Raw genomic sequence first — 45,821 nt, 5'->3', positions numbered from 1 at the left:
GCATTGGCCACATTCTGGCAACGGGCAAGGCATCGCCCTATCAAATTCTGGCTGTCACCTTCACCAACAAAGCCGCCCGCGAAATGAAAGACCGCATTGGGTCGATGATTGGCGACACTGTGGAAGGCATGCAATGGCTTGGCACGTTCCACTCTATCTGCGTGAAGATACTGCGCCGCCATGCCGAACTTGTCGGCCTCAAGTCTAATTTCTCAATCCTTGATACAGACGACCAAATTCGCCTGATCAAGCAATTGATCGAAGCTGAAAACATCGACAGCAAGCGCTGGCCTGCCCGCCAGTTCGCCAACCAAATGGATGGCTGGAAGAACAAAGGCTTGTCCCCTTCTATGCTGCCAGAGGGTGACGCCCGCGCATTTGGCAACGGCAAAGGGCGCAAGCTTTATGAGCAATATCAAGAGCGTCTCAAAACACTAAACGCCTGCGACTTTGGCGACCTCCTTATGGAATGCCTGCGACTCTTTAAAGAAAACCCCGATGTGCTGGCCGACTATCAACGCCGCTTCCAATATATCCTCGTGGACGAGTACCAAGATACCAACATCTCACAATATATGTGGCTTCGACTGCTTGCCCAAGGTGGCGCAAACATTTGTTGTGTGGGGGATGACGACCAATCGATCTATGGTTGGCGCGGTGCTGAGGTGGATAACATTCTGCGCTTTGAAAAGGACTTCTCCGGCGCGAAGGTGATTAAGCTGGAACGCAACTATCGCTCTACAAGCCACATCCTCGCTGCCGCCTCACACCTGATCAGCCACAACGAAGACCGTCTTGGCAAAACCCTGTTTACCGACCAAGCAGGCGACGACGAAGAGAAGGTCTATGTGGCCTCTGCATGGGACAGCGAAGAAGAAGCCCGCTCTATCGGTGAAGAGATCGAACAGCTCCAACGCCAAAACCATCCGCTCAATAACATCGCCATCCTCATTCGCGCCTCTTTCCAAATGCGTGAGTTTGAAGAACGCTTCATCAAGCTTGGCCTTGATTACCGCGTCATTGGTGGCCCTCGATTTTATGAGCGCATGGAAATTCGCGATGCGCTCGCCTATTTCCGCTGTGTGGTTCAGCCTGCCCACGACCTCGCCTTTGAGCGCATCGTCAACAAACCAAAGCGCGGCCTTGGTGATGCAACCATCCTGCTGATCCGCGACACGGCACGCGCCAGTGGTGTGCCGATGATGCGTGCGGTGATGGACCTCATTGAGACGGAAGAGCTAAAGCCCAAGCAGCGTAAAACTTTGCGCGGGTTGATGGAGACGTTTTCCCGCTGGAGCCAGCAACTAGAAACTCTGCCCCATACCGAGCTTGCCGAAATCATCTTGGATGAAAGCGGCTATACCGAAATGCTGCAAAACGACCGCTCTGCCGAAGCACCGGGCCGCCTTGAAAACTTGAAAGAGCTTATCCGCTCCATGGAAGATTTCGAGACCATGGACGGCTTCTTGGAACACATCTCACTGGTTATGGACCGCGACAACAAAGAAGCGCTTGATGCAGTCTCGATTATGACATTGCACTCTGCCAAGGGTTTGGAATTTGACACGGTGTTTTTGCCTGGTTGGGAAGAAGGCCTCTTCCCCCATCAACGCGCACTTGATGAAAGTGGGCGAGCGGGCTTGGAAGAAGAACGCCGCCTTGCTTATGTGGGTGTGACACGGGCGAAAAAGCGGGCGAAAATCTGGTTCACCTCCAACCGTCGCATTCACGGCCTTTGGCAATCCTCAATCCCGTCGCGCTTCTTGGATGAACTACCAGAAGCCCATGTGGAGATCGTCGAAAGCGGCCAATCTTATGGCGGCTATGGTGCGGGTTCTTCTGGCGGGCAATACGGCAATTCCCGCTTCGACTTGCGTGACCCTTTCCAAAACACCTACGCTACCCCCGGCTGGAAACGCGCCCAACGCAACAAGAAAGCGGACTTTGAAGAAACCGGCGGTTATCGCGGCCAAAAGAAAAAAGGCGGCCCCAAATTCATCGACGGCCAACTCGTCGCCAAAACGGTGACGGAGAAGAAGTCAGACTACAAAACGGGTGAACGCGTCTTCCACCTAAAATTCGGCTACGGCACGGTCGCAAGCATTGATGGCAACAAATTGACGATTGATTTTGAAAAAGCAGGGCAGAAAAGAGTGCTCGATAGCTTTGTAGAGCGGCATTAAGTTTTTTGCCCGTTTTCTGGTTGGTTGGATGGTAAAAAATAAAGAACCATCAAATTCCAACTGTCTACGCCCGCAAACGAAAAAAACTGCCAATAATTTAAAATTAATACTCAAACTTATTTCAAATACATCAAAAATTTTTACTTTACAATTTTTAGTATAAATTTACAAAAATTGCCGTGACTACTATATAAAAACTTAATATTTATTGCTTTATAGTACTTCCTTGAGAGTAGGCTTTATCTATTCATTAACCAAATTAATGCAATTCTGTAATTGAGAAATCACAAAATTGCGTACATTTTTTTATCAGCTAGGTCGTTGAATTGACTGCTTAAGAAGTCGGGAAAAAGCACTGTGGTGGTGTCCTCCCGAAACGAAAAGGGGCTATCGTGGCTAAATATCTTTCAAAAATTGGTCTTGGTACCAAAATTTACCTGAACGTCGGTGCAGGCTTATTGGCATTGTGCATAGTGGCACTGTTTTCCTACACTCAAGTCAAGGCAATCGGTGTTGAACTTACCGCTGTTGCGGAAGAAGACATCCCGTTCACAGCTAAACTCAGTAGAGCAACAACAAGTCAGCTTGAACAAACCATCCAACTTGAACGGATGTTGAAGTACACAGCCGAAGCGCAGCTGTTTAAGCTCGAGCCTTCTCACTTTGAAAAAGCTAAAAAGAAGTTTTTCACCCATGGTGAGATCGTGAAACAAGAGCTTATTGCTTCCGAGAAACTTGCAGAGTCTATTATCTCTCATGCCAATGATGAGAAAATTGAACAGAAGTTTACAAATCTTCTAACGCTTCTAAAGACAATTGAACACGAGCATGATGAATTCGAAACTCATGTTAAAGACCTAATAAAATCACTCGCTTCTGACAATCTTGAAGCCACAATAAAAATCGGCGAAAAAATTGATGCTGAGGCTGAACACCTTGATCATGAAATCCAAAAAGCTCTCGCAGAAGTAACCTCCTTCACATTGGAGGCGACCCAAAGAGCATCAGAGCATGAACATCAAACCGAGTTCTGGCTCATTGTTGTATCTTTGTCATCGATGTTAGCAATTACCATTTTTTCACTCTACATGGTTCAAACTTCAATACTAAAGCCATTGAAATACACCATGCAGACAATCGAGCGTCTAACTATTGGGCGCATCAATGAAGAGGTTGTTACTGAGTCTAAAGATGAAATTGGCACCATGCTTAGAGGTTTAGAAGGTTTCCGTCTTAAGCTCGTTGAGAATACAGAGCTTGAAAAAGCCGTGAACGAAGCAAACCAAGAAACCATGATCCGCGCTGGCAAAATTGAAGATTTAAACAATAACTTTGATGAACAAGTGGGTGACATATTGACCTCTGTCGCTGGCGCTGCCCAACAACTAAATGGCACAGCAGAAACGATGTCCAGCACGTCACAACAAACGCAAAGCCAGAGTGAACAAATTCAGTTCATGACGGATAGAGCATCAAGCAATGCACAATCTGTTAGCTCGGCTGTTGAAGAGCTCACCGCTTCAACCAGAGAAATCAGATCACAAATCGATCGTGCAACGACTGTCACGCAAGAAGCCGTGTCCGAAGTACAAGAAGTACAAACCGAGACGACAGTGATGGTAGATAACGCTCAGAAGATTTACGAAGTCGTAGAATTAATTTCCAACATCACTGAGCAAACCAATTTGCTTGCTCTTAACGCGACGATTGAAGCGGCCCGTGCAGGCGACGCCGGCAAAGGTTTCGCAGTTGTTGCTTCAGAAGTAAAACAGCTCGCAAATCAAACGGCTACAGCAACAGAGCAAATCACTGGTCAAATAATGTCCATGCAGGAAAACACACAGAAAACTGCAGGCGCTATTGAAGTCATCGTCGATCGGATCTCGAATACAAACGAAGCGATTGAAACCATATCAGTTGCGGTTGAACAGCAAGGCCTCGCTATTGACGAAATAAACATCAATGTTTTGCAAGTTTCTGAAAGCACGCAAGAAATCTCAACTACCATGGATGGGGTTACGTCAGCAGCAGATGAAACTGGTAAGTCAGCAACCGAAGTTCTAGGTGCCGTAAAACAGTTGAACGCAGAATCGCAAAGTTTGCGTGACGAAATCAACCAATTCCTATCTTCAGTTAAAGTCGCATAGCCGCGACGATAACCGACACCCACGAAACATAACCGCCGATTTCAAGAAAATCGGCGGTTACCCAGCCGCCAAAAGAAAAAGGCGGCCCCAAATTCACCGACGGCGAACTGATCGCCAAAACGGTGACGGCGATGAAGTCAGATTATACAACTGGCAAGCGCACCTTCCACATCAAATTCACCTATGGCACAATGGCACGCATTGACGGCAACACGCTGACCGATTGATTTTGAAAAGGTGGGGCAGAAAAGGGTGTTGGATAGCTTTGGGGAGCGGCTTTAAAGAAACTACGTTACCTTGGAAATCTTTGACAACAGCTTCAAAGCCGCATGACCAACTAGTTTATCAATTCCATAGTTTTCACTTTTTGCGGACCAAAAAGAATAACTCAATCGGACAGGTCCGAGTAAAAAGTCAAACCACCTAGATTTATACATTACAGTTATGGCGGGCACACTGACACACGAATGCGCTTTATAAAGATGCCCCGAAAGAACGACATTCGCTCTACCACCCATTGGAATAAAACCAAATGTCAAAAAATGACCAATACTGAATTTAGTGACGATGATATCTAAAATGAGATCATCTTCTCTCAGTAAGTCATCAGACGGCACTGGCGGGAAGGTAATAATTTTACGAAGTGCGCCTTCTATAAGCTCAGCCTTCCGTTCTCGCGACAAGAAAAGGGTTCTTTCGAGACCTTGCATAAGCAAGTTATCTTCGTTGACACCAATTTTTCCCAAAAAAATATTTGGTCGCTGTTTCTTGATAAAGCCAAACATAGAAAATTCCTGTCGGGTTCCTAAAACTACGTGGGAGTTTTGGTACAAATTACAACCTTCGCAGTAAAGCAATCCAGGAAAATAGCGCTCAAAGTGAAAGCAAATTCGGAATTCTGGATGCCAAGATCGCGCCTTGGCATGATGCACTGATAGTTCGAATACCTATTCCCACATCTGTCATTGTGAGGCTTGACCTTGCAATCCAGAGCAATGGAATGAGATACTTAAGGCTCCAACACAAACCCAAAGCCCACACCCATGACCACCCACAAATCCACCTGCCATTGCGGCGCTGTTGAACTGGCGCTCAACCTTCCAAATGGTCTTGTTGATATGCGGCGGTGTGATTGTTCTATGTGTTCGCGCAGAGGCACCATCGCGGCGACTGTGCCGCTTGAAGACCTTACGGTCGTGAAGGGTGCGGATAATCTAAGTCTTTATCAATTTCGCACCAACACGGCGAAGCATTATTTTTGCAAGACCTGCGGCATCTACACCCACCACCAGCGCCGATCACACCCCAACACCTACGGCATTAACATTGCCTGTATTGAGGGCGTTGATCCTTATGCGCAAAAAGATGTTCCGGTCACCGATGGCAAGAACCATGTGAGTGACCGGATTTAAACACCTTCAACTCAACGCTTGATCTGGATGCTTATCCAATCGTCTCAGCGCAAACAGATTTTGAAAGTTCAAGATCAGTAACGGTCTGCCCTGACATTTGCACATCAATAACCATCGAAAGATCGAGCTCAAAGAACTTAGATATTCTTTTTTCATCGCATTTTTGAGCGAACCCAAGAAGGAACTGTTTTTCCATAAGTGTTCCAAATTCTGGGCTAAACACCAAAGAATCCGGGATATCCTTTCCCTTCAAAAGTTCATCTAACGAAAGGGTTAAGTAGATCTCACGCTCTTCAGTACTAACACCTTCAAATGAAAGAACATTACTTTTGTGTTTCTTCTTCATCCCTGTGACGAAATAATCACCAAGACCATTCAAATAATTAGTTTTTTCCGTCTCAGTCGCCACATCATATTCAAAATCAAAGTTAGGGGCTTGTACTGAGCTAGAGGCCTGTCCTGAGCCGGGATAATATGCTTGCCCAGCAATCAATAAAGCAGTTCCGCCAAATGCACCTACAGCCGTCTTTAATAACCAATCCATCACCATCTCCTATAAGTAAATACAAGAAAATTATGAACTAAATTTTTTAATATACTTAGAAATTTATTGATTAAAATTCCATAAATTAAATGATGAAAACTCTAATGACTACGGACCTGATACTTTAATATTCAAAGCATCGATAACGTTGCCTGGTGCTTGTTGAGCCATCACTGCAAATCCAACAAGAGCAATAGGCTCCGAAGGTTTTGCGGTCACCGTGATCTTGCCTGGATTTGCGAGAAAATTATCAACGGCCGTTCCCACCATTTCAGCAAATTCTGGCCTTTGAAAAATGGCAAGCGGTCCTTTTGCAATGGCGCTGAATTGTTGGCGTACCGTTGCAGCGTCGCCGCCAGATTCTTTGGCTGTCTTTTCAACAAAACGGTTGGTGAATGATTGATCTTCGAAAGAAATCTCGACTTCCTTAAAGGTCGCACCAAGCGCCAAAGCAGCACCATCTTGCGGGTCTTCAATAAATTGTCGCGGCACATTGCCCATCTTCGCTGACAGGTTCAAAACACCCAAGTCATTGATGCGTATTTGGCTTGGCAAAATTTCAAGTTCTTTTGTCGCTTCCGTCCACGCCATATCGATGGTTCCGTTCAACACGGCTTTCTTATACCCCATCTTGAACAAAACTTCGGCGACGCCATTAGAGCGCGACAAGCCAGCAAGCGGCACATTCACATTGTCGAGCTTCAAGGATAATTTGGTCGGCACCAAGCCAATGTAATTGGAAGCACTCAGTGTTGCGCCTTCAATATTGAGATGATTGTCGTTACCGAAAACCGCGTCGAAATTTTTCACATCGATCTCACCAAGTGTCGGCGAAAGAGATGCAACAGCGGCATAATTCAGTTCAGGGGCGGTATCACCGCTGAGGCTTTCAAGATATGCCATAATGTCGACAAGGGCTGGAAACTGAATATCGCCAAGCGCAAATCGACCAAGATTGACAGACATCCCATTTTTGTCAGTGAAGGCTAGGTCTGCAATGCTGACTTCCTTCAGCCCTTGATCCACAGAAAATCGATCAATTAAAATAGTACCAAGTTCAAATGGCACTGCTGGTTTTGGAGGAGAGACGACCATGCCTTCCAGTCGCATTTCATCAATCTCCATCATGCGGTAAAGAGATGATAACGCGGGGAAAAACTCGCGGAATAATTCAACCCGGTTATTATCCGTTTGCTGCGCTTGAGCCACGCCCTGCATTGCTTTCATCGCTTCAAGTGGCGAAATATCCAGCTGGCGCAAACGAGAAACACCATTGGTGATTTTCGCAATTTTAACGGTGCTACCGTCGATCAACATTTCCATATTGGTTGCCGTGCCAACACCTACAGCCTCAAGCCACACACCATCGCCTTTGCCGTCTTTGTAATTGTCGTTATCTAAGACATGGGCAAGGGTTTTGAGATTGTAATCAGCGACAAGGATCTTCTCGATTGAAAAGGAAACGTCCTGCCCCTGCACCCCTTCGACTTTGTATTCAACGTTGTTAATCGCGTAGCTAGCAAGCTTGCCATCTTGCATCTGTTCCAAAGCCAAGGGGCCAGTAGAAACATTAGCTTTTACCTCGTCGACATGCACAAGGGTCTCCGTGCTATCCACGCCAAAAAGAGAGAAACTTGCACCAGCCACAAATTTATAAAACGCCCCATTTAGCACACCCAATGGATCTGCTTGTTTGATCAATGGGTCGGTTTCAACAGGCGCGTCCAAAAGAATTTCCATATGAGGAAACGAGAAGTCTTGGACTTGGAAATTTGTAAACGCGATAGATTGGTCACCGCTGACAATACGCAACTTTTTAGCAGTAAAACCCTCTCCGTCTAAACCAACACCAGCGCTGGCTTTAGCCTTGGTCACAGTGCCGGATGAGAAGACAAATTGCGGCGCATTATCTTTACCGCTTGAAAGCTTGATCTCATCAAACGTTGCGCTATCACCAGCTCCCTGCAAATTGGAGTGAGAGACCACAATGCCGCGCTTTTCAAGCTGCTCAAAGAGAGACAAAAGAGCGGATTCACTGGCCAGTACGGATTGATGGGAAAGAAAAGAAGAAACGAAAACGAATAAAACAAGTATTGACCGAAGATTTTGTGACATAACAACATCCTAAAATAACAAATATAAGCTGTAAAACTTCAGCCGTTCCGTTATCTATCAGAAGGATAATTCTGTGTCGATTGTGAAACTCATCAATTCAAATACTGAGGAACCGGAATGGAAGATATTGCAGGCAAAATCGCCCTTATTGGCGCCCTAGGCATCACGGCCCAATGGATCGCTTGGCGTTTTCATTTACCAGCAATCGTCCTTTTGGCAGCAGCGGGCATTTTAGCAGGCCCCGTATTTGGCTTACTTGATCCACGCGCAGATTTCGAAGGGATATTAAGGCCTGCCATCGGACTAGCCGTGGCGGTGATCTTATATGAAGGCGGCTTAACGCTCAATTTTTCCGAGATCAAAGACACCTCAAAAGCAGTCAGACGATTGGTCTTTGTCGGCGCGCCCATTGCGTGGTTTTTTGGTGCAATGGCAGCGCATTATGTTGGCGGCCTTGGTTGGCCAGCAGCTGCCATTTTATCCGGTATATTTGTGGTGACAGGCCCAACCGTCATCATGCCATTGTTGCGCAATGCCAAGCTTACAAAACGTCCCTCTGCCCTGCTTCGCTGGGAAGCAATCATTGCTGATCCGGTTGGTGCATTGTTCGCGGTTTTAGCGTTTGAGCTTTTCTTGGTCTTCGGCGCGGTTGATAGCCATCACGATCTCACATCGGTACTCATTCGCTTTGCCATCGCCATGCCTGTTGGCGCAATCGGCGGGTGGTATCTTGGCAAGACAATCGCGGGCCTCTTCATTCGGGGGCAAGTACCAGAGTTCTTAAAAGCACCAATCATCCTCATTGCCCTTTTGGCAAGCTATGTCGCGACCAACCACATCTTAGAAGAAGCAGGCCTGCTTACGGTTACGGCAATGGGTGTCGCCATGGGTAATTCACGCATTGCAAGCTTGGCTGAGATGCGCCGCTTTAAAGAGGTCATCACCATTTTATTGGTCTCCGCCCTATTCGTCATTCTAACGGCAACGCTTGAACCTGAAACGCTCCAAGCCCTCACCCTGCGTGACGCCGCTTATATCGCCCTGCTCTTATTTGTAGTGCGCCCGCTTTCTGTTTGGGTGTCGACCATTGGGGCAGACCTTACGTGGCAAGAACGCTTTCTCACAGGCTGGATTGCACCGCGCGGTATTGTTGCAGTCGCCGTCACTGGTTTGTTTGGTGCAGCGCTCAGCGAAATGGGAAATCCTGATGGCGACCGCATGGTAGCCCTTGCCTTTGCCGTGGTATTCATCACCGTCATCTTGCACGGCTTCTCACTTAGTCCGCTTGCCAAAGCGCTTGGTCTTTCCTCATCGGCAACCCCTGGCCTGTTATTGGTCGGGTCCAACCCTTTTGCCGTTGCAGTCGCACAAGAGATGAAAGACAACGGCATTCCCGTCACCATCGCCGACAGTAATTTCTCGCATTTAAAAGAAGCGCGCTATGCAGATATTCCCGTTTACTTCGGCGAAATCCTGTCTGAGGTGCGCGAACATCGGCTTGATGTACACAGCTTCAGCCACCTTATCGCCATCTCCGACAACGATGCTTATAACGCACTCGTCTGCACAGAAATGGCCCACGAATTTGGTCGCACCAATGTGTTGCAACTAGCCGCTGAAGCAGACCTAAAGAGCGACAATCAAACCATGTCTTTCACCGTTGGCGGGCGGCGTTTGTTCTTGAACCCGATTGACCTTTATGAAGCGATAGATCGCATTAAAACGGGCGAGACGATACAAACGACTTTATTGAGCGAAGAATTCAGCTTTGACGATTATTTGGCAACACGCTCAGAGAGAAATCGGGTGATTGGCATAATAAAGACAAATGGTGGCTTGGAATTTGCCACGCCAAATGGCAAACCAAAAGCACAAGCAGGTGACAAGGTTTTATCCCTTGGTCCACCGCAAAAAGCCAATCAGGATGTTTATGAATGAGTATTGTACTAAGTGGTCGATTTGACCGGGAAACCGCAGAAGCCCTCTCCGACCGCGCCTCACAATCAGACCTGCTAGGCTATCCAGCATCCGCCACGTTTGAAGACCCGGATGATCCGTCAACGTGGACAGTGGATATCTACCCGCAAGAAGAGCACAGCCTGACGGTTTTGGTTCAAGAACTGGGCGACGTTGCTAAACAGCTAGAACACAAAGCCCTGCCCGATAATGTTGATTGGGTACTCGAAGGCTTGAAAGATTTGAAACCAGTCCGCGTTGGCCGTTTTTTCGTTCACGGTGCTCATGATCTCGATCAAGTTAGACCGCACCAACACGCCATACAAATTGATGCGAACCAAGCCTTTGGCACGGGGCACCATGGCACGACGGCTGGCTGCCTTGATGCGATAGAGCGCGTTACTAAGCGGCATGATTTCATCAATATTCTCGATCTTGGTACAGGCTCTGGCGTTTTGGCCGCAGCCGTTGCTAAACAAACCAAACAGCCTGTCCTTGCAACCGACATTGATGCAACGTCCGTCAAAATCGCGCGCGAGAATATGGAACTAAACGGCGTTGCCCAATTGGTGCATTGTGAAACGGCCGCCGGATTTCACCATCCTGTTTTCACAGAAAAAGGTCCGTTTGGACTGGTCATCGCCAACATTCTCGCCAAGCCATTGCAAACACTAGCTAGACCAATGAGCGAGCACCTTGCCGCTAATGCGACAATCATCTTGTCTGGCTTGCTGATCCACCAAAAACCAGCAGTTCTTGCCGCCTACCGCGCACAGGGCGCTATATTGGTGGACAGCATCCACCGCGAAGGCTGGGCAACACTGGTTTTACACAGACCCTGACGACCTAAAAAAGGTCACAAAAAAACGGGGCCAAAGTCCCCGTCTCTTTTGCTCATCGTAATCAGTACTACATCAAGTCGTTGCCTGATGTGATACCAATATACTTAGATACCGCGGCGTGAAGAACCTTCGCGCAACAAAGTTGAGCGATCAAAGCCACGTGCTTTCAATGTTTGATCATCAAAATCAAGCAGGAAGCCATTCACATAACGCTTGGCTTGCAATTCACGAGATTTGATCAATCCTGCATAAAAAGATTTTCTAGCCATAACAATAATTCCGTTTCTATTGGCAAAGTCAGTGGGAGGGACGACCTTGCGAGTTACAAGTTAGAAGATAAGCGTTTTGTGAAAAAGCAGTAGAGCCAATCAAACAATGCTGCACTGCAAAAATTGCATGGATAAATTGTTATACCAGCCAAAAAAGTTTAACCTTTCTTAAGACACTCCTCTCGGCGGCCAAAACCCTCATGTTTCAAGACTTCTCTCCCCCTTCAGCTGATTCTGGCGATCCAAAACGTCTCACTCACCTGCGTGATGCAATGGCGAAAGCAGGTGTTACCGGCTTCCTCATTCCCCGTGCAGATGAACATCAAGGCGAATATGTGCCTGCTTGCGCTGAACGCCTTGCATGGCTCACGGGCTTCACAGGATCGGCAGGCATGGCTGCGGTCTTAAAGGATAAAGCCGCCATCTTCATTGATGGACGATACACCCTACAAGTACGTGACCAAGTGGCCGTTGACCTGTTGGAACCCGTGCACATTGCTGATCAATCCATGGGTGAGTGGCTGGCTGAAAACCTGACGAAAGATGACCGCCTCGCTTATGACCCTTGGCTTCACCCTGTTAGCGAGATTAAGCGACTTGAACACAAGCTTGAGAAAACAGGCGCTATTTTGGTGGCGCATGACAATTTGGTGGATGTCGTTTGGCAAGATCGCCCCGCGCCACCATGCAGCCAAGTTGTCCTCCAGCCGATGGCATTGTCAGGGCAAGAGGCCAGCGATAAAATCAGTGCGATGCAAAGTGAAGTTCGTGAAATGGGTGCAACTGCATTCCTCATTACACAACCCGATTCCCTTTGCTGGCTCTTAAACATTCGCGGCAACGACGTACCCCACACACCGCTCACCCTCGGCTTCGTAATTATTCATGCCGACAAAGCGCCCGAGCTTTTTATCAATCAAGAAAAGCTCAATGATGGGGTAAAAGCCAAAGTCGGGAAACTTGTCAGTCTCTGCGATAAAGATGACCTATTGGACAAACTATCAACCATAGACGGCACAATCGCGATTGATCCTGCGACCACTGGCATGGTGTTTAAAACCCATATTGAAGGCAACGGTGGAACAGTTTTAGAAAAGCCTGATCCTTGTGTTTTACCGAAAGCCATTAAAAACCAAGTCGAACTTGCCGGATCAAGAGCGGCTCACATTCGCGACGGCGCGGCAATTACTCGTTTTCTGTTTTGGCTATCAAACCAAGAAACCTCGTCCCTCAATGAAATTAAGGCAGCAAAGAAACTTGAGAGCTTGCGCAAGGAAGAAGGCAAGAAGGACGGCGTTCCTTTGCAGGACATTTCCTTTGATACAATTTCAGGTTTTGGAGCCAATGGGGCTATCGTTCATTACCGTGTGACGGAAGCAACCAACGCTTCCTTTAAAGACGATACACTTTATCTGGTGGATTCGGGTGGTCAGTATCAAGACGGCACCACTGATATTACTCGCACGGTTCCTATCGGCCATCCAACCGATGACATGAAGCGTCATTTCACGCTCGTATTGAAGGGCATGATTGCGATCTCAATAGCGCGTTTTCCAAAAGGGACCAGCGGTGCACAACTGGATAGCCTCGCCCGTCATGCGTTATGGCAAGCAGGTCATGATTTCGATCATGGAACAGGGCACGGCGTTGGATCGTTCTTGAGCGTCCATGAAGGCCCGCAGCGTATTTCCAAGGTCTCGACCATTCCACTTGAAGTCGGAATGATCCTTTCCAATGAACCAGGATATTACAAGACGGACGCCTATGGTATCCGCATTGAAAACCTAATCATTGTAACCGAACCACGACGAATTTGGTCAGGTGACAGGCTCATGATGGGATTTGAAACGCTGACCTTCGCACCGATTGATCGGCGTCTGGTCAATGTTTCGCTGCTTTCTAAAGACGAACTTTCATGGTTCAATACCTATCACCAATCAGTCTATGAAAAGCTCGCAGACCGTCTTGATGAAGACGAACGCGCTTGGTTGAAAGATATGACAGCACCGATGGCTTAGCCGATAAAGGCTCGCAACAGACCAAGCACAACAATGCTGATTGCTAACGTAATTGGCATTGAAAGACGCAAGCTCAAAAGCACCGCAATCACAAATGTAAGCCGCTCGGCAAGTCCGCCCTCGATGACGGGCGGCAGCACGATGGTGGTTATAACGGCTGCAGGCACCGCATCAAGCGCTGCCAAAACACGTGGGTGCAATGTGCCAAACTGGGAGACGATCAAATAACCAAGCGAGCGCGTTGCATAGGTGGCAATACCGAGCGCGAGAATGAGCCAGAATGTTTCATTCATGCCACTGCCTCCTTCTTGCCACCAAGTAGAGCGCCAACAGCAATGCCGACCAAAGCGCCGATGCTAATATGCCAAGGGGAGCCAAGCGTGATCAACGCGAAATAAGCCGCAGTCCCTGAACTGACAACCACCCAAAACCAATTTGCTCGCGCTCGAAACCCAATCAAAAGTACTAGAAAATAAATCGGCAAAATGAAGTCGATTCCATAGCGCTCAGGGCTTTCAATCAATCCGCCGAAGATATGCCCGAGTGCAGTTGTACCGACCCAAACAGGATAAATGCCCAAAGACGCGCCTAGAAAATAATAGGCCGTTAGCCCAACATCATTAGGGTCTTCTTGAGCTTCTTCAAACCGTTTTTCAGCCAGTGCAAAGGTCGGGTCTGAGAGAAAGAAAAAACTGAAAAATTTCTGTGACCGCGAAAAACGATCGAGCTTTTTACCCAATGCTGCACCATAAAGGATGTGGCGAAAATTAACGGCGACAACGATCATAAGAATAGTGGCATAGGGCAACGGGTGTTCCCAAAACTGCAAGGCCGTGAATTGGCTAGCGCCAGCAAAAACGGAGGCAGATAAAAACACAGCTTCCCAAAACGATAAACCGCGTTCAGCCGCAACCGCTCCAAACAAGCCGCCGAAAGCGACGACCGCAATCATGACTGGCAGGCCATCCGCGAAGCCACGTTTCATTTCTTGGAATTTCCAGCTCAAGCCAGCCCCTTTGCCAAACGCTCTTTGTGGCCTCACTTCATATGGCTATGAAATCAGGTCGAACCAACCCTGTTCATCAACAGTATCAATGCCAAGCTCTGTTGCTTTCTTGAGCTTCGAACCAGCGCCCGGGCCTGCAACCAGTAGATCGGTTTTCTTAGAAACAGAGCCTGCAACCTTCGCGCCCAACCGTTCGGCCATTGCCTTGGCTTCGTCCCTGCTCATTTGCTCAAGTGAACCAGTAAAAACAACAGTCTTGCCAGCGACGGGAGAATTTTCATCTGCCGCTTCTGGTGGGATTGGCGTCACCTCGGCAAGCAATTGATCAAGCACATTTGCATTGTGCGGTTCATTGACAAACTCAACCAAAGCGTTCGCTGCCGTTTCGCCAATACCGTCTATATTGACGAGGTCTTGAAACGCTTCGCTCTCATTATCTTTCGCTGCAATCGCCGCTTCTCGCAGAGCTTCAAAACTGCCATAGGTTTTCGCAAATGTTTTTGCCGTCGTATCACCGATATGGCGAATACCAAGACCGAAGATAAAGCGATGCAAATCAATTGAGCGTTTCTCGTTGATCGCATTAAAGAGATTGCGAACTGACGTTTCACCGAACCCCTCTTTCGCTTTCAAAGGCTTCAAATTGCGCTTGTCGCGCTCTTCTAGCGTGAAGATGTCCGCAACATTCATAATGCGACCTTCTTCATAAAACACTTCAACTTGCCGCGCGCCTAGCCCTTCAATGTCATAGGCATTGCGAGAGACAAAATGCTTTAACCGTTCAATTGCTTGTGCGGGGCAAATCATTCCGCCAGAACAACGGGTTACAGCATCAACCTTACCTGTTTTTTCATTGCGATCACGCACTGCTTCAGACCCACAAGCAGGGCATTGCGACGGGAAAATAAACGGCATCGCGCCATCAGGGCGTTTGTCCAGATCAACATCCACAATTTGTGGGATCACATCGCCAGCACGTTGCAAGACAACAGTATCGCCAACCCGCAAATCTTTGCCGCCACGAATAGGTTCGCCGTCCTGCCCGATACCACGCACATAGTCTTTATTGTGAAGCGTGGCATTAGACACAACCACACCACCAACAGTCACAGGTTCAACCTTAGCAACAGGCGTCAATGAGCCAGTGCGCCCTACCTGTATCTCAATATCGTTTAAAACAGTTGTCGCTTTTTCAGCAGGAAATTTATGTGCAATCGCCCAGCGTGGTGCCTTGGTGACAAAGCCAAGCCGCCCCTGCCAATCCAGCCGATCAACCTTATAAACCACCCCATCAATATCATAATCAAGCGAGGCGCGATCGGCTTCAATTTGGCGATAATGAGCAAGCAAAGTCTCAAGCGTTTCAAAGCGCTTCATCATCGGGTTTATGTCAAAGCCCCATCGCGCAAAAGTTTCTACCATGCCCATTTGCGTGGTCGAAGGCATGTCGCTCACCTCACCCCATGCATAAGCAAAGAACTCCAATGGACGGGATGCTGTCACCTTGGCATCGAGTTGACGGAGGGAACCTGCCGCCGTATTGCGCGGGTTCACGTAAGGCTGTTTTCCGGCTGCTTCCATCCGCTCATTAAGCGCCAAGAACTCAGACTTCATCATGTAAACTTCGCCGCGCACTTCCACCACGTCGGGGATATTATCGCTGGTCAGTTTTTCAGGAATATTTTTAAGCGTGCGAAGGTTGGCCGTAATATCCTCCCCCGTCGAGCCATCACCGCGCGTTGCACCGCGCACAAAGATGCCGTTCTCATAACGAAGGCTTGCAGATAAACCATCAATCTTCGGCTCAGCGGTAATCGCCACCACCTCATCAGCACCAAGCGATAAGAAACGACGTATGCGATCTACGAAGTCTGCGACATCCTCATCATTAAAGGCGTTATCTAGCGAGAGCATAGATACCTTATGCGCCACCTTGCCAAACTTTTGCGAAGGCGAAGCACCCACTTGGTCGCTTGGGCTGTTTTCCAACTTCAAGTTTGGAAACCGCTCTTCAATTGCCAGATTGCGCTTCTTCAATGCGTCATAATCAGCATCGGTAATCAGCGGGCGATCTTCTGTGTGATAAGCATTGTTATGCGTTGCCAATTCTTCTGCAAGGGCTGCCAATTCCTTGCCAGCTTCGCGCGCGGTGAGTGTTTCAACTGCTGCTTTTCGTAACGCATCTTGAGGAGACATTTAGGCGCCGCCCATTAGTCGGTCTGCTGCAGCGCGGGCTTCATCCGTGATCTCTTGTCCTGCCAACATGCGCGCCACTTCTTCGCGGCGTGCCGCATCATCAAGGGCGATGAGGTCTGTCTCCACCCGGTCTTCACCAGATACGGCAGATTTACTGATGAGAAAATGATTGTTTGCCCTTGCAGCCACCTGCGGTGCATGGGTGACGGACAAGACCTGCACATTGGATGATAAACGCGCAAGGCGCTCACCAATCGCTTCCGCAACCGCGCCACCAACGCCCGTGTCGATCTCATCAAAAATCAACGTCGGTGCGGAGCCTCGATCTGCCAGCGATACTTTAAGCGCAAGAAGAAAACGTGATAGTTCCCCACCTGAAGCGACCTTCATAATTGGACCAGGTTTTGTTCCAGGGTTGGTCTGCACATGAAATTCAACCGTGTCATAGCCAGTTTCAACAGGCTTATCTGATGAGCTTTCTAGCATCACAGAAAAACGTGCAGCCTCAAGCTTCAAGGCTGGCAATTCTTGCATCACTTGATTTGCAAGTTCTCCCGCCGCCTCACCGCGCGCCGCACTCAACGCCTTTGCTTTATCATCGAAGACGACGAAAGCTTTACGCTCTTCTTGCTCAAGTTCGACCAACCGCTCTTCGCCCGTTTCAATCGCCTCAAGGTCATTCATAAACTGAACGGTAAGCTCTGGAAGGGCATCCACCTGCACCTTATGTTTTCGCGCGGCTGCACGAAGGGCGAATAGGCGCTCTTCAGCTTCTTCCAATTCTTTAGGGTCGAAATTCGTTTCACGAATTGCCGTTTCGAGGTGGCCACGCACATTGTCCAAACTATCAAGCGCAAGGCTAAGCCCTTCAATCGCACCATTCAAAAGGCCGGGGGCTTGCTCTGCTTTGCGTTCAAGGTTTTTCAGTAAGCTTGAAAGTGTCGGAACAGGTGACGTATGGCCGTTGATCACATCATAGGCATCATTAATGTCACCAGCGATTTTCTCAACATTCATCATCGCTTGACGGCGGGCAGCTAATTGCTCTTCCTCACCGACTTCCACTTGAAGAATATTCAGTTCTTCAAGCACCGCACGCAGATAATCGCGTTCGTTTTCGCTGTCTTCAACGCGGGTTTTTAAATCAGTGAGTTGCTTGCGCTTCGCCCGCCAAGAGCGATAAGCAATGCCCACTTCATCAACCATGCTGGTCAATCCACCAAATGCATCGACCGTTTGCCGATGACTATCAGTATCTACCAAAGCGCGGTCTGCATGTTGGCCATGAATTTCAACAAGGAGTTGCCCGACCGACCGCATCAAACCAGCACTAACAGGCTGATCGTTGATCATGCCCTTGGTGCGGCCGTCCGCCTGCTGAACACGTTTTAAGATGATGTCATCATCAGCACTTACATCATTGTCGCGCAAAATATCGCGGACAGGATGACTAAGCGGCACATCAAAGACGGCTGTCACATTACCTTTGTCTTGCCCTGAACGAACAAGTCCGCCATCACCGCGCCCACCAAGAGCCAGCGACAGGCTATCGAGGATGATCGACTTACCCGCGCCCGTTTCACCAGTCAGCACGGAAAGGCCTTCATGCCAATCTACATGCAGACGATCAATGAGGACGATGTTGTTTACTAGAAGTGAGCTCAGCATGGATATAGCGATGAATCAGGAGTGTCTCTCCTGATTATATATCGCTAACGGCCAGACAAGCCAGCGTTGTTATAACTGTGCTAGTTCTTTTTACCCACAAATGGGATGAAGCGCTTAAATCCGGTCTTTTTGGCCGACGCAACTTCCGTTGCAGCTTGCAAACTATCCGCTTCAACAATACCCGCCGACTGCACAGGCTGAACAGATGCAGCAGCCAAAGCTGGAACATCTTGTTCTGGGGTCACAACAGCGGCCGCCGCAGCAGCAGCGTTGCTGGTGTTGGGCACTGCTTGTTCGAACACTACTGGTGCACTAGCGCCCACGGCCGAAGAAACAGATTGATTGTTAGGTATCACTGGCGCAGTCGCAACAGGCACAGACTGCGGTTTTTTCTTACCACTGAACGGCAGGATTTTACGAAGGCGTGAGCGCGGATTAAAGCTCGGCTCGAGTTTTCGGCCACTCAACAATGAATAGGCATCTTTGTACCATTCAGATTCAGGATAATTGTAGCCCAACAAAGCCCCAGCAGTTTGAGCCTCATTGACGATACCAAGAGCCAAATAGCTTTCCGTCAAACGATATAACGATTCTTCAATGTGACGGGTTTTTTGGAAGTTTTCAGCAACGCCACGGAAACGATTTACCGCTGCTAAGTGCTGGTTTTTTTCTTGATAATAGCGACCAACCTGCATTTCCTTACCAGCAAGCTGGTCATTCATGAAAATGATCTTGGTCTTAGAATCTTCTACGTATTTCGATTCAGGGTACAAACGGATAAGGTTTGAATAAGCACGCAGACCTTTCCTTGTATCTTCCTGATCAAGCAAAATCGATGACACTTGTTTAAAATGCGATTCGCCAATCAAATACTGCATATAAGCTGCATCAGTGCTGCCTGGATATAGTTGAATAAAGCGCTCAGCTGTAGAAACGGTCTTGTCGTATTCAGCTTCGGAATAATGCGAAAACGCGGACAAAACGAGCGAGCGTTCAGCTTCTTTTGAGAATGGGTGCTGTTTTCCAAGCTCTGCGAAAGCTTTTTGCGCTCTCTTGTGATCACCAGTATTGATGTTGCGAACACCAGCATTAAGCAGGCTTTGTGCTGGAATTTCAGGTTTTGCAATCAAAGCGGCGGCATCAGCTGCTGCTTCTTTCTTGGCCTTGCCATTGCCAAACCTGTCACCAAATGGAACTGAAGAGCACCCAGCAAGCACCATCGGTGTCATTGCAAAAGTGATGATCATTATTTTACGCAGCATATCTTCCCCAAAAAAAACTCTCTGGCCCGCAGATCTTATATCACGGATAAAAAGGCGAAAAAACGGCAATTCGTCCTAAGTTCAATCAAAAACAAGTGTTTTAACAAAAATGGTAAATGCCGAAAGCGTATTAGTTTTGTGAGGGCGCCAAAGCAACAGCGGGTTCAACCCCAATATTGGTAAGCGGAGCAACCGTGAAGCCAGAACGAGCAAGTTCATGGTACGACCAGCAATCTTGCTGTTCAAACAATGCTTTAACCATCAAATAATTCAGCTTATGGCCACCGCGATAAGAGCGATAACGGCCCAAGAACGGCGCACCAGCAAGAGCAAGATCACCAACAGCGTCAAGCAATTTATGACGCACAAATTCATCGTCAAAACGAAGACCTTCAGGATTCATGATCCCTTTGTCGCCAATTACCACTGAATTTTCAAAAGAAGAACCGAGTGCATACCCAGCCTTCCAGAGTTTTTCGACATCCTTCATGAAGCCAAAAGTGCGCGCTCGCGAAATTTCCTGGCTAAAGCGATCGCCTGTAAGTTCCGTAATAAAACGCTGATTGCCAATAGCTGGGTCATCAAAATCGATCTCAACGTCAAACTCACAGCCATCATAAGGCTGGAACTCAGCCCATGAACCATTCATTTCAACGCGGATAGGATTTTCAATTTTAATATATTTACGGCGAGCCGTTTGCGCGATCAAACCAACGTCACAAATCTCTTCGATGAAGACTGACGAGCTACCATCCATAACCGGAACTTCAGGGCCGGTAATGTCAATGATAACATTATCGACACTCAAAGCCGCCAATGCCGCCATCAAGTGTTCGATAGTCGCAACAAACAGATCATTTGGATCGCCGACAATCGTGCATAATTCAGTTGCACCAACAAAATCATGTCGCGCTTTAATTTCAGTACTGCGGCCTTCACCTGACGTACGGACGAAAACAACACCCGTATTGGCTGGCGCAGGGTTCAAGGTCATCCGAACAGCTTGATTGCCGTGAACGCCCTTTCCATCGAAAGAAATGGATTGTGAAATAGTGTGCTGAACCGACGGGTTGGTCGTAAATTTTGTGCGGACACTCATATCTTAATTTCAGCCTTTCAAAGCGCTTGGTTAGCTTGTCTCTAAAACTAAAACTCTTCAAAAACCCGAAGAGCCAGCACCACCACATGTCACCGTGTTATTCTCGGAAGCACGCACCGCTAGGTTTCAACCCTTTTACACTGCATGCCCAAAACCACGTTTTGTTGTCTCTAAGATACCTGCCTCAAAACAGTTTCACAAATCACGGTTTCTAACTGAATATTAATCGATATTTCAATTTACTTTCAAATAGTTAGTCCGCCACAAGGGCGGACTATTAACAAGTGTTACAATGGGATGCTCGCCTCTATTGAGCTTGGCGACGCAAAAATGCTGGAATCTCTAGTTGATCCTCTGCAAGTGCTGGTTGTGCAGCAGGTGTTGCACGACCATGCGGATCAAGTTGTCCGGCTTGTGGCGCGTATTGTGGTGCCTGCGGCTCCGGTGCTTGAGCACGTGGTTGAGCTGGTTTTGCAAATGCATTTGCTTGGTTCGCTTGATCCTGCATTGGCGCTGGTGCCTGTGCTTGCAGCGGTGCTGGTGCAGGTGTGGCGAGAGGTGCAGCTTCTGGCATTTGTGGTGCGCCAGAAAGATTTGGAGCAGCGGTTACGTTGTCCTCTTCCTTCTTGTGTGTACCCAATGTCGCAGTCGTGATCCGCTTTAATAGACCAAGTGCGCCACGTTCGTCTTGTGTTTCAAGCTCTAGTGACGATTCTGATTTAGCCCGAATTTCTTCTTGAACAATCATCGGAAAATCATCAACGCTTGGCATTTTTTGCGTCACAAATGGCTCTTCAGCAGTCGCAGGAATGAAAGGCTCGCTTGGTGCCGCAGGCGCTTCTGCCATTGCAGGCATTGCTGGCGCTTCCAAATCTTCAACAGCTGGCATATCGCCACCTTGTGCCAATTGCATTGCTTCAGTACTTGGCGCAAACGGCGCAATCGTAACTGCTGGATCAGATTTAGACTGCTCTGTTTCCATTGCTGGTGCAACAGCGGCTGGCGCTTCAATTGCAAGTTCTGCTTCAATCGCTGCTTCTGCGGTTACAGGTGCCACAACTGGAGCTACTGGCATTGCAGCCTGTTTTTCCATGATTGGGCGCAAGAATGTAGAGCCTGCTTTAATTTCAGGAACAACGCCTGTTTGAGCACCTTTTTCGATACCTGTTGCAACAACAGAAACACGAACGACACCTTCAAGCGCTTCATCAAATGTTGCACCCAAAATGATGTTTGCATCTGGATCGACTTCTTCACGAATACGCGTTGCCGCTTCATCCACTTCAAACAAAGTCAAATCATTGCCGCCAGTGATTGAAATCAACAAGCCTTGTGCGCCGGCCATAGATGTTTCATCAAGCAATGGATTAGCGATTGCAGCTTCTGCTGCTTCAACAGCACGGTTTTCACCGGATGCTTCGCCTGTACCCATCATCGCTTTGCCCATCTCGTTCATAACCGAACGAACATCAGCAAAATCGAGATTGATCAAACCTTCTTTGACCATCAAATCTGTGATGCAGCTAACGCCAGAGTTCAACACTTGGTCAGCCATTGAGAAGGCATCAGCAAATGTCGTTTTTTCATTCGCAATACGGAACAAGTTCTGGTTTGGGATCACGATGAGCGTGTCCACATTGGCTTGAAGCTCTTCAATGCCAGCCTCTGCCAAACGCATACGGCGACCACCTTCAAACTGGAAAGGCTTGGTCACAACACCAACGGTAAGAATACCTTTGTCGCGAGCGGCACGCGCAACGATTGGCGCTGCGCCTGTGCCTGTTCCGCCGCCCATACCAGCAGTGATAAATGCCATATGTGAACCATTGAGGTAGTCATTGATTTCATCGATGACTTCTTCTGCGGCTTGGCGACCAACTTCTGGCTGCGAACCTGCGCCCAGACCTTCGGTCACTTGAAGGCCCATTTGGACAATCTTGTCACAACGTGAACTGGTCAATGCTTGTGCATCTGTATTGGCTACCACAAACTCGACCCCTTCAAGGCCGGATTTGATCATGTTGTTGACAGCATTACCGCCAGCTCCACCAACACCAAACACGGTGATTTTAGGTTTCAACTCTGTGATATCAGGGGCTTGAAGATTGATAGTCATGGTGTCCTCACTTGTGATACGCGACGGCTTTGTTTGTATGGGTTGTTGCGTCGGTTCAAAAAAACTTAGTTGCTGGGCTTTAGTGCCCGTTTCTGGGTGTTCTGTTCTACTCGGTAGATCGACCAGCTCACTGGGTGGATCTTTATGAGAGGAAATTTCATTTGCTCCCTCTTCTGCATTTTCGTCATTCGTCATCTTAAAAATTCTCCGCAAACCAACGGCCAACACGGCCAATATAGCCACCTGTCCCCGTCATCGCCGTTTCAGAGTGGTGTCGACCAGGAGACCAGCCCATATCATCGCTTGCTTGCTCTACCTGTGGATAAATCATCAAACCAACCACAGTTGAAAAGGCAGCACTGCGGGCTTCAACAGGAAGACCTGTGACCCCCAAAGGTCGCCCAAGGCGTACATTTTTCCCAATAACCGAACGCGCTAGATCGGCAACGCCCGTTAGTTGGCTCGCACCGCCGGTTAAAACCACACGGCGACCAACCAAACCTGCAAAACCGGAAGCATTCAGCCTGTCGCGCACATGTTCAAAGGTTTCTTCCACGCGCGGACGAATAATTTTTGAAATCGTCGATGCTGAAACATCCGCACCAATGCCGCTTTCATCGCCAATGACATTCACATTGACCGGATCATAATCGACAAGGTTACCAGGCAGCACACTGCCATGTTTAACTTTGATCAATTCAGCATTGCGCAGCGATGTCGAAAGACCGCGCGCCAAATCCATGGTTACGTGCTGACCACCAATAGCCAGCCCATCACAATGGACAAACTTGCCGTCAACAAAAACAGAAACTGTGGTCGTGCCACCGCCCATATCAATGCAGGTGACACCAAGCTCAGCCTCATCACCAGCAAGGCTTGCAAGGCCTGCGGAATAAGGAGAGCTTACAAAAGCTTCAACGGCCAAGTGGCAGCGGTTAATCGCAAGTTCGAGATTACGAAGGGCTGCGTCATTGGCTGTAACCACATGCATATCAACGGCTAAACGCTCGCCAATCATGCCACGCGGGTCTTTAATGCCATTATTACCATCAAGCGAATAGCCAATTGGCAAAGAATGCATCACAGCCGCTTCCGGCTCAGATGTGTGATTGCGGCCAGCTTGTAACACCCGCGAAATATCATTTTCTTCAACCGCTTGTCCCGCAAGCGAAACACTGGCTGAGAAAGCGTGACTGCGAATGCGACTTGCAGACACATTCACAATGAGTGATTCAACTGTCATCCCAGCACGACGCTCAGCAGCATCAACCGCAAGGCGAATTGCCTGTTCGACTTCATCAAGGTCAACAACAACGCCGCCCTTAATGCCGCGCGAACGCTGGTGACCAAAGCCGATCACCTCAATCATGTGGGTGCGATCAGAAAGTTCCAAACTGTCACGTTTTGGATGAAGACGCGCAATAACACAGCAGACTTTCGTCGTGCCAATGTCCAAAACCGTAATCAACGTGGATTTGTTAGACGGCAAGCCGCCTTTTGATCCTGAAGTTTTTGAGCCAAGGCGAATCATTAGATGTTCTTCTCCTTGGATTTGATTTCTTTGCGCCGTTTCAAAACAGCTTGACGATTGACCATTGCATCGTCGGATAAGCGCATCACCAAACGATCAGGCAAACGCATATCAATACTCACCAAGTCTTTTGACAAAATATCATTTTCGCTTTCAAGCAGCACCAATTCCGTCAAAGCTTCACGCACTTTGCGCTCCGGCAATTTAACGGTGATGCGGTTGTCCAATAAAATATCCCAGCGACGCTCTGAACGGAACATCGTGGCGCGAACGCGGTTTGAGATTTCAGGGAATTCAGCCAAGGTATTAAGGAATTCAGCGCCTTTGCGCTGTGCACCATGGCCCACCAAAAGCGGTAAACCCTGATAAACCTCAGCATCAAAATCATCCAAAACGAGGCCTTCGCTATCAACGATCGACTTAATCTGACCACGTTGCCAAACGGCAAATGGCTGGCGTTCTTGCAGATTAACTTGCAGTTTGCCTGGATAGATCTTTCGAACGGATGCCGATTCTACCCACGGTTCACGCAAAAGCGTTTGATGGGCAGCAGCAACATTGAAGGTTACGAGCGACACACCAGGCTCAAGACCCAGCACATCGAGAATATCTTGCTCACGCATGAAACGGTGGCCTGTGATCGTCACGGCATCAACATCAAAACCGATAAGAGCCGTGGTTCGCGAAGCCGCATCACCCAAATGTCCACCTAGCACCAAGCCGTAAAGCGTGAGACCGCCAACGACACTTGCTGACATGATTGCAGAAAAGAAGCGCGGCAATGTTTCCACACGCGCCTCAGCGCGATGGAAAAATCGACGTGCGAATAGCTGACGACGAGAGAGGTCTTTCCCCTCTTCAAATCGAGCTCTTCTAACACTTCTCGGTGCTGGCTGCTTTTTCTCGGCTAACGCCCGCAACTGGCTTCCTCCACCATCCATTTAACTAAAGCCCCAAATGAGTGCCCCGCATGGGCCGCCATTTCTGGAACCAGTGATGTCGGCGTCATACCCGGTTGAGTGTTTACTTCGAGGCAAATAAGGTCGTGTTTTCCATCCGATTTTTCATCAAAACGGAAATCTGCACGGCTTACGCCTCGACACCCCAACGCATGGTGAGCCTTGGATGATAGAATCTGTATATTTTGGTAAATATTTGGTAAAATTTTTGCAGGAAGGACGTGTTTTGAGCCTCCAGGTGCATATTTAGCATCATAATCGTAAAACTTGTGGTCAATTGAAACAATTTCAATCACATCAAGGGCTTCACCATCCATCACAGCACATGTGAGCTCACGGCCAGAAACGTATCGCTCGACCATGACGATGTCACCATAGGGCCAGTTATCACTCGATATTTCAGGCGGTGGTGTTTTTTGATCATCAAGGACAATTATGACACCGAAAGAAGACCCTTCATTGACCGGCTTCACCACATAAGGTGGGTCCATTGGGTGCTCAGTTCCGATGTCAAATCGGTTCATAATGCGATGTTCTGCAACCGGCACACCTGCGTCTTTCATGACAGCTTTTGCACGGTCTTTGTTCATGGCAAGAGCAGACGCCATAATGCCAGAGTGGGTATAGGGAATATCTAAGAATTCTAGGATGCCTTGTATCGCACCATCTTCACCAAAAGGGCCATGAAGCGCGTTAAAAGCAACGTCTGGCTTCAATTCAGCAAGCTTTTGCGCCACATTGCGATCCACATCAACACGGCTGACACGGTAGCCCTCACCTTCGAGAGCTTTGGCGCATTCTTCCCCTGTTGATAATGAGACGGGACGCTCTGATGACCATCCACCCATTAAAACGGCAACGTGTTTTTGAGACATGGGAAGGCCCTTGGTGCTGATTTAAATTAACCAGTATCATGCGTGATTCGGCTGAATCTGGCCATGCATTCAGCGCTTTAGCACCAACATTCCCGCACCAACAATCATCATCATGCCAATAATAGCTGTGACCGTTAGCGGTGTTTCAAAGTAAAAAACGTCCCAAAAAGCGGCAAAGATGAGAAACGAATATTCAAATGTCGCGATAATTGACGGGGGTGCTGATTGATAAGCGCCTGCAATAACAAAGGCCGAAATAGCAGCAATTGCAGCGAGATGAACAAGGATAAACCACACAGACAAATCGAGAGCTTGCCACTCCCCAAAAATGTAAGGGTGCGAACCCACCAGCTCATTACCGAAAAACTCTAACCCTATGAATATACTGCCGATTACACCAAGAAAGAGCATTGCTAAATTCAGCGAAAAGCCAAGCGCTACGGCGGGCACATCTTGGCAATGAACCCGTGTAATAATATGGGCAAAGGCATATAAAACCACGCCCACGAGTGGCAAAAGTGTCCAACTTGAAAAGGCATCAGTACCCGGCTGCAATAACACCAGCACTCCCAAAAACCCCAAACACACACCAACCCAGCCCGAAAGTTTCACCGGCTCATTAATGAGGAATGACGAGAAGATCACGATCAATACCGGACTTAGATAAATCACGGCAGCAAGTGTCGAAATTTGTGAGAAAGGAAGAGCCGCGTAAAAAAGCAGCAGCGTTATCGCAATGAAGAAACCGCGCACAAGCACCCAAGGGCGCATGGCATCACGAAGCAATGTTTTATGAGCATTAAATCCCCACCCAAGCAAAACAAACAAAGGAATGGTCAAAACCCCACGAATAACAAACAATTGCCAAAGGGTTAGGTGCTCAGAAAAAATTTTGACGACGGCGTCCTGCATTGAAATGAGGAAAGTGCCCGCAATGATCAGCATAACACCGCGCGCCACAAAGTGAGGCCGTGCATGGGTAGTCGCGATTGTCATTCCCGCCTCCCCTTTATACTTGGAGCCAATAACCTTTGCCGCAAACAAAAACGCGGAGCCGAAGCCCCGCGTTAAATCTTCATATTGGGTGCCTAAATAGGCGAACAGTCTTTAAGCGCCGAGGCCGAGCGCTGCAAAGGCTGCACCTTCAACAACTTCCAAAGTCAAGAACACACCGATACCGGCAACAATTGCGCCAGCAACACGGGCATTTGCCGCTGTTGCTTCAGTTGCACCGAAGACGGTTCTAATCGCGTAAGCTGACGCCATTGCAATTGCGTATTGAAGGACAGCAAGGCCGATCAGATAACCGATCAGAACAACACCGCCGACACCAGCTTCTTGCGAAGCAATGGAATCGCCAAAGGCAGAACCGTGGAAAAGGCCAAAGCCTGCGAAAAGAACCAGCGCTGGAATAAGATTAAGCGCACGGCCAGAAGCAACAATGCCGCCAACAATCAAGAGTGATAGCGCGATGATTGTTTCTTTAACCGGCAAATCAGTGCCGAAGCTCATCATCAAACAACCGATTGCCATTGCGACAATGTAAGCGGCAGGTGCTGAGCGTTGAAAGCCCGTGTATGCTGCAGCAAGGCCGACAGCCACAACAAAGAATAAATGGTCAAAACCCAAAAGCGGATGCCCAATACCTGAAAGCAGGCCATCGGCAAACGTTTCCATAGGTTGTCCCGCAAGTGGGTGGTGCGCCAAAGCTGGCGTCGCGATAACGGCAAGTGCCGCAGCAGATAGAATTCGTTTCATAAGTTTCCCCTTCAGAAAGTCGCTATGAAGAGGGGCTGGCGCCAGAAAGTGAGATTAATTCTCAGCCTTCCACCGGAACACCCCGTCCGTTGTTTAAAGGTTGCCCCTTCACCACACTCAAATGAGTATCGTTTAAAGGCCATATCCGGCTGGTCTCCTGGCTCACGGGTCAAAGCAATTCATCTCCTTCCCAGCTAAACGTCGCCAGTGGTGTTTGATAAATGCTCTCCGCTTACAGTCGCGGGGGCGGCTGAAGTGTAAGGCCCCGACTTGGGTCACCTCTTCTTCATTCCCATTTGATCCCCATGCTTCGCACTCAAAGGGGAACCGAATAAACTATTAGTGCCGCGAAATTTACCACAACGTCAATGGTAAATACGACGCGAATAATGTTTTTTGGAACATCTTACTTCACACATACCTAAATACAGGACAATTATTGCTGGAAATGGCAGGCAACAATGGCCAAACTCTAGATCAGCAAATCCTCCAAGACCTTCAAAGGAAAACACATGACCAAGTCTGACGTTAATTTCGACAAGCCCCTAAGAGGGCGCATTTATGACAGCGTTTTAGAAACAATCGGAAACACCCCGCTTGTGCGTATTCCAGCGCTCGCCAAAGAAACAAACGCTGTGGCCGACATTGTGGTCAAATGTGAATTCTTCAACCCGCTCGCCAGCGTAAAAGACCGCATCGGCGTGAACATGATCTTGGATCTTGAAAAACAGGGCAAGATTAAAGAAGGCACCACCCTTGTGGAACCAACCTCAGGCAACACAGGCATCGCGCTCGCCTTTGCTGCTGCCGCCCGTGGTTATCGTTTGATCCTCACCATGCCAGAATCCATGTCAATTGAACGCCGCAAGATGGTTGCCCTTCTTGGCGCTGAACTGGTCTTGACGCCAAAAGAAAAAGGCATGGGCGGCTCCATTGCTAAGGCACAAGAGCTTTTGGAAGAAATTGATGGCGCGGTCATGCCAAGCCAATTCTCAAACCCTGCCAACCCAGAAATTCACCGTATAACAACGGCTGAAGAAATTTGGCACGACACAGGCGGCGACGTGGATGTGATCATTGCAGGCGTTGGCACAGGCGGCACGTTCACAGGCTTGGCGCAGGTATTGAAAGAGCGCAAACCAGAAATCAAAATGATCGCTGTTGAGCCGACCGCAAGCCCAATTTTGTCAGGTGGCAACCCCGGCCCTCACATGATCCAAGGGATCGGCGCTGGTTTCGTTCCAGACAATATGGACACCACAAATATGGATGAGGTTATCCAAGTGGACAATGAAACAGCCTTCGATACAGCTCGCAAAGTCGCTGCAACGGAAGGCCTACCTGTTGGCATTTCATCAGGCGCTGCAATTTACGCAGGCCTAACAGTTGCCGCCCGCCCTGAGATGGCTGGCAAGCGCGTCGTCGTCATTGCCGCTTCATTCGCGGAGCGTTATTTGTCAACCGTACTCTTTGAAGGGTTGGGCGAATAATGAAGCTTGCCAATAGAAATATCCAATTTCTGGCAATCGCTTTTGCAACAATGATTGGGGTGATTTTGTCACCCCTTTCAAGCCAAGCACAAATTGCACCAAGGCCAAAAGAAATCGCCGCTTACGAGGGTTTGTTAAAAGCAGCCCACGAAGGCAATGTGGCGGAGCTTGAAAAACTCATCAAAGCCGGTGCTGATCTCGAACAAACTGATCGCCGTGATCGAACCGCCTTTCACATTGCAGGATACGCTGGCAACCGCGCCATCATGCGCAGCCTTGCAAAAGCGGGTGCCGATATGAACGCGCTAGAAATTGATGTTTATGACGTCGTCACAATCGCCGCTGTAGCCGATGATCTTGAAACCATGAAAGTGGCGCTAGAGCTTGGCAATAAATCAACCAACGTCACCAGCGTTTACGACGGCACAGCCCTCATCGCCGCGGCCCACCTCGGGCATTTTGAGGTGGTGCAAACTTTGATAAAAGCAGGCGCACCGCTCGACCACGTCAACAACCTCCACTGGACAGCGCTGATTGAAAGCGTGGTGCTGGGTGATGGCGGCGAAGACCACCAAAAGACGGCCCAAGCATTGGTAGACGCAGGCGCAAGCAAAACGCTCGCAGATCAGTTTGGAAGAACCCCGTTAGACCTTGCGAAGTCTCGGGGGTATGAGGCAATGGTGAAGATTTTGGAGGAATAACCGAACTAGCCACGACTTAACGAATTCAACGATTTCAAAAACTTCAGACAAAAATAATTGGAGGCAACTCCGCGGACAAATCAGGCTTTAGGCGCTGTTGCACCAATGATTACAAAGTGGACTCCTATTTAGGTAGACGGCAATATTATTTTTGACATTTTCTATGCCTATATTTTCAAGACCAAGTTGAATTTAGACGGGATACACAAATGGACTCCGAAGACATTGCAAAGCTCAATACACCAAGAGATTATTCCCGTTCCCTATACAAATTCTATCTGGAAGTCGGTGAATTTGAGGATATGGCATTGAATACAATAAAGGAGTTATTTGGCGCAGATCGACTGCATTTGATATCATCATTAGATCACGGATACGAATTGATCATGCCAATTCAGATGGCCCCTGATGTCATTCGAGAATTATCGCATAAAAATATTGGGATTTATCAACTGGTCCGCTTCGCAAAAGTCTCTGGCGAATGGAATTAATGCGCAGAAACCATCTTATTAACTCATTCGAGGCCCGAACACGTCAACAACCTTCACTGGACAGCGCTGATTGAAAGCGTGGTGCTGGGTGATGGTGGCGAAAATCACCAAAAAACAGCCCAAGCACTGGTAAACGCAGGTGCAAGCAAAACGCTCGCAGATAAGTTTGCCAGAACGCCGTTGGACCTTGCGAATTCGCGGGGCTATGAGGCGATGGTGAAGATTTTGGAGATGGGTGAGTGACGGGGCTTGGGCGAATGGCGTGGAAGTTAAGGTCGGCTTTGCGGACTTTGCGACCATATTAGAATATCTGTCTAACTGCTGCTGCCCCAGAGCAAACACGTAATTTATGTAATTCTAAATTCCTAGCTTGGAAAACCCAACTAAAGAAAGTTTAATTATTTTTGAGTAAATACTAATGAATAAATTATCTTCTTAAATTGGTGACACTCATGCAATTGGAACTGATTGATCTATTAAAAAATCGACAGATTTGTCATCCAGCGAAAATACAAAGCACTGAATTTCGTGATCGTAGTGGTGTTATCCATCTAAGCGGATATCCATGGTGGCTCGAAGAGCCTGACGGGAACAACGATGCAGAGATAAGTTTCCAGTTTAATGAGATTGACGAATTTAGAATACCGGAAAGTTGGTTTGAAGGCGATGATTTTTGTGAAGACTTAGATGATTTCACTATAGAACCAATGAGCAAAACGTTATGGACGGCTTGTAGTGACCTTACCGTATATTGCAGTGCACCTTTAGATGATAAGTTTGCCATTCTTGAAGTCGTTGACCACTTTCTTGTCACATCAAACTGTCCCTACGAATTAAGTGATTTTTTAAACATGCCCACAATCAAAGATTTTGGTAAGATAACCTCTACTTCAAGTTATCAAATTTGTAGTGGCCCTAAACCAGTTTGTGAACAAGTTGTAACCGAGTTAGAGCGACAAGGAGTACGTCACTCTAAAATAGAACATCTGACCAAAGAGGATGATCGATTGATAGTTAGACTGCATGGCGGTTATATGATTTGTCGATCAGCAGATGCCGTCTTCTAGTCAAGTATCCGATGTCCGCTCCTGGCACCCTGCTGCCCTTAGACTTATGTAAGAGAAATCGCAACATTGGGCTCAAAGCGGATGCTCGATGATCATCACCAGACAGGCGAACCACCCACAACAAACACCCCTACCCCATAAACTCCGAAATCTGCACACCATCAGGCCAAACGCCAAGCCGCTTGATTTCCCAGTGAAGCTTAATCCCAGAATTCTCCAACACCCGCGCCCGCACCGTCTCGCCTAGTGTCTCAAGGTCAGTCGCCGTCGCACCGCCTGTGTTGATCATGAAATTGCAATGCAGCTCGCTCATTTGAGCGCCACCCACCATAAGCCCACGACAGCCTGCGGCATCGACTTCTTTCCATGCGCTACTGCCTTCAGGGTTTTTGAAGGTTGAACCGCCCGTCTTTTCTTTCACAGGTTGAACGGTTTCGCGGTGATGTTGTACGGCGTCCATTTGTTCTTGGATGGCGGCTTTGTCAGCGGGCGTTCCTTGGTAGACTGCTTCGGTGAATATCAAATCTGCCGCCGCGTCTGAATGGCGATAGGCGTAACCCATATCTTTATTACTCAAGACATGACGCTCGCCCTTGCGGTCAATCGCGACAATCTCTTTAACGCAGTCTTTCGTCTCCGTACCGTTGGCGCCCGCGTTCATGCGAAGTGCACCGCCAATGCCGCCCGGTATGCCGTGATAAAAGGCAAAACCATCAAGCCCGCATTCAAGGGCGAAGGCTGCAACGCGCTTGTCTTGGCTGGCGGCACCCACACGAATGGCCGTGTCGCCATCACGTTCCATCCCACCAAAGCCTTTGGCGGAAAGGCGAATAACCACACCTTCAATACCGCCATCACGCACCAGCAAATTGGAGCCAACGCCAATTACCATAACGGGAATTTCTTGCGGTAGGTTCGTCAAAAATAGCTGGAGGTCTTCTTCATCCGCTGGTTGAAACAGCAATTGCGCCGAACCACCCACGCGGAACCATGTCACCTTGCTCAAATCAGCATTCGCACTTAAGCGACCACGCACTTTGGAGACCCAAGGCTCAAGCTCAGGCAATAAATCGGCAAAAGCCATTTGCGTCTCCCTTTAGCCGTCGCCAAGTGCGGCAAGCTCATCCGGCAAAGCGTTCGCCCATGCCGTAATATTACCCGCGCCAAGGCACATCACATAGTCACCGGCGGAAGCTTCTTCTGCAACGATTGCGGCCAAATCAGATGGGCCTTCCGTTACAACAACATTGCGGTGCCCACGCTGGCGCAAACCATCCGCGAGACTGTCACGATCAGCGCCTTCGATGTGGCTTTCACCCGCTTCATAAACGGGGGCGACAATCACGGTGTCCGCATCATTGAAGCATGTGCAGAAATCATCGAATAGGCTTTGAAGGCGCGTATAGCGGTGCGGTTGAACCACAGCGACGACTTTGCCTTGCGCCGCAGAACGTGCCGCTTTCAAGACGCTTGCAATTTCAACAGGGTGATGGCCGTAGTCATCGAATATCTCAACACCCTTCCAAGACCCCGTATGCGTGAAGCGACGCTTCACACCAGAGAAGCTTGCAAGACCGTCACGGATTTCATCACTGCCAACCCCAAGAGCTGACGCAACAGCAATAGCCGCCGTTGCGTTGGATACATTGTGGTGGCCGGGCATCGGTAGCAGAAGGTTAGAAATTTCTTCCACATCATCCGTACGACGATTATGGATGACCACGCTAAAGCGGGTTGATCCGCCTTCCGCACGAATGTCTTCAAAACGCACATCAGCTTGCGGGTTCTCACCATAAGTGATGATACGACGATCTTCGATTTGACCAACAAGGCGTTGCACCTCTGGATGGTCAATACACATCACCGAAAACCCATAAAACGGCACATTTTCAACAAACCGCTGAAAGGCTTCTTTGACGGCATCAAAGGTGCCGTAATGGTCAAGGTGCTCTGGGTCCATATTCGTAACGATGGCCACATCAGCAGGCAGTTTCACGAAGGTGCCATCAGATTCGTCGGCTTCCACCACCATCCAGTCGCCATCACCCATGCGGGCATTGGTGCCGTAAGCATTGATGATGCCGCCATTGATAACTGTCGGGTCTTTTTGGCCTGCTTCTAACAAAGCCGCGACCATCGACGTGGTTGTTGTTTTGCCATGCGTACCGCCAACGGCGATTGCAGATTTAAAGCGCATCAGCTCGGCCAGCATTTCAGCACGGCGCACAACAGGAAGCACCCGCTCGCGCGCTGCCATTAGCTCAGGGTTGTCTGCTTTAATCGCAGAAGAGACAACGATCACTTCAGCCTCACCCAGATTATCTGCATTATGGCCGATATTTACGGTGATGCCTTTTTTACGAAGGCGTTGCACATTAGCGCTGTCTGACATGTCAGAACCTTGAACGGTATAGCCCAAAGTTTGCAGCACTTCGGCAATGCCGCTCATGCCAATACCGCCAATACCGACAAAATGAACCGGTCCAATATTTTGAGGCATTTTCATGGGTGTTACGTCTCCGAAGGTTGATCAACGAGTTCTTGAGTTAATTCTTGGCGATTGGCAAGGGCATGAGCCGCATTGGCCAATCGTTGTGCCGCATCAGGGCGGCCTTGTTCTTTAGCATTGCGCGCTGCTGTTTCAAGCACAGACGCATCTTCCATCATCCGCTGCAATTCTTCCGCCAGCCATTCAGCGCTAAAGCCGTCTTGCTTCTTAACCCAGCCGCCACCATTTTCAACCAATGCGGCAGCATTAGCTGCTTGGTCATGGTCAAGCGCATGAGGGTAAGGCACAAGAATGGCAGGACGACCGATCACGGCAAGCTCCGCCGTGGTTGAAGCGCCAGAGCGACAAATCACCAAATGACTATCACCAATGTGCCCAACCATATTTTCAAAGAAGGGTGCCACGTCTGCTGGCACTTCCATCATTTCATAAGCCTTTTTAACAGCGTCTTGGTCTTCAGCTCTTGCTTGTTGGACAACCTTTAAACGCTTGCGCAATGGTTCAGGCAATTGGGCGATGGCTTTTAAAACAACGGTTGAGAAAACCTGCGCCCCTTGGCTCCCGCCAAACACCGTTAGACAAAAGGTTTCGCCTTCGTTGGATGGGGCATAGGCTTTTTCAGCCGCAATAAGGGCATCATCTCGCACAGGGTTTCCTGTGTAGAAAAACCGCCAAGGTGTCTTGCCAATGAGGGGAAGTCCAAGAGCGACCGCCATTACCTTGTCGCTCAAAAACTTATTCGCCCGACCCAAAACCGCATTCGCTTCATGGATCATCGTCGGATAACCCTTCGTGGAAGCTGCCAGTAGTGGCGGCACCGTTGGATAGCCACCAAAGCCAATCACTACGTCTGGTTGGACTTTGCCCATCAAACGGCGAGCAGACAAATAACCTGCAAAAAGCGAATAAAATGCCTTCAAAAGCTGGATCGGGTTTCGGCCCGAAAGAGTTGCCGATTTTATGGTGTGGCGTTCAACACAGGGGAAGTCTTTTGCAAAGCGCTCGGTGCGCGCATCTGACACAAGATGCACATCATAGCCACGGCGCGTCAGCTCGCTAGCCAGCGCATGGGCGGGGAAAAGATGGCCGCCTGTCCCGCCAGCACAAACAAGTGCTCGTTTTGGTTTTGAATCCGTATTCGCCATTTAATAAATCGCTCAAGCAGGTTGATGGTTCGCGCCCAAATCAGGCACGTGCGGTGTCATTGTCATCCGCGATTGCTTCGGTTTTTTACGCGCCAGACCTAGCACCATCCCCATGGCAATCGCAACGGATAGCAATGAAGAACCGCCATAAGAAATAAACGGCAAGGTCATGCCTTTGGTTGGAGCCAGTTGCAGGTTCACCATCATGTTGATGCCAGCCTGCATCCCAAACATAATAATCAAGCCACCGACAGCCAAGCGAACGAATGTATCTTCTTGGCGAAACCCAAGATAAAGCCCGCGCATAACAAGCAGTAAAAAGAACAAAGCAAGCAGCAAACAAGCGATAATGCCGAACTCTTCACCGATAATGGCAAAGATAAAATCTGTGTGGCTATCAGGCACGCCGCGTTTAACAACACCCTCACCTGGACCACGCCCAAACCAACCACCAGAGAAAAACGCCTCAAGCGCTTTATCAACCTGATAGGTATCACCACTTTCAGGGTTCAAGAACCGGTCAATCCGTCCTGTTACATGGGGAACAAACAGATAAGCCGCCGTCATACCACCAATGCTCATTCCGCCAAGTACGACAATCCATACCCATGACAATCCAGCCATAAAGAACACCACGCACCATGTGAGTGTGATCAAGGCAGTTTGGCCAATATCTGGTTGCGCCACCAGCACAGCGCCAAAAACGGCAAGCAATAAAATCGCGAAGACATTACCAGGGATATCGGGGCGCTTTGCATTTTCAGCAAACAGCCAAGCCACCAAAATGACAAAGGCTGGTTTGACGATCTCAGAAGGTTGCACCGTAAAGCCAAACAGCGAAATCCAGCGGCGTGAACCCTTAACAACATCACCTGCAAACAGCGTATAGACCAGCAGAATAAGCCCGCCAATAAACATCAACAACGCCAATCGTCTGATCATTTTGGTATTAAGGAAGGAGACAAACAACAGCATGAACAAAGCAGGGATTGCAAAAATCGCATGGCGCTTCACAAAGAAGTAGCTTTCAAGACCCAGTTGCTCCGCAATGGAAGGGCTTGCCGCAAACGACAAGATGAGGCCAAGGAACATCAAAGCGATCAAACCAAATAGCATTGGTTTGTCGATAGTCCACCACCAGTTCGCAATAGGCGATCGGTCTGCCCTTGATACCATATGCATCACTCCCCATTCTTTGCCGCAATATTCCAGTTATCTGCTTCGCAGATTTAGTTCAATTCAAGTTTCACTGAAGACTTAAATGCATCTCCACGTGCCTCGAAACTGGAAAACTGATCCCAGCTTGCGCAGGCTGGTGCGAGAAGCACCGCCACTGTCTCATTTGCTTCTACCGACCTTGCAGCAGACATTGCTACCGCGTCACGCGTCGCCACTTCTAACGTCTCACTCATTGAGTAAGGCACAATTCCTGTCAAAGTATGCCCAAAGGCTTCTGCGGCCTCTCCAATTAAGAAAGCATGAACTATTTTAGGAAAGAACTCGTTAAGACTTTGTATACCGCCCTCTTTTGGCAGTCCGCCCAATATCCAATAGATTTTATCAAAACTAGCGAGCGCTTTTGCAGCAGCATCCGCGTTCGTTGCTTTGCTGTCATTGACGAAAAAGACGCCATCACGCTCAGCCACTTGTTCTAAACGGTGCGGTAATCCGCCAAAGCTGTCCAAGCCCTTTTGTATGGTGGTATCATCAAGCCCCATTTTATGGCAAACGGCATAGGCAATGGCTGCGTTTTGCAGATTATGCTCTCCACGTAAGCTTGTAATTCCGGCAACCTTCGCGACAGGCGTATCGGCATTGAAGATTTCACTGCCACGAGCACTAACCGCCGCATCACCGCTAAGAGAAACGCGGGCGAGAGAAACGCCCTTTGCATCACACTGATCTGCAATCTTAATTGAAAGCGGATCATCAACGCCAACAACTGCATGGTCTGCTCCCACGACAAGACGTGCTTTTACATCTGCGTAGTGCTCCACCGTGCCGTGGCGGTCGATGTGATCGGGGCTGATATTAAGGTGAACTCCGATGCTTGGCTTCAGGCTGGGCGCGAGGTCAATTTGGTAAGAAGAGCATTCGACCACGTAGCATTTATCTGTTGCCAGTGGATCAAGTGTCAGGACAGCGCGGCCAATGTTTCCGCCCATTTGCACGTCATAGCCAGCAACGCTCAACATATGAGAAAGCAACGCAGTAGTGGTCGATTTCCCGTTTGTTCCTGTAATCGCGATAAATGGGCAATTAGGCGTGACGGCAAGACGTTCGCGGTTAAACAGCTCAACATCGCCGATAATAGCAACACCCGCTGCTTGCGCTTTCTTCACACTCCAATGAGGCTCTGGATGAGTGAGTGGTATGCCCGGAGAAAGCACCAGTGCTTCAAAGCCATCAAAATCCACATCACGAAGATCTTCGCAGTCGATGCCAACCGCGCGGGCCTTTAAGACCTGCGCTTCATTGTCATCAAAAGCCAGCACATTCGCACCACCTGCTTTCAACGCTTCAGCCGTGGCCAGACCAGACCCGCCAAGCCCCAACACCAAAACTGATTTTCCGTGCATATGGGTGACAGGGATCATCAGTTCTTACCGTAGTTTCAGGGTCGTTAGACCAATCAATGCAAGAATGAAAGCGATGATCCAGAAACGGATAACCACTTGCGGCTCAGTCCAACCCTTTTTCTCAAAATGGTGATGGATAGGCGCCATGCGGAACACGCGCTTGCCTGTGGTTTTAAAGGAGATCACCTGAATGATCACGGACATCGCCTCAAGCACAAACAATCCGCCGATAATCGCCAGAACGATCTCATGCTTTGTCGCAACAGCAATCGTACCAAGCGCGCCACCGAGACCGAGAGAACCTGTGTCGCCCATAAAGATCGCAGCAGGAGGGGCATTATACCAAAGGAAGCCAAGACCCGCACCGATGATGGCACCGCAAATAATCGCAAGTTCGCCCGTACCAGACACATTGTGAATTTGTAGATAATCCGCAAACACCGCGTTACCAGAAAGGTAAGCAATGAAACCGAATGAACCCATAGCGATCATAACAGGCACAATTGCAAGACCATCCAAGCCATCTGTTAGGTTCACCGCATTGCCTGTGCCCACGATGACGAAGGCTGCAAACGGAATGAAGAAATAGCCGAGGTTCAAAATGAAATCTTTAAGGAATGGGAATGTTAGGCTGGTCGCATATTGAGGGTCTGTATTGGTGGAGATGAACCAACAAGCAAGGCCGGCCACCACAAACTCTAAAGCCAAACGTATCTTGCCCGGGAAACCTTTGTGGCTCTGTCTGCTTACCTTGAGATAATCATCATAAAAACCAATCGCACCAAAGCCCAGTGTCACAAACATCACCATCTGCACATAGACATTGGTTAAGTCTGCCCATAGCAGGGTAGAGACAAACAAGCTCGATAATATCATCAACCCGCCCATCGTAGGCGTGCCTGCTTTCGCGATGATATGGCTTTCGGGGCCATCTTCGCGAATTGGTTGGCCTTTGCCCTGTCTTGCACGAAGCATTTTGATCATTGATGGACCAAAGATAAACATGAACAGCATGGCCGTTACAGTGGCCAAGCCACCACGGAAGGTAATGTAGCGAAATACATTAAGCGCTGGAATTGAATCGGCTAGATCAGCAAGAAGTAAAAGCATCGTACTCTTTGAGTTCGTGTGAATTTTAACGCGAGGAACTAGGAGCGTGAACTGGCTGGGAATCGGGCGGTCAACTTGTCAACAATCGGCCCCATTCGACTCCCTAATGACCCTTTGACCATAAGCACGTCCCCTTTTGCAACCGTATCGAGCAATCTTTCCTCAAGACTATCGGACGTTGCAGCATATTTCCCCCGCATTTTTGCAGGAATTGCATCGTAAAGCGCTTTCATATGCGGTCCACTGAGGAATGCAAGGTCTATATTTGCAGCCTCAAGTGCGTCAAACAGTCCAGCGTGTAGCGCATCGCTCTCTTCGCCAAGCTCCAGCATATCACCAAGCACAGCAATACGGCGACCATCTTGGCCACATTGTGCCGCACCAAGCAAGCCAATTGCCGCTCTCATAGAAGCAGGATTGGCGTTATAACTTTCATCGAGAATAGTGATGGTCCCACCATCCACATCAAGCTCAAGCCGCGCACCTCGACCACGCCCAGCCTCGATGGTTGCGAGCGTCGACAGACCTTTTTCAAGATCAGCGCCTGTGAGATGAAGAGCTGCACAAACGGCTAATGAATTTTGAACGATATGACGGCCCGGTTGGCTTAGTCGGTAAGCGACTTCGTGACCGAACACCGATGCACGAACATTCGTGCCCTCTTCGTCAAGTTCAGCATTAATCAGCCGCACATCAGCACCGTCACCTTCGCCAAATGTTGCGATGTTCAGGCCATGCTCAGTGGCGAGATGATTTAAAAACTCAAAATGCCGATTGTCCAAATTAAGAACCGCCGTTCCACCCGACGCGATGCCTGTAAATATCTCTGCCTTGGCGCGTGCAATCTCTTGCTCGTTCTCAAAGAACTCCAAGTGAACTGGTTCAACCGTGGTGATAATCGCAACATCAGGTTGCACCATATCAACCAGCGGAATAATCTCGCCAGGATGGTTCATGCCAATTTCATAAATGCCAAAATCAACATCAAAAGGCGTCCGTGACAGCGTCAACGGCACGCCCCAATGATTGTTGAACGAGGCAACCGAAGCATGGGTTTTACCATTGGCAGAAAACACATGGCGCAGCATTTCTTTAGAGCCAGTTTTGCCAACACTCCCGGTAATCGCAATCACTTTGCCCGCGTGTCGTGCGCGAGCAGCGCGACCGAGGTCTTCCATTCCAACCAGCACATCATCAACAACCATGACACGAGACAGGTCTACTGAAAGTTCGGAAAGCTTGTCTTTCGCAACCACGGCAAATGCCGCGCCTTCTGCGAGCGCCTTTTCAACGAAGGCATGACCATCAAAACGGTCACCTTTGATCGCGAAGAAGATGGCATCATTGTCAACTGTGCGGCTATCTATGGAGACAGAACCGATGCGCTGATCGGTTGGGCCTGCAAATTCAGCCTTCATGGCCTTTGCTGCATCGCCACTTGTCCATAAATTTGTTAAAGCCATTTGCTCAGTCATTTCTCGTTTCACTTGGATATTTAAGCGTTTGCACTTAAAGCACGCGCAACCACTTCGTGATCGCTAAAGGGGAGTGTTTTATCTTTGATAATTTGACCAGTTTCGTGGCCCTTGCCAGCAATCACAATCACGTCGCCTGCTTCTGCCTGCTCAATCGCTGAGAAAATCGCCTGTTCGCGATCTCCAATTTCCAGCGCCTCAGGTACGGCGTCCATAATCATAGCGCGGACTAACTTAGGGTCTTCACTACGCGGGTTATCATCGGTAACGATGGTCTTGTCAGCAAACTTTGCAGAGATTTCACCCATCAAAGCACGCTTGCCGTGATCACGATCCCCACCACAGCCAAACACGCAAGTCAGATTGTTGTCAGCGTAGGGACGAAGGGCTTCAAGCACATTTTCAAGCGCTTCAACTTTGTGCGCGTAATCAATAAACACCAAAGCACCAGCACTCGTCTCACCAACATATTCTAGCCGACCGGATTCACCCTTCAGCCCAGCAAGAGCTTCAACGATGACATCAGCAGAGACGCCCGTTGAATAGGCCATACCAGCCGCAATAAGCGCGTTGGAAACTTGGAAGCGACCAACGAGCGGCAAAAGCACATCGTGCGCCTCGTCACCAAATTTAAGTGTCATCTTTTGGGCAAAGCCTGCGCGTTCTAAATTTACAAGCTCAATACTGCTCGCATTTTCACCAACGCTTAAAACGTTCAAATGAGAAGCACTCGCCCGCGCAGCCGCTTGGTCACCGAAAGGGCTTTCAGGCTCAACCACAAAGTCAGCGCCTTTTGGCAAAAGGCGTTCAACCAGACCCATTTTCGCGTCGAAATATTCCTCAACCGTTGGGTGATAATCCATGTGATCGCGACCTAGGTTAGTAAAACCGCCCGTTGAAATTTTCACCCCATCCAAGCGATACTGATCAATGCCGTGACTGGACGCCTCGATCGCCAAATGGGTGACGCCCGCGTTTGCCAAGCGATCAATTGTTTTGTGCAAAGCCACAGGGTCAGGCGTGGTCAAACTGCCATAGACATTTTCAACGTCGCTCACCACACCAACTGTACCAACACTGGCTGCTTGAAAACCTGCTTGTTTCCAGATTTGACGAAGGAAAGCCGCGACTGAGGTTTTGCCAGCCGTTCCTGTGACAGCAGCAATTACTTCTGGCTGAGCAGGATAAAGCCGCGATGCAATTTGAGCGAGTTCGCGCCGTGGGTTTGAAACTGCGATCACCGGAACTGTCGCATCAACCGACACAGCCTCATCAACCAATATAGCAACCGCGCCCGCTTCAATCGCTTGACCAACGAACCGCGTACCATCAAGGTTTACGCCTTTAAGGGCTGCGAAGATAAAGCCAGGTTCAACCTGCCGACTGTCAGCCGTTATGCCGTTAACTTGGATGTTTTTTGCATCATTGGAGAGAGAGGCATCGGACGACAAGAGCGCACTCAATGAGCGTTCCACGCCCTGCCCCATTTGCTTGTTTTTTTCATCAGCCATAAAGGTCGCCCTTAGTGCAATACTGTCTTCGTCTAAGCCTGATTTTCGGCCCAAACACAAGGAAATTTGGGCAAAGCCCTAATTGCGGTAGTCAATTTCTGTTAATACCGGGATATCATCTGGCAAGCGCGGAGTAACACCTAATGTCGTCGCTACACGTCGAATGATTGCCGCCGTTGTTGGTGCAGCGTTCAAACCAGCCGTTGCAGACTTTTGCCCTTCTGACGGTTTCGGTTCATCGACCATTACCAGCATCACATAACGCGGATCATTAATCGGGAAAGCTGAAAGGAATGAATTCAATTTCTTGCTCGATGAATAGCGCCCGTTCACGACCTTCTCAGCAGTGCCCGTTTTACCACCAACGGCATAGCCCTCAACTTCAGCGCGACGGCCAGAACCTTTTTCGACGTTCAAGCGGAAAAGGTAGCGCATATTATGGCTTGTTTCTTCAGACACAACTCGGGTTGCAACCTCATTTGCTTCCTCAACAGAACGAGGACGGAATGTTGGTGGGATGAGCTTTCCACCATTGAGCAAAGCTGCTGCTGCAGACAATGTTTGCAACGGTGTCACTGAAATACCGTGGCCGAAAGAAATTGTCATCGACGACAAAGTCTTCCATTTTTTCGGTGACTGCGGTTTCCCAATTTCTGGCAATTCGTGGGATGCGGGAGTTAAGAGCCCAAGACGCTCTAAGAACTTTTTATGTCCCTTAGTTCCAACAGCTTGCGCCATTTTTGCCGTGCCGATGTTTGAAGAATAAATAAATACTTCCGGCACGCTCAAAATGCGTCTCTTCGCATGGAAATCTCGGATTTTAAAACGTCCGTGCTGGATAGGCCTTCTTGCATCAAAACGATCATGCATCGACACTTTGCCGCTATCCAAAGCCATCGCAGTGGTGATCGCCTTAAAGGTCGAACCCATTTCAAAAACGCCAGCCGTTGCACGGTTTAAGGCGTCTTTTGAAAATGTCTTCTGCAAATTATTCGGATCATAATCTGGCAACGATGACATAGCGACAACTTCGCCAGTATTCGCGTCCATGATGATACCGATCGCCGCGACAGCTCTATACTTTTTCATCGCTTTTGTAAGTTCATCGCGAACCACGTGCTGCGCCCGCATATCAATAGAGAGAGCTACGGGCTCCATACGTTCGTTTGAACCAAAGCCGACGGCGCGCAGATCATTCAACCAATGATCGTCAACGAATTTCTCAAACCCTGCGATCCCTTGATTATCAATATCAACATAGCCAACCAGATGAGACGCTGTTGGGCCACCTGGATAAAAACGGCGCGTTTCACGATCAAACTGGAGACCTGGAATACCAAGATCAAAAATTTGCGCCCGTTGAGATGGCGTCAATTCCCGTTTAATCCAAACAAACTTGCCCTTACCGCGCAAGCGGCGCAGTAATTTCTTGCGATTAAGGTCTGGCAGGATTGTCGCCAGCTTATCCAGCGCTTCTTCTGGATAAATAATCTTCTGCGGGTTGGCATGAAGAGAATAAGTGTTGAGATCCTTCGCCAGCACATCGCCGTTGCGGTCCACCAAATCAGGACGAGCAATCATCAGTTTATTATCGGCGATTTTTGCGGCTACTTCCACGTTATTGGAGCTTGCAATAGCAAGAGTAGTCAGGCGTGCAGCGATCAAACCATAAACTGCGAAAAACACAAATGCGACCAACACAATCCGCGTCTTCGTCAGATCGCGTCGTTGTTTCTTAGCTCCATCAATTTCAATCGAACCATTGGCTGCGGCTTTTTGCGCAAAATGTTCTCTGAATATTGTTCCTGGCGTTTGCATCTAATTGTTTCCGATTACGGTCTGGCGACTTCGTTGTGAGGTTTATTGAATATTCGTGTCAGTACCGCCGGCGTAACCGCCAAGCTGATCATCTTTTTGGAAGGGACTGAGATCAAGCGGGCGGCTTGGCAGTTCTTGGAGAGAAATCACCTGATCAACCTTGAGCGGCTCAAGCTGCAACTCATTTGCATGGCGCTCGGTTAGTTCTTGCAAAAGTGCAGGCTGGGTCAAAACACTGACGCTTGCTTCAAGCACTTCGATTGTCTCTTTTTCCCGCGATATTTGTCGCTCAATTTTCACGACCTTTTCCGCAGCACCTTCTGCACGGCGCTTAATTTCAAAGGTGTAGGCGGCACCTGCAACCATCAACCCAACCAAAACTAAATTCAACAAACGACGCATCAAACAACCCCTTACAAGAGCGAATATTGTGAAAGTGGCGCAACACCGACCGCCGCCATATCAAGCGGGCGCGATGCGCCATCAAGACGAATGGCAGCGCGCAACTTGGCAGAGCGCGCACGAGCATTACGAGAAATTTCATCGGGAGACGGCGTGTGAACACGGCGATTGGAAAGCGAGAATGTCGGCGCATCCACTTCCACCGCTGGCAAATGACGAGAGCCGCCACCAGACACACGACTGCGATCAGCCAAAAACTTTTTAACAATCCGGTCTTCCAGCGAATGAAACGCCACAACGACCAAACTACCGCCCTCACCCAAGATCGCCTCTGCCGCCATAAGCGCACGGGCAAGTTCTTGAAGTTCACGGTTTACGAAAATTCTGAGCGCTTGGAAGGTGCGCGTTGCTGGATGGATTTTATCATCATGGCGCTTACCAACTGCGTGCTCTGCAATGGCTGCAAGCTTCGCGGTTGTATCAATCGGCGCTTCTTCGCGCGCTGTTACAATCGCGTGCGCCACATAGCCCGCCTTCTTCTCTTCACCCAGCACGCTAATCACGCGCTGCAAATCTGATTTTGAAAACGTGTTCACCACATCAGCAGCACTGAGGCCTGCCTGCTCCATGCGCATATCAAGCGGCCCATCTTCGCGGAACGAAAAGCCACGCTCTGCCTGATCAAGCTGCATGGAAGAAACGCCAACATCAAGCACCACACCATCAACATGATCAAAACCAAGATCACGCACATGCTGATCAAGATCACCGAAGCGCCCCTCAACCAAGGTCAACCGACCTTCGCTCTCAGCCACAAGCGCTTGACCTGCCGCAATCGCATTAGGATCACGATCAATCGCAATCACCTCAGCACCCGCATCGAGCAAAGCGCGGGTATAGCCACCATTACCAAAAGTGCCGTCAACAATCCGCAAGCCTTTGAGATCGCCAACCTCTTTGAGATAAGCAACAACTTCATCAAGCATCACAGGAATATGCGGCAACTCACTACTCACGAAAGCTGCCCTCCAGCCCGCACATCGCGGATGCGCGAACGAACGCCGCCCATGTATTCTTCAAAAGCTTCTGGCTGCCAAAGATGGAAAGACGCGCCACGACCAGCAAACGTCACCTCACCTTTAATTTTTGCATGCTCAACAATTTCATCCGTCAAAATAATCCGGCCATCGCCGTCAATTTTAAGCGCATGATTGTCTGCATAAATATGGGTCGCCCAATCATCATATTCCGGCGAGAAGGGATCCATCTTCTCAAGCCGTGCCTCCAGCTGCGCCAAAAGGGAAGCCCCTCCGGCTATCACTGAATGCGTTTCTAATGAAAGTTGCGCGTAAATTTGATCATCCCCTGAACGCTGTAAAATTGTACGGAACTGCGGCGGCACAGACACGCGCCCCTTCCCGTCAACCTTCTTTGTAAAATTGGAAACAAACCGTTCCATTACGCACACAACACACTGTTAAAACTCAACACCCCAAAATCTGAATGAGAAATAAGACCTACGCAGCATTTCTGGGAATATATGGAATAACATGGAATTACTTGGGCG

39 protein-coding genes and 1 riboswitch are annotated in these 45,821 nt (G+C 48.9%); of the genes, 11 read left to right on the top strand and 28 right to left on the bottom strand.

From position 1 onward, the window contains the following. Both ABJO30_09075 and ABJO30_09070 read left to right on the top strand, forming a co-directional pair. Nucleotides 1-2,183: UvrD-helicase domain-containing protein (locus ABJO30_09075; protein MEP3232966.1), on the top strand; the 2,183-nt coding region annotated here is incomplete at its 5' end. A 392-nt stretch (nucleotides 2,184-2,575) separates the two neighbouring features. Next, the gene (locus tag ABJO30_09070) at nucleotides 2,576-4,330 is read left to right on the top strand and encodes a HAMP domain-containing methyl-accepting chemotaxis protein (GenBank protein MEP3232965.1); all 1,755 of its coding nucleotides are present in this window, start codon (nucleotides 2,576-2,578) and stop codon (nucleotides 4,328-4,330) included. 287 nt (nucleotides 4,331-4,617) lie between these two features. On the opposite strand, the gene ABJO30_09065 is transcribed toward ABJO30_09070, so the two are convergent. Beyond that, entirely contained in the window at nucleotides 4,618-5,115 is a 498-nt protein-coding gene (locus ABJO30_09065) for a hypothetical protein (GenBank protein ID MEP3232964.1), read from the bottom strand. A 258-nt stretch (nucleotides 5,116-5,373) separates the two neighbouring features. Here ABJO30_09065 and ABJO30_09060 point away from each other — a divergent pair, with 258 nt between their 5' ends. Then, nucleotides 5,374-5,742, top strand: coding sequence for a GFA family protein (locus ABJO30_09060; GenBank protein ID MEP3232963.1), 369 nt, complete (start codon nucleotides 5,374-5,376; stop codon nucleotides 5,740-5,742). Between the two features lie 31 nt (nucleotides 5,743-5,773). Here the strand turns inward: ABJO30_09060 and ABJO30_09055 are convergent, their stop codons facing one another. Together ABJO30_09055 and ABJO30_09050 are read right to left on the bottom strand one after the other, a co-directional pair. Then, entirely contained in the window at nucleotides 5,774-6,286 is a 513-nt protein-coding gene (locus ABJO30_09055) for a hypothetical protein (protein MEP3232962.1), read from the bottom strand. A 108-nt stretch (nucleotides 6,287-6,394) separates the two neighbouring features. Continuing rightward, nucleotides 6,395-8,401 (bottom strand): hypothetical protein, encoded by a 2,007-nt coding sequence (locus ABJO30_09050; protein MEP3232961.1) that lies wholly within the window; start codon nucleotides 8,399-8,401, stop codon nucleotides 6,395-6,397. A 117-nt stretch (nucleotides 8,402-8,518) separates the two neighbouring features. Between ABJO30_09050 and ABJO30_09045 the strand changes: the two genes are divergently transcribed. Both ABJO30_09045 and ABJO30_09040 read left to right on the top strand, forming a co-directional pair. Beyond that, nucleotides 8,519-10,339, top strand: a complete 1,821-nt coding sequence (locus ABJO30_09045) for a sodium:proton antiporter (protein MEP3232960.1) — start codon at nucleotides 8,519-8,521, stop codon at nucleotides 10,337-10,339. Further along, nucleotides 10,336-11,199, top strand: coding sequence for a 50S ribosomal protein L11 methyltransferase (locus ABJO30_09040; protein ID MEP3232959.1), 864 nt, complete (start codon nucleotides 10,336-10,338; stop codon nucleotides 11,197-11,199). The genes ABJO30_09045 and ABJO30_09040 overlap by 4 nt, the downstream gene beginning before the upstream one ends. Nucleotides 11,200-11,303: 104 nt before the next feature. Here the strand turns inward: ABJO30_09040 and ABJO30_09035 are convergent, their stop codons facing one another. Then, nucleotides 11,304-11,468 carry a hypothetical protein gene (locus tag ABJO30_09035; GenBank protein MEP3232958.1) on the bottom strand — a complete coding sequence of 55 codons (165 nt, stop codon included), beginning with the start codon at nucleotides 11,466-11,468 and terminating at the stop codon, nucleotides 11,304-11,306. Between the two features lie 200 nt (nucleotides 11,469-11,668). Here ABJO30_09035 and ABJO30_09030 point away from each other — a divergent pair, with 200 nt between their 5' ends. Next, nucleotides 11,669-13,486, top strand: a complete 1,818-nt coding sequence (locus tag ABJO30_09030) for an aminopeptidase P family protein (protein MEP3232957.1) — start codon at nucleotides 11,669-11,671, stop codon at nucleotides 13,484-13,486. Here the strand turns inward: ABJO30_09030 and ABJO30_09025 are convergent. From ABJO30_09025 to ABJO30_08970, 12 genes are all read right to left on the bottom strand, one after another. Beyond that, nucleotides 13,483-13,779, bottom strand: coding sequence for an AzlD domain-containing protein (locus ABJO30_09025; GenBank protein MEP3232956.1), 297 nt, complete (start codon nucleotides 13,777-13,779; stop codon nucleotides 13,483-13,485). The two genes, ABJO30_09030 and ABJO30_09025, sit on opposite strands and share 4 nt — an antisense overlap. Next, on the bottom strand, nucleotides 13,776-14,471 hold the full coding sequence (locus tag ABJO30_09020) for an AzlC family ABC transporter permease (GenBank protein MEP3232955.1): 696 nt from the start codon (nucleotides 14,469-14,471) through the stop codon (nucleotides 13,776-13,778). The genes ABJO30_09025 and ABJO30_09020 overlap by 4 nt, the downstream gene beginning before the upstream one ends. Nucleotides 14,472-14,537: 66 nt before the next feature. After that, complete coding sequence (ligA, locus tag ABJO30_09015; protein ID MEP3232954.1) at nucleotides 14,538-16,688, bottom strand: NAD-dependent DNA ligase LigA; 2,151 nt, start codon at nucleotides 16,686-16,688, stop codon at nucleotides 14,538-14,540. Further along, a complete protein-coding gene (recN, locus tag ABJO30_09010; protein ID MEP3232953.1) occupies nucleotides 16,689-18,356 on the bottom strand; it encodes a DNA repair protein RecN in 1,668 nt (555 codons plus the stop codon). Between the two features lie 80 nt (nucleotides 18,357-18,436). Next, the gene (locus tag ABJO30_09005; protein ID MEP3232952.1) at nucleotides 18,437-19,618 is read right to left on the bottom strand and encodes an outer membrane protein assembly factor BamD; all 1,182 of its coding nucleotides are present in this window, start codon (nucleotides 19,616-19,618) and stop codon (nucleotides 18,437-18,439) included. Between the two features lie 130 nt (nucleotides 19,619-19,748). After that, complete coding sequence (gene lpxC, locus ABJO30_09000; protein MEP3232951.1) at nucleotides 19,749-20,717, bottom strand: UDP-3-O-acyl-N-acetylglucosamine deacetylase; 969 nt, start codon at nucleotides 20,715-20,717, stop codon at nucleotides 19,749-19,751. 307 nt (nucleotides 20,718-21,024) lie between these two features. Continuing rightward, on the bottom strand, nucleotides 21,025-22,833 hold the full coding sequence (gene ftsZ, locus ABJO30_08995; GenBank protein ID MEP3232950.1) for a cell division protein FtsZ: 1,809 nt from the start codon (nucleotides 22,831-22,833) through the stop codon (nucleotides 21,025-21,027). 196 nt (nucleotides 22,834-23,029) lie between these two features. After that, complete coding sequence (gene ftsA / locus ABJO30_08990) at nucleotides 23,030-24,364, bottom strand: cell division protein FtsA (GenBank protein MEP3232949.1); 1,335 nt, start codon at nucleotides 24,362-24,364, stop codon at nucleotides 23,030-23,032. Further along, nucleotides 24,364-25,305, bottom strand: a complete 942-nt coding sequence (locus ABJO30_08985) for a cell division protein FtsQ/DivIB (protein ID MEP3232948.1) — start codon at nucleotides 25,303-25,305, stop codon at nucleotides 24,364-24,366. The genes ftsA and ABJO30_08985 overlap by 1 nt, the downstream gene beginning before the upstream one ends. Further along, nucleotides 25,272-26,198 (bottom strand): D-alanine--D-alanine ligase, encoded by a 927-nt coding sequence (locus tag ABJO30_08980; GenBank protein MEP3232947.1) that lies wholly within the window; start codon nucleotides 26,196-26,198, stop codon nucleotides 25,272-25,274. The genes ABJO30_08985 and ABJO30_08980 overlap by 34 nt, the downstream gene beginning before the upstream one ends. 69 nt (nucleotides 26,199-26,267) lie before the next feature. Then, nucleotides 26,268-27,194 carry a DMT family transporter gene (locus ABJO30_08975; GenBank protein MEP3232946.1) on the bottom strand — a complete coding sequence of 309 codons (927 nt, stop codon included), beginning with the start codon at nucleotides 27,192-27,194 and terminating at the stop codon, nucleotides 26,268-26,270. Between the two features lie 111 nt (nucleotides 27,195-27,305). Further along, complete coding sequence (locus ABJO30_08970) at nucleotides 27,306-27,956, bottom strand: HupE/UreJ family protein (GenBank protein ID MEP3232945.1); 651 nt, start codon at nucleotides 27,954-27,956, stop codon at nucleotides 27,306-27,308. Nucleotides 27,957-28,085: 129 nt separating this feature from the next. Continuing rightward, a riboswitch (cobalamin riboswitch) is annotated at nucleotides 28,086-28,303 on the bottom strand. A gap of 165 nt (nucleotides 28,304-28,468) precedes the next feature. On the opposite strand from ABJO30_08970, the gene cysK reads away from it, so the two are divergent. The 5 genes from cysK to ABJO30_08945 all read left to right on the top strand — a co-directional run bounded on the left by cysK (nucleotide 28,469) and on the right by ABJO30_08945 (nucleotide 31,705). Then, nucleotides 28,469-29,446 (top strand): cysteine synthase A, encoded by a 978-nt coding sequence (cysK, locus tag ABJO30_08965; GenBank protein ID MEP3232944.1) that lies wholly within the window; start codon nucleotides 28,469-28,471, stop codon nucleotides 29,444-29,446. Then, nucleotides 29,446-30,147: an ankyrin repeat domain-containing protein gene (locus tag ABJO30_08960; GenBank protein MEP3232943.1), complete on the top strand. Its 702-nt coding sequence runs from the start codon at nucleotides 29,446-29,448 to the stop codon at nucleotides 30,145-30,147. The genes cysK and ABJO30_08960 overlap by 1 nt, the downstream gene beginning before the upstream one ends. A 209-nt stretch (nucleotides 30,148-30,356) precedes the next feature. Further along, a complete protein-coding gene (locus ABJO30_08955; protein ID MEP3232942.1) occupies nucleotides 30,357-30,638 on the top strand; it encodes a hypothetical protein in 282 nt (93 codons plus the stop codon). Nucleotides 30,639-30,719: 81 nt separating this feature from the next. Continuing rightward, complete coding sequence (locus ABJO30_08950) at nucleotides 30,720-30,881, top strand: hypothetical protein (protein MEP3232941.1); 162 nt, start codon at nucleotides 30,720-30,722, stop codon at nucleotides 30,879-30,881. A 209-nt stretch (nucleotides 30,882-31,090) separates the two neighbouring features. Further along, nucleotides 31,091-31,705 carry a hypothetical protein gene (locus ABJO30_08945; GenBank protein ID MEP3232940.1) on the top strand — a complete coding sequence of 205 codons (615 nt, stop codon included), beginning with the start codon at nucleotides 31,091-31,093 and terminating at the stop codon, nucleotides 31,703-31,705. Between the two features lie 130 nt (nucleotides 31,706-31,835). Here the strand turns inward: ABJO30_08945 and murB are convergent, their stop codons facing one another. From murB to ABJO30_08885, 12 genes are all read right to left on the bottom strand, one after another. Then, entirely contained in the window at nucleotides 31,836-32,789 is a 954-nt protein-coding gene (gene murB / locus ABJO30_08940) for a UDP-N-acetylmuramate dehydrogenase (protein MEP3232939.1), read from the bottom strand. Between the two features lie 12 nt (nucleotides 32,790-32,801). After that, entirely contained in the window at nucleotides 32,802-34,211 is a 1,410-nt protein-coding gene (gene murC / locus ABJO30_08935; GenBank protein MEP3232938.1) for a UDP-N-acetylmuramate--L-alanine ligase, read from the bottom strand. A 5-nt stretch (nucleotides 34,212-34,216) separates the two neighbouring features. Continuing rightward, nucleotides 34,217-35,359 (bottom strand): undecaprenyldiphospho-muramoylpentapeptide beta-N-acetylglucosaminyltransferase, encoded by a 1,143-nt coding sequence (gene murG, locus ABJO30_08930; GenBank protein MEP3232937.1) that lies wholly within the window; start codon nucleotides 35,357-35,359, stop codon nucleotides 34,217-34,219. 12 nt (nucleotides 35,360-35,371) lie between these two features. Then, entirely contained in the window at nucleotides 35,372-36,535 is a 1,164-nt protein-coding gene (gene ftsW / locus ABJO30_08925) for a putative lipid II flippase FtsW (GenBank protein MEP3232936.1), read from the bottom strand. Between the two features lie 53 nt (nucleotides 36,536-36,588). Next, complete coding sequence (gene murD / locus ABJO30_08920) at nucleotides 36,589-37,956, bottom strand: UDP-N-acetylmuramoyl-L-alanine--D-glutamate ligase (protein ID MEP3232935.1); 1,368 nt, start codon at nucleotides 37,954-37,956, stop codon at nucleotides 36,589-36,591. Nucleotides 37,957-37,962: 6 nt separating this feature from the next. Then, nucleotides 37,963-39,048, bottom strand: coding sequence for a phospho-N-acetylmuramoyl-pentapeptide-transferase (gene mraY / locus ABJO30_08915; protein MEP3232934.1), 1,086 nt, complete (start codon nucleotides 39,046-39,048; stop codon nucleotides 37,963-37,965). A gap of 38 nt (nucleotides 39,049-39,086) precedes the next feature. Next, complete coding sequence (locus tag ABJO30_08910; GenBank protein MEP3232933.1) at nucleotides 39,087-40,523, bottom strand: UDP-N-acetylmuramoylalanyl-D-glutamyl-2,6-diaminopimelate--D-alanyl-D-alanine ligase; 1,437 nt, start codon at nucleotides 40,521-40,523, stop codon at nucleotides 39,087-39,089. Between the two features lie 20 nt (nucleotides 40,524-40,543). Beyond that, nucleotides 40,544-42,034: a UDP-N-acetylmuramoyl-L-alanyl-D-glutamate--2,6-diaminopimelate ligase gene (locus tag ABJO30_08905; GenBank protein ID MEP3232932.1), complete on the bottom strand. Its 1,491-nt coding sequence runs from the start codon at nucleotides 42,032-42,034 to the stop codon at nucleotides 40,544-40,546. Between the two features lie 78 nt (nucleotides 42,035-42,112). Beyond that, entirely contained in the window at nucleotides 42,113-43,852 is a 1,740-nt protein-coding gene (locus ABJO30_08900) for a penicillin-binding protein 2 (GenBank protein MEP3232931.1), read from the bottom strand. A gap of 42 nt (nucleotides 43,853-43,894) precedes the next feature. Further along, nucleotides 43,895-44,254: a hypothetical protein gene (locus ABJO30_08895; protein ID MEP3232930.1), complete on the bottom strand. Its 360-nt coding sequence runs from the start codon at nucleotides 44,252-44,254 to the stop codon at nucleotides 43,895-43,897. 11 nt (nucleotides 44,255-44,265) lie between these two features. Beyond that, the gene (gene rsmH / locus ABJO30_08890; protein ID MEP3232929.1) at nucleotides 44,266-45,270 is read right to left on the bottom strand and encodes a 16S rRNA (cytosine(1402)-N(4))-methyltransferase RsmH; all 1,005 of its coding nucleotides are present in this window, start codon (nucleotides 45,268-45,270) and stop codon (nucleotides 44,266-44,268) included. Beyond that, on the bottom strand, nucleotides 45,267-45,713 hold the full coding sequence (locus tag ABJO30_08885; GenBank protein MEP3232928.1) for a hypothetical protein: 447 nt from the start codon (nucleotides 45,711-45,713) through the stop codon (nucleotides 45,267-45,269). The genes rsmH and ABJO30_08885 overlap by 4 nt, the downstream gene beginning before the upstream one ends. Nucleotides 45,714-45,821: the final 108 nt, after the last annotated feature.

This window comes from Hyphomicrobiales bacterium (genome assembly GCA_039973685.1).
GTDB lineage: Bacteria > Pseudomonadota > Alphaproteobacteria > Rhizobiales > JACESI01 > JACESI01.
The sequence above is the reverse complement of the archived record's forward strand: the minus strand, read 5'-3'. Positions and strand labels throughout refer to the sequence as shown.

Coding starts and splice junctions, on each gene's coding strand:
- ABJO30_09065 (MEP3232964.1), bottom strand. CDS start 5,115: ATGTTTGGCTTTATCAAGAAACAGCGACCAAATATTTTTTTGGGAAAA.
- ABJO30_09060 (MEP3232963.1), top strand. CDS start 5,374: ATGACCACCCACAAATCCACCTGCCATTGCGGCGCTGTTGAACTGGCG.
- ABJO30_09055 (MEP3232962.1), bottom strand. CDS start 6,286: ATGGATTGGTTATTAAAGACGGCTGTAGGTGCATTTGGCGGAACTGCT.
- ABJO30_09050 (MEP3232961.1), bottom strand. CDS start 8,401: ATGTCACAAAATCTTCGGTCAATACTTGTTTTATTCGTTTTCGTTTCT.
- ABJO30_09045 (MEP3232960.1), top strand. CDS start 8,519: ATGGAAGATATTGCAGGCAAAATCGCCCTTATTGGCGCCCTAGGCATC.
- ABJO30_09040 (MEP3232959.1), top strand. CDS start 10,336: ATGAGTATTGTACTAAGTGGTCGATTTGACCGGGAAACCGCAGAAGCC.
- ABJO30_09035 (MEP3232958.1), bottom strand. CDS start 11,468: ATGGCTAGAAAATCTTTTTATGCAGGATTGATCAAATCTCGTGAATTG.
- ABJO30_09030 (MEP3232957.1), top strand. CDS start 11,669: ATGTTTCAAGACTTCTCTCCCCCTTCAGCTGATTCTGGCGATCCAAAA.
- ABJO30_09025 (MEP3232956.1), bottom strand. CDS start 13,779: ATGAATGAAACATTCTGGCTCATTCTCGCGCTCGGTATTGCCACCTAT.
- ABJO30_09020 (MEP3232955.1), bottom strand. CDS start 14,471: ATGAAACGTGGCTTCGCGGATGGCCTGCCAGTCATGATTGCGGTCGTC.
- ligA (MEP3232954.1), bottom strand. CDS start 16,688: ATGTCTCCTCAAGATGCGTTACGAAAAGCAGCAGTTGAAACACTCACC.
- recN (MEP3232953.1), bottom strand. CDS start 18,356: ATGCTGAGCTCACTTCTAGTAAACAACATCGTCCTCATTGATCGTCTG.
- ABJO30_09005 (MEP3232952.1), bottom strand. CDS start 19,618: ATGCTGCGTAAAATAATGATCATCACTTTTGCAATGACACCGATGGTG.
- lpxC (MEP3232951.1), bottom strand. CDS start 20,717: ATGAGTGTCCGCACAAAATTTACGACCAACCCGTCGGTTCAGCACACT.
- ftsZ (MEP3232950.1), bottom strand. CDS start 22,833: ATGACTATCAATCTTCAAGCCCCTGATATCACAGAGTTGAAACCTAAA.
- ftsA (MEP3232949.1), bottom strand. CDS start 24,364: ATGATTCGCCTTGGCTCAAAAACTTCAGGATCAAAAGGCGGCTTGCCG.
- ABJO30_08985 (MEP3232948.1), bottom strand. CDS start 25,305: ATGGATGGTGGAGGAAGCCAGTTGCGGGCGTTAGCCGAGAAAAAGCAG.
- ABJO30_08980 (MEP3232947.1), bottom strand. CDS start 26,198: ATGTCTCAAAAACACGTTGCCGTTTTAATGGGTGGATGGTCATCAGAG.
- ABJO30_08975 (MEP3232946.1), bottom strand. CDS start 27,194: ATGACAATCGCGACTACCCATGCACGGCCTCACTTTGTGGCGCGCGGT.
- ABJO30_08970 (MEP3232945.1), bottom strand. CDS start 27,956: ATGAAACGAATTCTATCTGCTGCGGCACTTGCCGTTATCGCGACGCCA.
- cysK (MEP3232944.1), top strand. CDS start 28,469: ATGACCAAGTCTGACGTTAATTTCGACAAGCCCCTAAGAGGGCGCATT.
- ABJO30_08960 (MEP3232943.1), top strand. CDS start 29,446: ATGAAGCTTGCCAATAGAAATATCCAATTTCTGGCAATCGCTTTTGCA.
- ABJO30_08955 (MEP3232942.1), top strand. CDS start 30,357: ATGGACTCCGAAGACATTGCAAAGCTCAATACACCAAGAGATTATTCC.
- ABJO30_08945 (MEP3232940.1), top strand. CDS start 31,091: ATGCAATTGGAACTGATTGATCTATTAAAAAATCGACAGATTTGTCAT.
- murB (MEP3232939.1), bottom strand. CDS start 32,789: ATGGCTTTTGCCGATTTATTGCCTGAGCTTGAGCCTTGGGTCTCCAAA.
- murC (MEP3232938.1), bottom strand. CDS start 34,211: ATGAAAATGCCTCAAAATATTGGACCGGTTCATTTTGTCGGTATTGGC.
- murG (MEP3232937.1), bottom strand. CDS start 35,359: ATGGCGAATACGGATTCAAAACCAAAACGAGCACTTGTTTGTGCTGGC.
- ftsW (MEP3232936.1), bottom strand. CDS start 36,535: ATGGTATCAAGGGCAGACCGATCGCCTATTGCGAACTGGTGGTGGACT.
- murD (MEP3232935.1), bottom strand. CDS start 37,956: ATGATCCCTGTCACCCATATGCACGGAAAATCAGTTTTGGTGTTGGGG.
- mraY (MEP3232934.1), bottom strand. CDS start 39,048: ATGCTTTTACTTCTTGCTGATCTAGCCGATTCAATTCCAGCGCTTAAT.
- ABJO30_08910 (MEP3232933.1), bottom strand. CDS start 40,523: ATGACTGAGCAAATGGCTTTAACAAATTTATGGACAAGTGGCGATGCA.
- ABJO30_08905 (MEP3232932.1), bottom strand. CDS start 42,034: ATGGCTGATGAAAAAAACAAGCAAATGGGGCAGGGCGTGGAACGCTCA.
- ABJO30_08900 (MEP3232931.1), bottom strand. CDS start 43,852: ATGCAAACGCCAGGAACAATATTCAGAGAACATTTTGCGCAAAAAGCC.
- ABJO30_08895 (MEP3232930.1), bottom strand. CDS start 44,254: ATGCGTCGTTTGTTGAATTTAGTTTTGGTTGGGTTGATGGTTGCAGGT.
- ABJO30_08885 (MEP3232928.1), bottom strand. CDS start 45,713: ATGGAACGGTTTGTTTCCAATTTTACAAAGAAGGTTGACGGGAAGGGG.